The sequence below is a fragment of the Streptomyces camelliae genome, from assembly GCF_027625935.1.
Classification (GTDB): domain Bacteria; phylum Actinomycetota; class Actinomycetes; order Streptomycetales; family Streptomycetaceae; genus Streptomyces; species Streptomyces camelliae.
The window spans coordinates 5,874,326-5,931,053 of sequence record NZ_CP115300.1 but is presented as its reverse complement, the minus strand read 5'-3'; the positions used below and the strand labels follow the sequence as shown (position 1 = coordinate 5,931,053).

At 70.3% G+C, this 56,728-nt stretch carries 50 protein-coding genes (2 of these 50 cut by a window edge); 19 read left to right on the top strand and 31 right to left on the bottom strand.

The features are described from left to right. Positions 1-535: the final stretch of a heavy metal translocating P-type ATPase gene (locus O1G22_RS27150; protein ID WP_270083709.1), read on the top strand. The gene continues 1,787 nt to the left of window position 1, outside the view; the window shows 535 of its 2,322 coding nt (coding positions 1,788-2,322); its start codon lies off the left edge, out of view; the stop codon is at positions 533-535. A 596-nt stretch (positions 536-1,131) separates the two neighbouring features. Here O1G22_RS27150 and O1G22_RS27145 read toward each other — a convergent pair. The 4 genes from O1G22_RS27145 to O1G22_RS27130 all read right to left on the bottom strand — a co-directional run bounded on the left by O1G22_RS27145 (position 1,132) and on the right by O1G22_RS27130 (position 5,952). After that, positions 1,132-2,421 (bottom strand): citrate synthase, encoded by a 1,290-nt coding sequence (locus O1G22_RS27145; protein WP_270083708.1) that lies wholly within the window; start codon positions 2,419-2,421, stop codon positions 1,132-1,134. Between the two features lie 197 nt (positions 2,422-2,618). Then, a complete protein-coding gene (gene recD2, locus O1G22_RS27140; protein WP_270083707.1) occupies positions 2,619-4,892 on the bottom strand; it encodes an SF1B family DNA helicase RecD2 in 2,274 nt (757 codons plus the stop codon). 33 nt (positions 4,893-4,925) lie between these two features. After that, entirely contained in the window at positions 4,926-5,108 is a 183-nt protein-coding gene (locus tag O1G22_RS27135) for a DUF397 domain-containing protein (protein WP_270083706.1), read from the bottom strand. Between the two features lie 7 nt (positions 5,109-5,115). Next, complete coding sequence (locus O1G22_RS27130) at positions 5,116-5,952, bottom strand: helix-turn-helix domain-containing protein (RefSeq protein ID WP_270083705.1); 837 nt, start codon at positions 5,950-5,952, stop codon at positions 5,116-5,118. 187 nt (positions 5,953-6,139) lie between these two features. Between O1G22_RS27130 and O1G22_RS27125 the strand changes: the two genes are divergently transcribed. Beyond that, a complete protein-coding gene (locus O1G22_RS27125) occupies positions 6,140-6,544 on the top strand; it encodes an ATP-binding protein (protein WP_270083704.1) in 405 nt (134 codons plus the stop codon). A gap of 35 nt (positions 6,545-6,579) precedes the next feature. Next, positions 6,580-7,488, top strand: a complete 909-nt coding sequence (locus O1G22_RS27120; protein WP_270083703.1) for an RpnC/YadD family protein — start codon at positions 6,580-6,582, stop codon at positions 7,486-7,488. Positions 7,489-7,500: 12 nt separating this feature from the next. Here O1G22_RS27120 and O1G22_RS27115 read toward each other — a convergent pair whose 3' ends face one another. Continuing rightward, positions 7,501-8,403, bottom strand: a complete 903-nt coding sequence (locus tag O1G22_RS27115) for a helix-turn-helix domain-containing protein (protein ID WP_270083702.1) — start codon at positions 8,401-8,403, stop codon at positions 7,501-7,503. 435 nt (positions 8,404-8,838) lie between these two features. On the opposite strand from O1G22_RS27115, the gene O1G22_RS27110 reads away from it, so the two are divergent. The 6 genes from O1G22_RS27110 (at position 8,839) to rbsD (ending at position 16,300) form a co-directional block, all read left to right on the top strand. Further along, positions 8,839-10,131: an MFS transporter gene (locus O1G22_RS27110; RefSeq protein ID WP_428986509.1), complete on the top strand. Its 1,293-nt coding sequence runs from the start codon at positions 8,839-8,841 to the stop codon at positions 10,129-10,131. 245 nt (positions 10,132-10,376) lie between these two features. Next, positions 10,377-11,426, top strand: a complete 1,050-nt coding sequence (locus tag O1G22_RS27105; protein WP_270083701.1) for a LacI family DNA-binding transcriptional regulator — start codon at positions 10,377-10,379, stop codon at positions 11,424-11,426. Further along, positions 11,423-12,952 carry a sugar ABC transporter ATP-binding protein gene (locus O1G22_RS27100; RefSeq protein ID WP_270083700.1) on the top strand — a complete coding sequence of 510 codons (1,530 nt, stop codon included), beginning with the start codon at positions 11,423-11,425 and terminating at the stop codon, positions 12,950-12,952. Before O1G22_RS27105 ends, O1G22_RS27100 begins: the two co-directional genes overlap by 4 nt. Beyond that, positions 12,942-14,903, top strand: a complete 1,962-nt coding sequence (locus O1G22_RS27095; protein WP_270083699.1) for an ABC transporter permease/substrate-binding protein — start codon at positions 12,942-12,944, stop codon at positions 14,901-14,903. The genes O1G22_RS27100 and O1G22_RS27095 overlap by 11 nt, the downstream gene beginning before the upstream one ends. 117 nt (positions 14,904-15,020) lie before the next feature. Beyond that, positions 15,021-15,923: a ribokinase gene (locus O1G22_RS27090; protein WP_270083698.1), complete on the top strand. Its 903-nt coding sequence runs from the start codon at positions 15,021-15,023 to the stop codon at positions 15,921-15,923. Beyond that, positions 15,920-16,300: a D-ribose pyranase gene (gene rbsD, locus O1G22_RS27085; protein WP_270083697.1), complete on the top strand. Its 381-nt coding sequence runs from the start codon at positions 15,920-15,922 to the stop codon at positions 16,298-16,300. Before O1G22_RS27090 ends, rbsD begins: the two co-directional genes overlap by 4 nt. Positions 16,301-16,391: 91 nt before the next feature. Here rbsD and O1G22_RS27080 read toward each other — a convergent pair whose 3' ends face one another. From O1G22_RS27080 to O1G22_RS27035, 9 genes are all read right to left on the bottom strand, one after another. Then, positions 16,392-16,838, bottom strand: a complete 447-nt coding sequence (locus O1G22_RS27080) for a nuclear transport factor 2 family protein (RefSeq protein ID WP_270083696.1) — start codon at positions 16,836-16,838, stop codon at positions 16,392-16,394. Between the two features lie 33 nt (positions 16,839-16,871). Next, positions 16,872-17,060, bottom strand: coding sequence for a 4-oxalocrotonate tautomerase DmpI (gene dmpI, locus O1G22_RS27075; RefSeq protein ID WP_225096382.1), 189 nt, complete (start codon positions 17,058-17,060; stop codon positions 16,872-16,874). 120 nt (positions 17,061-17,180) lie between these two features. Further along, positions 17,181-18,098, bottom strand: coding sequence for a LysR family transcriptional regulator (locus O1G22_RS27070; RefSeq protein ID WP_270083695.1), 918 nt, complete (start codon positions 18,096-18,098; stop codon positions 17,181-17,183). A 31-nt stretch (positions 18,099-18,129) separates the two neighbouring features. Then, positions 18,130-19,389, bottom strand: coding sequence for a vanadium-dependent haloperoxidase (locus tag O1G22_RS27065; RefSeq protein WP_270083694.1), 1,260 nt, complete (start codon positions 19,387-19,389; stop codon positions 18,130-18,132). Positions 19,390-19,790: 401 nt separating this feature from the next. Next, positions 19,791-20,552, bottom strand: a complete 762-nt coding sequence (locus O1G22_RS27055) for an HNH endonuclease family protein (RefSeq protein ID WP_270083693.1) — start codon at positions 20,550-20,552, stop codon at positions 19,791-19,793. Further along, on the bottom strand, positions 20,549-21,961 hold the full coding sequence (locus tag O1G22_RS27050; RefSeq protein WP_270083692.1) for an AAA family ATPase: 1,413 nt from the start codon (positions 21,959-21,961) through the stop codon (positions 20,549-20,551). The genes O1G22_RS27055 and O1G22_RS27050 overlap by 4 nt, the downstream gene beginning before the upstream one ends. Positions 21,962-22,052: 91 nt before the next feature. Next, the gene (locus tag O1G22_RS27045; RefSeq protein WP_270083691.1) at positions 22,053-22,886 is read right to left on the bottom strand and encodes a sugar phosphate isomerase/epimerase family protein; all 834 of its coding nucleotides are present in this window, start codon (positions 22,884-22,886) and stop codon (positions 22,053-22,055) included. Next, the gene (locus O1G22_RS27040) at positions 22,883-24,034 is read right to left on the bottom strand and encodes a dihydrodipicolinate synthase family protein (protein WP_270083690.1); all 1,152 of its coding nucleotides are present in this window, start codon (positions 24,032-24,034) and stop codon (positions 22,883-22,885) included. The genes O1G22_RS27045 and O1G22_RS27040 overlap by 4 nt, the downstream gene beginning before the upstream one ends. After that, positions 24,031-25,182 (bottom strand): Gfo/Idh/MocA family protein, encoded by a 1,152-nt coding sequence (locus O1G22_RS27035; RefSeq protein WP_270083689.1) that lies wholly within the window; start codon positions 25,180-25,182, stop codon positions 24,031-24,033. The genes O1G22_RS27040 and O1G22_RS27035 overlap by 4 nt, the downstream gene beginning before the upstream one ends. A gap of 235 nt (positions 25,183-25,417) precedes the next feature. Between O1G22_RS27035 and O1G22_RS27030 the strand changes: the two genes are divergently transcribed. Next, positions 25,418-26,464, top strand: a complete 1,047-nt coding sequence (locus tag O1G22_RS27030) for a LacI family DNA-binding transcriptional regulator (RefSeq protein WP_270083688.1) — start codon at positions 25,418-25,420, stop codon at positions 26,462-26,464. Between the two features lie 154 nt (positions 26,465-26,618). Here the strand turns inward: O1G22_RS27030 and O1G22_RS27025 are convergent, their stop codons facing one another. Together O1G22_RS27025 and O1G22_RS27020 are read right to left on the bottom strand one after the other, a co-directional pair. After that, complete coding sequence (locus tag O1G22_RS27025; RefSeq protein ID WP_270083687.1) at positions 26,619-27,860, bottom strand: FAD-dependent monooxygenase; 1,242 nt, start codon at positions 27,858-27,860, stop codon at positions 26,619-26,621. A gap of 138 nt (positions 27,861-27,998) precedes the next feature. Further along, a complete protein-coding gene (locus O1G22_RS27020; RefSeq protein WP_270083686.1) occupies positions 27,999-28,289 on the bottom strand; it encodes a hypothetical protein in 291 nt (96 codons plus the stop codon). 317 nt (positions 28,290-28,606) lie between these two features. On the opposite strand from O1G22_RS27020, the gene O1G22_RS27015 reads away from it, so the two are divergent. Together O1G22_RS27015 and O1G22_RS27010 are read left to right on the top strand one after the other, a co-directional pair. After that, on the top strand, positions 28,607-29,380 hold the full coding sequence (locus O1G22_RS27015) for a bifunctional helix-turn-helix transcriptional regulator/GNAT family N-acetyltransferase (RefSeq protein WP_270083685.1): 774 nt from the start codon (positions 28,607-28,609) through the stop codon (positions 29,378-29,380). 18 nt (positions 29,381-29,398) lie between these two features. Further along, entirely contained in the window at positions 29,399-30,199 is an 801-nt protein-coding gene (locus O1G22_RS27010) for a sugar phosphate isomerase/epimerase family protein (protein WP_270083684.1), read from the top strand. Between the two features lies 1 nt (position 30,200). On the opposite strand, the gene aroA is transcribed toward O1G22_RS27010, so the two are convergent. Beyond that, positions 30,201-31,427 (bottom strand): 3-phosphoshikimate 1-carboxyvinyltransferase, encoded by a 1,227-nt coding sequence (gene aroA / locus O1G22_RS27005; RefSeq protein ID WP_270083683.1) that lies wholly within the window; start codon positions 31,425-31,427, stop codon positions 30,201-30,203. 99 nt (positions 31,428-31,526) lie between these two features. Here aroA and O1G22_RS27000 point away from each other — a divergent pair, with 99 nt between their 5' ends. Beyond that, positions 31,527-33,443 carry a glycoside hydrolase family 3 protein gene (locus O1G22_RS27000; protein ID WP_270083682.1) on the top strand — a complete coding sequence of 639 codons (1,917 nt, stop codon included), beginning with the start codon at positions 31,527-31,529 and terminating at the stop codon, positions 33,441-33,443. 117 nt (positions 33,444-33,560) lie between these two features. Next, positions 33,561-34,121, top strand: coding sequence for a hypothetical protein (locus tag O1G22_RS26995; protein ID WP_270083681.1), 561 nt, complete (start codon positions 33,561-33,563; stop codon positions 34,119-34,121). A gap of 29 nt (positions 34,122-34,150) precedes the next feature. Here the strand turns inward: O1G22_RS26995 and O1G22_RS26990 are convergent, their stop codons facing one another. From O1G22_RS26990 to O1G22_RS26975, 4 genes are all read right to left on the bottom strand, one after another. Continuing rightward, a complete protein-coding gene (locus O1G22_RS26990) occupies positions 34,151-34,540 on the bottom strand; it encodes a hypothetical protein (RefSeq protein ID WP_270083680.1) in 390 nt (129 codons plus the stop codon). Between the two features lie 111 nt (positions 34,541-34,651). Beyond that, positions 34,652-38,371: an ABC transporter ATP-binding protein gene (locus tag O1G22_RS26985; RefSeq protein ID WP_270083679.1), complete on the bottom strand. Its 3,720-nt coding sequence runs from the start codon at positions 38,369-38,371 to the stop codon at positions 34,652-34,654. Positions 38,372-38,494: 123 nt separating this feature from the next. Further along, on the bottom strand, positions 38,495-39,520 hold the full coding sequence (locus O1G22_RS26980; RefSeq protein WP_270083678.1) for an esterase-like activity of phytase family protein: 1,026 nt from the start codon (positions 39,518-39,520) through the stop codon (positions 38,495-38,497). 66 nt (positions 39,521-39,586) lie between these two features. After that, positions 39,587-40,507, bottom strand: a complete 921-nt coding sequence (locus O1G22_RS26975; RefSeq protein ID WP_270083677.1) for a serine hydrolase — start codon at positions 40,505-40,507, stop codon at positions 39,587-39,589. A gap of 100 nt (positions 40,508-40,607) precedes the next feature. Between O1G22_RS26975 and O1G22_RS26970 the strand changes: the two genes are divergently transcribed. Continuing rightward, the gene (locus tag O1G22_RS26970) at positions 40,608-40,979 is read left to right on the top strand and encodes a hypothetical protein (protein ID WP_270083676.1); all 372 of its coding nucleotides are present in this window, start codon (positions 40,608-40,610) and stop codon (positions 40,977-40,979) included. Here O1G22_RS26970 and O1G22_RS26965 read toward each other — a convergent pair. Together O1G22_RS26965 and O1G22_RS26960 are read right to left on the bottom strand one after the other, a co-directional pair. After that, on the bottom strand, positions 40,948-41,241 hold the full coding sequence (locus O1G22_RS26965; RefSeq protein ID WP_270083675.1) for a hypothetical protein: 294 nt from the start codon (positions 41,239-41,241) through the stop codon (positions 40,948-40,950). The two genes, O1G22_RS26970 and O1G22_RS26965, sit on opposite strands and share 32 nt — an antisense overlap. Next, positions 41,238-41,417: a hypothetical protein gene (locus O1G22_RS26960; RefSeq protein ID WP_270083674.1), complete on the bottom strand. Its 180-nt coding sequence runs from the start codon at positions 41,415-41,417 to the stop codon at positions 41,238-41,240. The genes O1G22_RS26965 and O1G22_RS26960 overlap by 4 nt, the downstream gene beginning before the upstream one ends. Positions 41,418-41,580: 163 nt before the next feature. On the opposite strand from O1G22_RS26960, the gene O1G22_RS26955 reads away from it, so the two are divergent. The 3 genes from O1G22_RS26955 (at position 41,581) to O1G22_RS26945 (ending at position 44,941) form a co-directional block, all read left to right on the top strand. Further along, on the top strand, positions 41,581-42,375 hold the full coding sequence (locus O1G22_RS26955) for a helix-turn-helix domain-containing protein (protein WP_270083673.1): 795 nt from the start codon (positions 41,581-41,583) through the stop codon (positions 42,373-42,375). Beyond that, entirely contained in the window at positions 42,368-42,589 is a 222-nt protein-coding gene (locus tag O1G22_RS26950; RefSeq protein ID WP_270083672.1) for a DUF397 domain-containing protein, read from the top strand. Before O1G22_RS26955 ends, O1G22_RS26950 begins: the two co-directional genes overlap by 8 nt. 75 nt (positions 42,590-42,664) lie before the next feature. Continuing rightward, positions 42,665-44,941 carry a glycosyltransferase family 39 protein gene (locus O1G22_RS26945; RefSeq protein WP_270083671.1) on the top strand — a complete coding sequence of 759 codons (2,277 nt, stop codon included), beginning with the start codon at positions 42,665-42,667 and terminating at the stop codon, positions 44,939-44,941. A gap of 109 nt (positions 44,942-45,050) precedes the next feature. Here O1G22_RS26945 and araD read toward each other — a convergent pair whose 3' ends face one another. From araD to O1G22_RS26905, 8 genes are all read right to left on the bottom strand, one after another. Further along, entirely contained in the window at positions 45,051-45,773 is a 723-nt protein-coding gene (gene araD, locus O1G22_RS26940) for an L-ribulose-5-phosphate 4-epimerase AraD (protein ID WP_270083670.1), read from the bottom strand. Between the two features lie 14 nt (positions 45,774-45,787). Continuing rightward, the gene (gene araA / locus O1G22_RS26935; protein WP_270083669.1) at positions 45,788-47,305 is read right to left on the bottom strand and encodes an L-arabinose isomerase; all 1,518 of its coding nucleotides are present in this window, start codon (positions 47,303-47,305) and stop codon (positions 45,788-45,790) included. Positions 47,306-47,331: 26 nt separating this feature from the next. Further along, a complete protein-coding gene (gene araB / locus O1G22_RS26930; RefSeq protein WP_270083668.1) occupies positions 47,332-49,023 on the bottom strand; it encodes a ribulokinase in 1,692 nt (563 codons plus the stop codon). A 58-nt stretch (positions 49,024-49,081) separates the two neighbouring features. Next, on the bottom strand, positions 49,082-51,127 hold the full coding sequence (locus tag O1G22_RS26925; RefSeq protein WP_270083667.1) for an RICIN domain-containing protein: 2,046 nt from the start codon (positions 51,125-51,127) through the stop codon (positions 49,082-49,084). A 102-nt stretch (positions 51,128-51,229) separates the two neighbouring features. After that, on the bottom strand, positions 51,230-52,750 hold the full coding sequence (gene arfA, locus O1G22_RS26920; protein ID WP_270083666.1) for an arabinosylfuranosidase ArfA: 1,521 nt from the start codon (positions 52,748-52,750) through the stop codon (positions 51,230-51,232). A gap of 46 nt (positions 52,751-52,796) precedes the next feature. Beyond that, the gene (locus O1G22_RS26915; protein ID WP_270083665.1) at positions 52,797-53,699 is read right to left on the bottom strand and encodes a carbohydrate ABC transporter permease; all 903 of its coding nucleotides are present in this window, start codon (positions 53,697-53,699) and stop codon (positions 52,797-52,799) included. Beyond that, on the bottom strand, positions 53,696-54,688 hold the full coding sequence (locus tag O1G22_RS26910) for a carbohydrate ABC transporter permease (protein WP_270083664.1): 993 nt from the start codon (positions 54,686-54,688) through the stop codon (positions 53,696-53,698). Before O1G22_RS26910 ends, O1G22_RS26915 begins: the two co-directional genes overlap by 4 nt. A gap of 99 nt (positions 54,689-54,787) precedes the next feature. Next, a complete protein-coding gene (locus O1G22_RS26905) occupies positions 54,788-56,134 on the bottom strand; it encodes an ABC transporter substrate-binding protein (protein WP_270083663.1) in 1,347 nt (448 codons plus the stop codon). A 475-nt stretch (positions 56,135-56,609) separates the two neighbouring features. Between O1G22_RS26905 and O1G22_RS26900 the strand changes: the two genes are divergently transcribed. Next, positions 56,610-56,728 carry the 5' end (the start) of a LacI family DNA-binding transcriptional regulator gene (locus O1G22_RS26900; protein ID WP_270083662.1) on the top strand. The gene runs 919 nt beyond the window's last position, so the window shows 119 of its 1,038 coding nt (coding positions 1-119); it begins with the start codon at positions 56,610-56,612; its stop codon lies off the right edge, out of view.

Sequence of the window (56,728 nt, the reverse complement as noted above, 5' to 3'; positions counted from 1 at the left end):
CGCGATCAAGGAGACCAGCGCGGCGGCCGTGGCCGAACTGCGCGCCCTGGGTCTCACGCCGGTCCTGCTGACCGGGGACAACCGGACGGTCGCCGAGGCGGTCGCGAAGACGGTCGGCATCGACCCGGCGGACGTCTACGCCGACGTGCTCCCCGAGGACAAGGTGGACGTCGTACGGCGGCTGCGGGACGAGGGACACGCCGTGGCGATGGTCGGCGACGGCGTCAACGACGCGGCCGCGCTGGCCACCGCCGACCTGGGCCTGGCGATGGGCACCGGCACGGACGCGGCGATCGAGGCGAGCGATCTGACGCTGGTGCGCGGGGACCTGCGGGTGGCGGCGGACGCGATCCGGCTGTCCCGGCGGACGCTGGCCACCATCAAGGGCAACCTGGTGTGGGCCTTCGGCTACAACGTGGCCGCGCTGCCGCTGGCCGCCGCCGGGCTGCTCAACCCCATGATCGCGGGCGCGGCGATGGCGTTCTCCTCGGTCTTCGTGGTGACCAACAGCCTGCGGCTGCGCCGCTTCCGCTGAAGTCCCCAGAGGTTACCGGCGGTTCGCCCCAGCCGAAGTGAGACACCCTCTGGAGTCGGGCGCGCGCCTCACATAAGCTCTTCACAAGGCTCGCGCATCATCCTTACGCTTGGGCCCCGATCGCCGTATCGGGGCTCTTGCGCACCTAAAGGACATATGCAAGAGACGCAGATCACAGTGATGCGAACGTAACCATCGAAGGGGTTCGAAGGTCTAAGTTGGCGATGTCGGTTCGGCGTCTTGGGGGGCGTCAGCCGGCATCTGGGGATGTCTTGGGGGACTTCCTCAGAGATGCGTTGCCGGGGCACGTACACCGGGGAGCTTTGAGCGGCCCTCCCAGCGTGCGTTGTCCCGGCAGATCGCACCGCATCACTGGAGTGGGACGAGTTTTGCTCGTTCTGCTCGACAGACAGCGATTCAGGCGCTGTCCTCTCCGAGCGCCCGGCCGGATCCCGTGGGGGGAATCCGCACCGGGACATGGGAAGGCGCCCTGGTCGTCGGCCCGTGGGGGGACTGACGGCTCAGGGCGCCTTCTGCTTCTTACGGCTGTTTCAGGGCCCACCCGGCAGCGGGCAGGCCCTGGCACTCAGTGCCCCTCAGCGCTCCTCGACCGGCACGAAGTCGCGCTCGACCACGCCCGTGTAGATCTGGCGCGGGCGGCCGATGCGGGAGCCCGGCTCCTTGATCATCTCGGTCCACTGGGCGATCCAGCCCGGCAGGCGGCCCAGGGCGAACAGGACCGTGAACATCTCGGTCGGGAAGCCCATGGCCCGGTAGATCAGGCCGGTGTAGAAGTCGACGTTCGGGTAGAGCTTGCGCTCCACGAAGTAGTCGTCGGAGAGGGCGTGCTCCTCCAGCTTCAGGGCGATGTCGAGGAGCTCGTCCTCCTTGCCCAGCGCGGAGAGCACGTCGTGCGCGGCGGCCTTGATGATCTTGGCGCGCGGGTCGAAGTTCTTGTAGACCCGGTGGCCGAAGCCCATCAGACGGACGCCGTCCTCCTTGTTCTTCACCTTGCGGATGAAGGTGTCGACGTCGGAGCCGGAGTCGCGGATGCCCTCCAGCATCTCCAGCACGGACTGGTTGGCACCGCCGTGCAGCGGACCCCACAGCGCGCTGATGCCGGCCGAGATCGACGCGAACATGTTGGCCTGCGAGGAGCCGACCAGGCGGACCGTGGAGGTCGAGCAGTTCTGCTCGTGGTCGGCGTGCAGGATGAGCAGCTTGTCCAGCGCGGCGACGACGACCGGGTCGAGGTCGTACTCCTGGGCCGGGACCGAGAAGGTCATGCGCAGGAAGTTCTCGACGTAGCCGAGGTCGTTGCGCGGGTAGACGAAGGGGTGGCCGATCGACTTCTTGTACGCGTACGCCGCGATCGTCGGGAGCTTCGCGAGCAGCCGGATCGTGGAGAGGTCGCGCTGCTTCTCGTCGAACGGGTTGTGGCTGTCCTGGTAGAAGGTGGACAGCGCCGAGACGACCGACGACAGCATGGCCATCGGGTGGGCGTCGCGCGGGAAGCCCTTGTAGAAGTTCTTGACGTCCTCGTGCAGCAGGGTGTGCCGCGTGATCTCGTTCTTGAACGTCGTCAGCTCGTCCACGGTGGGCAGCTCACCGTTGATCAGCAGGTACGCCACCTCCAGGAAGGTGGAGCGCTCGGCCAGCTGCTCGATGGGGTAGCCGCGGTAGCGGAGGATGCCCGCCTCGCCGTCGAGGTAGGTGACGGCGGATTTATAGGCGGCCGTGTTGCCGTAGCCGCTGTCCAGAGTCACCAGACCGGTCTGGGCGCGGAGCTTCCCGATGTCGAAGCCCTTGTCACCGACGGTGCTGTCGACCACCGGGTAGGTGTACTCGCCGTCGCCGTACCGCAGTACTACAGAGTTGTCGCTCACGTCTTCCCTCACCGACGTAGTGCCTCATCTTCGAGGTGCCCTGACTGTCTCTACCATCCCCCATTTGGCTCAGGAGAGTGCACTCGGGGTCGACCATTGGGCCCATTGGCGGCACTCAGTGCCGCCAACTTGCCCATCCTGCCCCCTGGAAGGGGCATCCGGAAGTGCTCTGTGACCTTCGTGACTCATTTGATCGATCATTTTTCGCGATGGGACTCGATGAGCCTGAAGTCCAGGGCCGTACACCGCCGTCCGGCGGACACCGTGCGCACCGCCTGCCCGATCGCCTTGCGTGAACCGACGAGGACGACCAGCTGTTTGGCCCGGGTCACGGCGGTGTACAGCAGGTTCCGCTGGAGCATCATCCATGCCCCGGTCGTGACGGGAATCACCACCGCGGGATATTCACTTCCCTGCGAGCGGTGAATGGTCACCGCGTACGCGTGCGCCAGTTCGTCCAGTTCGTCGAATTCGTACGGAACCTCCTCGTCCTCGTCCGTCAGCACCGTCAGCTTCTGGTCGACCGGATCGAGCGAGGTGACGACGCCGACGGTGCCGTTGAAGACGCCGTTCTCCCCTTTCTCATAATTGTTACGGATCTGGGTCACCTTGTCCCCGACACGGAAGACCCGCCCGCCGAACCGCTTCTCGGGCAGATCGGGCCGGCCGGGGGTGATGGCCTGCTGGAGCAGACCGTTGAGCACCCCGGCCCCGGCAGGCCCCCGGTGCATCGGCGCGAGCACTTGGACGTCCCGCCGCGGATCGAGCCCGAACTTGGCCGGAATCCGCCGCGCCGCCACGTCCACGGTGAGCCGCCCGGCCTCCTCCGTCTCGTCCTCGACGAAGAGGAAGAAATCCTTGAGCCCGTCGGTGAGCGGATGCTGCCCCGCGTTGATGCGGTGCGCGTTGGTGACGACACCGGACTGCTGGGCCTGCCGGAAGACGCGCGTGAGCCGTACGGCGGGGATGGGACTGCCGTCGGCGAGAAGGTCCCGGAGGACTTCCCCCGCGCCGACGCTGGGAAGCTGGTCGACGTCCCCGACGAAGAGGAGATGCGCTCCGGGCGGTACGGCTTTCACGAGCTTGTTGGCGAGGAGGAGGTCGAGCATGGAGGCCTCGTCGACCACGACCAGGTCGGCGTCCAGCGGCCGGTCCCGGTCATACGCGGCATCCCCGCCCGGCTTGAGCTCCAGCAGCCGGTGCACCGTGGAGGCCTCGGCACCGGTCAGCTCGGCCAGCCGCTTGGCGGCCCGCCCGGTCGGCGCGGCCAGCAGCACCTTGGCCCGCTTGGCGCGGGCCAGCTCCACGATCGAACGCACCGTGAAGGACTTTCCGCAGCCGGGCCCGCCGGTGAGCACGGCGACCTTCTGGCTGAGCGCCAGCTTGACCGCTGCCTCCTGCTCCGGGGCGAGATCGGCGCCGGTACGCGTCTTCAGCCAGCCGAGGGCCTTGTCCCAGTCGACGTCCTGGAAGCCGGGCATGCGGTCCTGCTCGGTTCGCAGGAGACGCAGGAGCTGGGCGGAGAGGGAGAGTTCGGCGCGGTGGAAGGGGACCAGGTAGACGGCGGTGACCGGGTCGTCCCGGTCACCGTCCGGTCCGGGGACCTTCTCCCGTACGACGCCCGGGTCCGCTCCCTCCTCTTCCGGCTGGGCGGCCAGCTCGGCGAGGCACTCGATGACCAGCCCGGTGTCGACCTGGAGCAGCTTGACCGCGTCGGCGATGAGCCGCTCCTCGGGCAGGAAGCAGTTGCCCTGGTCGGCGGACTGGGACAGCGCGTACTGAAGGCCGGCCTTGACTCTCTCCGGGCTGTCGTGCGGGATGCCGACGGACTGGGCGATCTTGTCGGCGGTCAGGAAGCCGATGCCCCAGACGTCGGCGGCGAGTCGGTAGGGGTGATTCTTGACGATGGAGATCGACGCGTCGCCGTACTTCTTGTAGATCCGCACGGCGATGGAGGTGGACACCTCGACGGTCTGGAGGAAGAGCATGACCTCCTTGATCGCCTTCTGCTCCTCCCAGGCGTCGGCGATCTTCTTGGTCCGCTTGGGCCCGAGGCCGGGGACTTCGATGAGCCGCTTGGGTTCTTCCTCGATGATCCGGAGGGTGTCCAGCCCGAAGTGCTGGGTGATCCGGTCGGCGAAGACGGGGCCGATCCCTTTCACGAGCCCTGAGCCGAGGTAACGCCGGATGCCCTGGACGGTGGCGGGGAGGAGGGTCGTGTAGTTCTCGACGTGGAACTGCTTGCCGTACTGCGGGTGCGAGCCCCAGCGACCCTCCATGCGCAGCGACTCCCCCACCTGGGCACCGAGCAGCGCGCCGACGACCGTGAGGAGATCGCCCGCGCCTCTGCCCGTGTCGACCCGGGCGACCGTGTAGCCGTTCTCCTCGTTGGCGTACGTGATGCGTTCCAGCACGCCTTCGAGCGTGGCGAGCCGTCGCTCTCCGGTCTGGGTCCCCGCATGCTGAGCCATGATCCGACGGTACCGGTGGGGTGTGACAGCGGGTTACCGGTCCGCCTTCTTCAGGGCTTCGAGGAAGGTGGTGAAGGCGGGGGTGGGGAAGGTGAGGGTGGCTCGGGTGGGGGTTTTGGAGTCGCGGATGGCTATGTGGGTGGGTGAGGTCGCGATCTCCACGCACTCGTTCCCGTCGCCGGGGCCCGAGTAGGACGACTTCCGCCAGTTGTCCATGGTGTTCCTACAGCTCCTTCGCCAGGCTGTGGATGAATTCACGCGACTGTCCAGGGTCCAGTGACGCGGCTTCCACCTTATGGAAGCTCGTTCGATAGGTGTTGAGCTGAGCCTCGGAATCGATGAAGGCCGAGCCGTGCAGCGCGTCACGGACCACGGTGTCCAGCTTGGCGAGGGGGCCGCCCACGTACGTCATCGTGCTGGAGGCCATGGCGAAGCCATCCAGGTCGAAGGGGATGACGCGCACGGTGATGTGATCCGCTTCGGAGAGCTCCAGGAGCCGGGTGAGCTGGGCCCTTGAGGTGGCGCGGTCACTGACTCTGATCCGAAGCGCTGCCTCGTGGATCACCGCTTCGTAGGGGATGGCGAACTCCTGGCGCGCCTTGCGGTGCTGGATACGCAACTCAAGTTCTTCAGCGGTCAGTTCCGGCAGCCTGGACGAGAAGACGGCACGCGAGTAGTCCTCGGTCTGGAGCAGGCCCGGTACGTACAGGATTGCCACGTGGCGGAGGAACCGAGCGTGGTGTTCCAGCTCGGACAGGTCCAGGAACGACGTGGGCAGCAAGCCCCGGTACTCCTCCCACCAGCCGTGTGTCCGGTCGGTGGCCATCGCCACCAGGGCGTCGATGAACTCCTCGTCGGTGCAGGCGTAGTGGGAGGCGAGGCGAAGGAGTCGCTGCTCGCTCACACCCGCGAGGGCGGACTCGATATGGGTGATCTGGGCGGGGGCCACGCCGAGGAGCGCCGCCGCCTGGCGGGAGTTGAGACCCGCAGCCTCACGGAGTCTGCGCAGTTCGGTTGCCAGTCGCATCTGACGTGCCGTTGGTTCGCGCCTCTTCACCATCGACTGGCTCTCCTCACAGGCCTGTTGGCGCAACTCGTTCGGCGTCAGATTACGCGATCGGCTTGCCGCGTCCCTAGATTTAGATCTACCGTCGGTGACGTACCGCACACGCAGCGGAAGTGCACCGCGTATGCGGCGTTGCCACCCTGCGCCCAAAAACCCCTCATCTCAACGGAGTTGATGCCGCATGCCCGAAACCTGGGACTACACCCTCCAGATCCCCAACGACCTGAGAGCGGTCACGGTGTGCCGCCGCACCCTGCGCCTGATCCTCACCCTGCACGGCCTGACCGGACTCGTGGAGGTCGCCGAACTCCTCGCCACGGAGCTGGTCTCCAACGCCGTACGACACACCAAGGGACCCGCCGCCCTCAGGGTCCGCCGTTCCCCAGAGGGCATGGTGTGGATCGGCGCGTGGGACACCAACCCGGTACCGCCCGACCCGCCGCGTGCGCTGGAGCAGGTCGGGGAGTTGGAGGAGGGGCGGGGGCTGGGGCTGGTCGTGGCGTGCGCGGAGGTGTGGGGCTGGCAGCCGTCTGCGCGGTTCGGCAACACGGGCAAGTTCGTGTGGTGCGAACTTGTGGCCGCCTAGCTCGTTGATCACGACGTCGTACGAAAGGAGAAGCGATGGTCAGCTCGTCCCATGAGGCGCTGCACCAGATCTTTCAGAAGGACCCGACACTGCTGACGAAGGCGTTACAACGCGTCCTGCACGTGCCCTTCCCCGAGCCCCGCGCGATCGCCGCGCTGAACGTGGACCTCACGGAGATCGAACCGGTCGAGCGCCGCGTGGACACCCTGCTGCGGGCGGAGACGGACAAGGGCACCTACCTGCTGGTGGTCGAGTCACAGGGGAAGGTGGACGGGCGCAAGCGGGGCAGCTGGCCCTACTACCTGTCCTACCTGTACGAGAAGTACCGCTGCGAGCCCGTCCTCATCGTCATCACCCAGAGCAGCCATACGGCCAAGTGGGCCTCGCGCCCCATCCGGCTCGGCTTCCCCGGCTGGGAGTCGCTGACGGTACGGCCTCTCGTGCTCGGCCCGGACAACGTGCCCGTGATCGCGGACGAGAAACAGGCGGAGCTGGATGTCCCCCTTGCGGTGCTCTCGGCCATGACACACGGGCGTGGCCCCCAGGCTCCGGCCATACTGGAGTCCCTGGCCGCCGCCCTGCGGACCATCGACCCCGACAGCGCCGCAGTCTTCGTGCAGTTCGTCGACTCATGCCTGACCGACCCCCAGGCGAAGCAGATGTGGAGGAACCTGATGACGGCAATCCAGTACTTCTGGCGACACCCACTCGCCGAGCAGGTGCGGGAGGAAGGCCGGGAACAAGGTCTGGAGCAGGGCCGCGAAGAGGGACGCATCCAAAAGTGCCGCGAGATGGTCCTCTCCATCCTGGAGTGGCGCCGCATCCCGGTGACCGACGCCGCCCGCGAGCGAGTCGAGTCCTGCACGGACCCGGACCGACTTGAGGCCTGGGCCCAGCGAGCCGTACACGCCACGGATGCTGCGGAGCTGTTCGCCGCGGAGTGAGCGGGCGCGAGGTCAGTTCGCGGGGGCCAGGGTCGGATGGCCCATGGGGGTCGGGGCCGGGTGGGTGTCCGCCGGGTCCAGGCGGAGCATGGCCTGTTCGTCCGGGGTGCCGGGGGCTGCCTGGTACACCACCATCCGCTGGTCGCCGGTCCGGGCCAGTCGCATGACCTCGTAGGTGAGGGTCATCCGTCCGGTCTTCGGATGCCGGAAGACCTTCTGCCCGCCGCCGCGCTCGCATACGTCGTAGCGCTCCCACAGTCGCGCGAACTCGGGTGATTTCAGCAGCAGTTCGCCGACGAGCGCGGTCAGCTCGGGGTCGTCCGGGTCGGCGCCCGCGACCGCCCGCAGATGCGCCACCGACAACGCGACCGTCTCCTCCCACGGCTCGTAGAGCGTCCGCCCGACCGGGTGGAGGAAGAGATAGCGGGTCAGGTTGCGCTGGTGCTGGGGCCAGTCCCAGAGCCCGGGCAGCAGCCGACGGCCCGGCGGGTTCGCGGCCAGTAGGAGGTTGTACCGGCTCACCACGTAGGCCGGCAGTGGACGCACCGACTCCAGCAGCCGCAGCACCGAGTCGCGGACGGTGTGGTCCGAGCAGGCCGGCAGCTCGGACATCCGGCCGGAGGCCAGCTCCGCCAGCTCGTGCAGGCGCTCGTAGGCGTCCCCGCGCAGACGCAGGGCGCGGCCGAGGGCGTCCACGACGGCCGGCGAGGGGTTGGTCTCCCGGCCGCGCTCCAGGCGGATGTAGTAGTCCACGCTCACCCCGGCCAGCGCGGCCAGCTCCTCCCGGCGCAGTCCGGGGGTGCGGCGCAGACCCGCGCCGGCCGGGAGGCCGACGTCCTCCGGTCGCACCTGCGCCCTGCGGGCCTTCAGATATCTGCCGAGTTCGGTGCCCCGTGCCTCCGTCGCTGCTGCCATTCGACCCATTCTGGCAGGCGGGCGAGGCTCATGGGAGGCCGTGTCAGGGCCTGGAACGCCGCACCCCGGGTACAGCGCGGTCTGCCGCGCCGTCACGGACGGGCGGAGAGTTGACCCCGGAGCGGGCGGCCCGGCCGCCGGGGCCCAGGGGGTGCGAGACACCGGGCCGCGGCCCCCGTGGTCTGCGGCCGCCCGCCCGATCATCCCTGACGGACCGTCAACCACGCCTGCCGCATCCAGGAGGTCACTGTGCCGCGCACCCCTTCACTGTCATCGTCCGCTGTCCCCGCGCACGGGCACGGCCCCGAGACATCGGACCCCGGGCCCCGGCGACGACGGCCGGACCGGGCCCGGCCGGACGCGCCGCCCGTCGACGCCCCCGCCGAGTCCCGGCGGGCGGGCGTCGCGCTGATCGCCTCGCTCCTCGGGTTCACGGTGATCACCATCGACGTGTCGGCCGTGAACATCGCCCTGCCCTCGATCCGGGACTCCCTCAGCGGCGGGATGGCCGGGCTGCAGTGGGTGGTGGACGCGTACACCCTGATGTTCGCGGCCTTGATGCTCTCCGCCGGCGCCATCGCCGACCGCGCGGGAGCCCGCCGCGCCTACGGCTGGGGCGTGGCCCTGTTCACCCTCGCCTCGCTCGGCTGCGCGCTCGCGCCCGGTATCGGCCTGCTGGTCGCCGCACGCGTGGCGCAGGGCGGCGCCGCCGCGGTCGTGATGCCGGCCTCGCTGGCCCTGATCCGGCAGGCCTACGACGACGCCCGGGAGCGCGCCCGCGCCATCGCGCTGTGGACGGTCGGCGGTTCGGTGGCCATGGCCGCGGGCCCGGTGCTGGGCGGGTTGCTCACCGAGTCGGCCGGCTGGCGGGCGGTCTTCCTGCTCAACCTCCCGGTGGGAGCGGTGATCCTCGGCCTGCTGGTCCGCGTGCCACGCTCTGCGCGCCGGCCGGCCGCGCTGGACGGCGGCGGCCAGCTCACCGCCGTACTGGCCCTGGCCGGGCTGGCGTTCACGGTGATCGAAGGCGGGCACCTGGGCTGGACCAGTCTCCCTGTGCTGATCGCCGCCGTGCTCGCCGTCGCCTCCGGGTTCGCCTTCCACGCGGTGGAGTCCCGGCACCGCCAGCCCATGGTCCCCCTGGCGATACTGACCGATCGCCGGGTGGCGGTCCCGCTTGCCGTCGGTTTCGCCGTCAACGCCGCCTTCTACGGCGGGATCTTCCTTCTCGGGCTGTACTACCAGCAGCTGCGGGGAATGTCGGGAACAGCGGCCGGGCTGATGTTCGTCCCGATGTCGGCGGTGGTGACGGCGACCAATCTGCTGTCACCGCGCCTGGCGGAACGGATCGGACGGCGGCCGGTGATCGTCACCGGTCAGCTGGTCTTCACCGTCGCCATGCTGGCCATGCTGCCGTTGGCCGCGCACACCCCGCTCTGGCTGGTGCTGCTTCTGCTGCTGCCGCTGAGCATCGGCGGGGCACTCGCGGTACCCGCGCTGACCGCGCTGCTGATCGACGTCGTCCCGGGCGATCGCGCGGGGACCGCGTCCGGGCTGCTCAACTCCCTCCGCCAGACCGGCGGTGCGCTCGCTGTCGCCCTCTTCGGCGGCCTGCTCTCCGGCCCCGGCGGCGGCTTCTCCCTTCCGGGCATGCGCCTCGGCCTCGTCGCCGTCGCCGCCCTCCTCCTCGTCACCGCCGCTCTCGCCCGTCTCCTCCTGCCCCGCGACTGATCCCGTCAGCCCGCTGCCCCGCCCCGTCTCTCGCAGCCCGGAAGCCACCTTCCGCTGGAGCAGGCGGGGCGGACGCGTGCCCCGCCCCGGTCACGATTAGGTTTCGGTCAACCTTCAACCTCTTGCATCCCGCCATGTAATCGATTCCAATCCCTCCTACGGCACGGCATGGAATCGATTACACGACTCGACGGTTACACCGCTGTCCGTTCCACCAGGGAGTCTCACGAGGAGGTGAGCCGGCGTTGGCGAGTATCAAGGATGTCGCCGCCGCGGCCGGGGTGTCCGTGGCCACGGTGTCGCGTGTCCTGAATGCGCATCCGTCGGTCAGTGCGGACGCACGCACGCGTGTGCTGGCCGCCGTCGAAGCGCTCGGGTATCGGCCGAACGCCGTGGCCCGGTCGCTGCGGACCGACCAGACGCACACCCTCGGGCTCGTCATCAGCGACGTACTGAACCCTTACTTCACCGAGCTGGCTCGCTCCGTCGAGGAGGAGGCCAGGGCGCTCGGGTACAGCGTGATCATCGGGAACGCCGACGAGCGGCCCGAGATCCAGGATCATCACGTGCGGAATCTGCTGGACCGGCGGATCGACGGGCTGCTCATCTCCCCCACCGACGGCGGGTCACCGCTCATGCTCGACGCCGCCCGCGCCGGGACGCCGATGGTGTTCGTGGACCGGTGGATCCCGGGCTTCGACGTGCCTGTCGTACGGGCTGACGGGCGAGCCGCCGTACGGGATCTGGTCGCGCATCTGCACTCCCTCGGGCACCGGCGGCTCGCGATCATCGCCGGGCCCGCCGCCACCACGACCGGCAGTGAGCGCGTCGAGGCCTTCCGGGCCGCGCTGGCCGAGTACGGGCTTGAGCTTCCCGACGCCTACATAGGCCAGGGCGACTTCCAGGCCGAGAGCGGGCGGCGGGCGACCGAGGGGTTCCTGGATCTTCCCGAGCCGCCGGACGTCGTCTTCGCCGCCGACAACCTCATGGCACTCGGCGCCCTGGACGCCGTACGCGCGCGTGGGCTGCGCGTTCCGGACGACATCGCGCTGGCCGCGTTCGACGACATCCCCTGGTTCGTGCACACCGATCCGCCCGTCACCGCGATCGCCCAGCCGACCGGTGAGCTCGGGCGGGCCGCCGTACGGGCCCTCGTCGACCGGATCGAAGGGCGGACGCCCCGGTCCGTCACCCTGCCCGCCCGGCTCGTCGTACGCCGCTCGTGCGGTGAGCCGCCCACCCCCGCCACCGACCCGGTGGAGTCCCCCTCCCCAGTGCAAAGGAGCACGTCGTGAGCAACCCGGACGAGTTGCTGCGCATCGAGGGCATACGCAAGACCTTCCCCGGCGTGGTCGCGCTCGACGGCGTCGACTTCGATCTGCGCCGGGGCGAGGTCCATGTGCTGCTCGGTGAGAACGGCGCCGGCAAGAGCACGCTCATCAAGATGCTCTCCGGGGCGTATACGCCCGATGCCGGTCGGATCCGCGTCGACGGTCAGGAAGTGCGGATCCATGGTGCGCAGGATGCCGAGCGGCTCGGCATCGCCACCATCTACCAGGAGTTCAACCTCGTTCCCGATCTCACCGTCGCCGAGAACATCTTCCTCGGGCGTCAGCCCCGGCGCTTCGGGATGATCGACCGGAAGAGGATGGAGGCCGACGCCGAGGCTCTGCTCGCGCGTGTGGGCGTACATGTGTCTCCACGCGCGCGTGTGCGTGAACTCGGTATCGCCCGGCTCCAGATGGTCGAGATCGCCAAGGCGCTCAGCCTGGACGCACGCGTGCTCATCATGGACGAGCCGACCGCCGTGCTCACCTCCGAGGAGGTGGAGAAGCTCTTCGGCATCGTGCGCCAGCTGCGCGAGAACGGGGTCGGGGTCGTCTTCATCACCCATCACCTCGAAGAGATCGCCGCCCTCGGGGATCGGGTCACCGTCATCCGGGACGGGCGCAGTGTCGGGCAGGTGCCCGCCTCCACGGCCGAGGACGAGCTCGTACGGCTCATGGTCGGGCGGTCCATCGAGCAGCAGTATCCGCGGCAGCGGCCCGAGCGGGGCTCGGCCTTGCTCAGCGTCGAGGGGCTCACCCGGGACGGGGTGTTCCACGACGTGAGTTTCGAGGTGCACGCCGGGGAGGTCGTCGGGATCGCCGGGCTCGTGGGAGCCGGGCGGACCGAGGTCGTGCGGGCCGTGTTCGGGGCCGATCCGTACGACGGCGGGGCCGTCACCGTCTCCGGCACGCGGCTCAGGCGGCATGACGTGAACGCCGCCATGGCCGCCGGGATCGGGCTCGTGCCCGAGGACCGCAAGGGGCAGGGGCTCGTGCTCGACGCCTCCGTCGAGGAGAACCTCGGGCTCGTCACGATGCGGGCCGCCACCCGGGCGGGGCTCGTCGACCGTAAGAGCCAGCACGTGGCCGCCGAGCGCATCGCCGGGCAGCTGGGGGTGCGGATGGCGGGCCTCGGGCAGCTTGTGCGGACCCTGTCCGGCGGCAACCAGCAGAAGGTCGTCATCGGCAAGTGGCTGCTGGCCGACACCAAGGTGCTGATCCTCGACGAGCCGACGCGTGGCATCGACGTCGGCGCCAAGGTCGAGATCTACCAGCTGATCAATGAACTGACCGCCGCCGGGGCCGCCGTGCTCATGATCTCCAGCGATCTGCCGGAGGTGCTCGGCATGAGCGACCGGGTGCTGGTCATGGCCCAGGGCCGGATCGCCGGTGAGCTCACCGCCGACGAGGCCACCCAGGACGCCGTCATGTCCCTCGCCGTCTCCACCCCCAGCACCGAGAAGACCCAGAAGGAGGCCAGCCGTGGCCACTGACACGCTCACGAGCACGAAGGGCGCGACTGGCGCCCCCGGAGGCCCCGGCGGCCTGCGCCGGCTGCTCCTCGACAACGGCGCGCTCACCGCGCTGATCGTCCTGGTCATCGCCCTGTCGGCGCTGTCCGGGGACTTCCTGACCACCGACAACCTGCTCAACATCGGTGTGCAGGCCGCTGTCACGGCGATCCTCGCGTTCGGTGTGACCTTCGTGATCGTCTCGGCGGGCATCGACCTGTCGGTCGGGTCGGTGGCCGCGCTGTCGGCGACCGTGCTGGCCTGGACGGCCACGCAGCACGGGGTGCCGGTGCCGGTCGCCGTCCTCCTCGGCCTCGGCACGGGTGTCGTGGCCGGGCTGGTGAACGGTTTCCTCATCGCCTACGGCAAGCTGCCGCCGTTCATCGCGACGCTGGCGATGCTGTCCGTGGGGCGTGGTCTGGCCCTCGTGATCTCGCAGGGCTCGCCGATCGCCTTCCCGGACTCGGTCTCGCACCTCGGTGACACGCTCGGCGGCTGGCTGCCGGTGCCCGTGCTGGTCATGGTGGTGATGGGGCTCGTCGCGGCCGTGGTCCTCGCGCGGACGTACATCGGTCGTTCGATGTACGCCATCGGCGGCAACGAGGAGGCCGCCCGGCTCTCCGGTCTGAGGGTGTCGAAGCAGAAGCTCGCGATCTACGCCCTGTCCGGGCTGTTCGCGGCCGTCGCCGGCATCGTGCTGGCCTCCCGGCTGTCCTCGGCGCAGCCGCAGGCCGCATCCGGCTACGAGCTGGACGCGATCGCGGCGGTCGTCATCGGCGGTGCCTCGCTCGCGGGCGGTACCGGCAAGGCGTCCGGCACGCTCATCGGCGCGCTGATCCTGGCGGTGCTCCGCAACGGCCTCAACCTGCTGTCCGTGTCGGCGTTCTGGCAGCAGGTCGTGATCGGTGTCGTCATCGCGCTGGCGGTGCTGCTGGACACCGTGCGCCGCAAGGCCGGGGCGACCCCGGTGACCACCGGCGGTGCTCCGGGCGGCAAGGGCAAGCAGGCGGCGACGTACGCGCTCGCGGCCGTCGTCACCGTGGCGGTCGTCGGCGCGACCTCCTTCCTGCACACCGGCTCGTCCTCGTCCGCCACCCCGCGCATGGGTCTGTCGCTGTCCACCCTGAACAACCCCTTCTTCGTGCAGATCCGGGCCGGTGCCCAGGCCGAGGCGAAGAAGCTGGGCGTGGACCTGACCGTCACCGACGCCCAGAACGACGCCTCGCAGCAGGCCAACCAGCTGCAGAACTTCACCAGTTCGGGGCTGGGTGCGATCATCGTCAACCCCGTCGACTCGGACGCGGCGAGCAACTCCGTGAAGGCCGCCGACAAGGCGAAGATCCCGGTCATCGCCGTCGACCGGGGTGTCAACAAGGCCGACGTCGATGCCCTGGTGGCGTCCGACAACGTGGCCGGCGGTGAGCTGGCGGCCAAGACGATCGCCGAGAAGCTCGGCGGCAAGGGCAAGATCGTGATCCTGCAGGGCCAGGCCGGTACGTCGGCGGCCCGCGAGCGGGCGGCCGGCTTCGCCCAGGGTCTGAAGGCCTACCCCGGTATCCAGGTGGTGGCCCAGCAGCCCGCCGACTTCGACCGCACCAAGGGCCTCGACGTGATGTCGAACCTGCTCCAGGCCCACCCTGACGTGCAGGGCGTGATCGCCGCCAACGACGAGATGGCGCTCGGCGCGATCAAGGCGCTCGGCTCCAAGGCCGGCACGTCGGTGCAGGTCGTCGGCTTCGACGGCACCCCGGACGGGCTGACGGCGGTGAAGGACGGCACGCTGTACGCGTCGGTCGCCCAGCAGCCGTCGCAGCTGGGAAGGATCGCCGTCGACAACGCGCTGAAGGCCGTGCAGGGCAAGAAGGTCGAGTCGACGGTGAAGGTGCCGGTGAAGGTCGTCACGAAGGACAACGTGGCCGGTTTCAGCGGCTGATGACGGACGGCTCGGGCGGGCGGTCGTACACCATGGGCACCTCGGGTGTTCCGGGTGGCGGCCGTCCGCCCCGGGTCGTCCCGCAGGATTGTCACGGGGATCAAGGGGAGTCAACTGATGTACGACTACGACCTGTTGGTCGTGGGGTCGGCCAACGCCGACCTGGTGATCGATGTCGAGCGGCGGCCGGCCGCCGGAGAGACCGTGCTCGGCGGTGACCTCGCCGTCCACCCGGGCGGCAAGGGCGCCAACCAGGCGGTCGCCGCCGCCCGGCTCGGTGCCGCTACGGCCCTGCTGGCGCGGGTCGGCGACGACAGCCACGGCCGGCTGCTCCTCGACTCGCTGCGCTCGGCGGGCGTCGACACGGTCGGCGTGCTGGTGGGCGGGGCGCCGACGGGCGTGGCGCTGATCACCGTCGACCCTGAAGGGGACAACAGCATCGTGGTGTCCCCCGGGGCCAACGCCCGGCTCACCCCGGCGGACGTCCGGGCGGCGGGCAGCCTCTTCCACGCCTCCCGGGTGGTGTCGGCGCAGCTGGAGATCCCGCTGGAGACGGTGGTGGAGGTCGTACGGAACCTGTCCCCGGACAGCCGCTTCGTGCTGAACCCGTCGCCGCCGCGGCCGCTGTCCTCGGAGGTGCTGGCGGCCTGCGACCCGCTGATCGTCAACGAGCACGAGGCCCGGGTCGTCCTCGGCGACGCGTGCGTCAGCGAGGAGCCCGCGGACTGGGCGAAGCTGCTGCTGGCCAAGGGGCCGCGCTCGGTGGTCGTGACCCTGGGCGCCGAGGGGGCGCTGGTGTGCGACTCCTCCGGGGTGACGCGGGTGCCGTCGGTGAAGGTGGACGCGGTGGACACGACGGGGGCGGGCGACGCCTTCACGGCCGCGCTGGGCCGGCAGCTGGGGTCGGGTGCCTCGCTGGCGGAGGCGGCGGAGTACGCGGCCCGCGTCGGCGCCGCCGCTGTGACCAAGCGGGGTGCGCAGGAGTCGTACCCGACGGCGGAGGAGGTCGACGCGCTGTGAAGAAGGCGGGGATCCTCAATCGTCATCTCGCCGGTGCCATAGCCGAGTTGGGGCACGGGGACGGGGTGCTGGTGTGTGACGCCGGTATGCCGATCCCGGCCGGGCCGCGGGTGGTGGACCTGGCGTTCCGGGCCGGTGTGCCGTCGTTCGCGGAGGTGCTGGACGGGGTGCTGGCCGAGCTGGTGGTGGAGGGCGCCACGGCCGCGCAGGAGCTGCGCGGGACCAACCGGGCGCTGCTGGAGGGCCACTTCGAGGACCTGGAGCTGGTCCCGCACGAGCGGCTGAAGGAACTCTCGGCGGGCGCCCGGCTGGTGGTCCGCACCGGGGAGGCGCGGCCGTACGCCAATGTGCTGTTGCGGTGCGGGGTGTTCTTCTAGCGGGTGTTCTTCTAGCGGCGTGTTCTTCTAGCGGCGTGTTCTTCTAGCGGCGTGTTCTTCTAGCGGCGTGTTCTTCTAGCGGCGTGTTCTTCTAGCGGACCGGGTCCGGGGCGACGAGTGCGCGCTCCCAGTGCTGGGTGTCGGCGTACTCGCGCATGCCGGCGATCTTTCCGGCGCGGACGGTGAAGACGCCGATGTTGTGCTCGTGGTAGGGCCTGCCGGTCCTGCCGGTCGCCCAGGAGTCCCACTCGACCAGCACCTGCTCGCCCTCGCCGAAGACGTTGGTGACCTTCAGGCCGATCTCGCGGTCGGGGTCCAGGTGGGCGAAGGCCGTCGCCAGGAATCCGTTGATGACCTGGTCCCGGCCCTGCCAGGTGCCGGAGATGGGCAGGTCACCGCCGTACCAGCAGGTGCCGTCGTCGGCCCAGCTGTCCCAGATGGTCTCCTGGTCCCCGGCGGCGAGCGCCTCGAAGTAGCGCAGCACCACGTCCCTGGGCTCGTCGGAATCGGGGCGTTCGGTGCGCTCGGCGGTGGTCATGGCGGCGTCGGTTCCTCTCGGCTACTCGTCCGGCTACTTGTCTGCGGTGAGGGTGCCGGCGGCGCCCCAGCTGTCGGCCGGGACCTCGTTGATCCACACCTGGACGGTGTCGGCGGGGATCTTGTAGGCGTCCACGAAGGCGTCCGTGATGCGGGCGATCAGTTCGCGCTTGAGCTCGGTGCTGCGCGGGCCCTGCTGGACGGTGACGATGGGCATGTTCATCTCCCGAGATCGATGAGCGTGTTCCTGCGGGTTCTTGGGTGTTCCTGCGTGTTCCTTGTACGACCACCAGTTCACTCGATCCGGGGCGCGCGACCCAGGGCCACCTCGCGCACGCAGCGTTCACGATTCGTGATCGCTCGCGCCGACCGCACGGCAGGCGTCCAGGAGAGACCCGAGGCGGGCCGGGGGTGAGGTGCGGCGCACGGCGAGCGCGGTCGGCAGGACGAGGGGGGTCCCGTGCCCGCCGGCCTCCCGCACCGGCAGAAAGGCGACCCGCTCGGTGGCCAGCTGGACGGCGTGGGACGCGTACACCACGCTCCAGCCGGGAGTGCCCGCTCCCAGGGCGGCGAGGGTGTCCTGCAGCGAGCTGTGCGCCGGGCCGGGTACGGGCTCGAAGCCGGCGTCACGGCACGCGCCCACGACGAGATCCACCAGGGGCGGATTGTTGCGCCGTGCCGTCAGATACAGCGGCAGCGCGGCCAGCTCGGCCAGCTCCAGCTCGGCTTGCCGGGCCAGCACGTGCCGGGCGCCGAGGACCACCAGGAGCCGGTCCTGCCACACCGGAACGAGCCGGACTCCGTCGGGGCCCTCCTCCACCCCGCGCACGAAAGCGGCGTCCAGCTCTCCACGGGCCACCTGCTCCAGTCGTACGGCGGTGGGGGCCGAGGCCAGCTCCACCCGCAGCTCGGGAGCCTGCCCGGCGAGCACCTCCAGCACCTGATCCAGCCGGTCCCCCATCCCGGTGCTGGTGCCCACCCGCAACCGGTCGGCGCGGGCGGCGGTGTAGTCGGCCACCGTCGCACGTGCCCGCTGCTCGGCCGCCAGCACCTCGCGCGCCGCCGGCAGGAACCGCTGCCCCGCCTCGGTCAGCCGCACCCGCCGCGGTGACCGGTCGAACAGGTCGGTGCCGAGCTCCCGTTCCAGCCGCCGCACCTGCTGGCTGACGGCCGACTGCACGATCAGCAGCCGTTCGGCGGCCCGCCCGAAGTGCAGCTCCTCGGCGACGGCCACGAAGTAGCGAAGTTGACGCAGTTCCATGGCCGTAGCTAAACAACCGCCGGGCCGACGGTCAGAGCCGGCCTGCCACGAAGCCCGCCACCTGCGTGCCGAGTTGCTGTCCCGCGCGGTTGTCGAGAGAGGTGTGCTGGCCGGCCCAGATCCGGCTGAGCCACGCTTCGGTGGCGGCGTCCTGGAAGCCGGCGAAGGTGCGGGTGATGCCCTTCGACGTCACCGTGAGCCGGTGCCGCGCACCGTAGAACCCGGCGAGCGTCGTTGCCGCCGCCTGGCTGAGGGCGGCGTGAGCGCTGGGGTAGGACGGATCCGGGGCGGTCTTCAGCAGGGGGGTCCAGTTGGGGTCGCCGACGATGCGCGGGTTGTAGTGCGTACCGCCGAGCCGGATGGCGGTCACGGGCCGCCACACGCGGTAGGTGTACTTGGCGTCGTACGTCGCGATGGTGGTGTCGGCGAGGGAGAGGTCGAGCCGGGCGAAGACCTTCACCGCCTGCTCCAGGCTCGTGTTCTGGGAGGTGACCAGGTTCTGCGCGATCTGGTTCCAGACGTTCCAGACGGGCGCCGCCGACCAGAACTTCGCGGCCGCGGTCTGATCGGCGGTGCGCGTGGTACTGGTCTTGCTGCCCAGGCCCTTGACCTCGTTCAAGGCGGTGGCGTACGCGCCGCTGCTCACGGCCGGCGGTGCTGCCGGGCGGAACTGGCGTCCGCTGGTCAGCACGAACGGCTTGACCGAGCCCCAGTCGGTGAACACCGGTGCCGGGTGGTCGGGAGGGGTGGGCCGGTAGTCACCGGCCTTGTCGCCGGGGTGGAACGGCGGCGGTGTCGCCGAGGACCCGTCGTCGGACCGCAGGCTGATCAGCCTGCGGGCGACCTCGGCTCCCACAGCCGTGCCCGCCTGCTTGTCCGGGCCGCCCGGAATCGTGGACAGCTGGCTGCTCAGCCGCTGGTCCACGCCCGCGCGCTTGCCCGGGTACAGGGCGACCAGCACATCGTGGGCCGCCTGGTCCGCCGCGGCATCCGCACGAGCGCCTCGCGGCGCCGACACCGAGAACAGGTAGGCGGGGCCGCCCCGGCTGATCGACACCACCGCGTCGTACTCGGCGGCCTGGAGGAGCGCGAAGCTGCGCGTGGGCTGGATTGTGGCGGGCTGCGCTTTCGGATCGCCGAGGATGGTGATGAGCTCGCGGTTCCATTCCACGACCGCCGTCCCCGACGCCGTGGCCGCGGTGGGCGAGGGGGCGGCGCCTGTCCCGAATGCGGGACTGGTGAGTCCGGCTGCCAGCGCGATTCCGGTCAGTACGGCGAGTGTCTTCCGCAACCCGATCACCTCTTCACGTCATCGAGGCCGCTCGCCAGATCCAGCCTGCGGGGACCTGATCCGCGCCGCAACTCGGCATCGTGGTCCACCCGGCCAAGGCGCGCGCCTCTGCTCTCCGCTATCCGCTTGACATCCGCCAGGGACTCGCTGAGCCGCCGGGCCAGATAGCGCAGTTCCTCACCGGTGAGCCGCTGTTCGGCGAGGAGTTCGGCCGCGTGGTCCAGCCGACCGAACTACACGGCCGAGGAACTTGACGAGTTCGTCGTCATCCGAACAAAACGCCGCCGAATCCTCGACGGCCCCGAGCAGCCGGTCATCTGAACGCTGCACCACCGGTCCTGCCCTCATCTTCTCGACCGACGGCTGGGCCGCGTTCGGCGGGGCCGTGCGGGACGGGCGTCTCAGTAGCTGACACCCCGGAAGTGCAGAAACGCGGACCGCAGTTCGGCATCGTGGAGGAGGTCGAGGACCTCCTCCTCCCCCGCGAACAGGACATCGGCCGCCGGATGGCCGGACTGGTGGAACATGGCGACCAGGACATCGACCAGGGGGCGGTTCCAGGAGACACGGACGATCTCCGTCGCCTTGTCACGTTGCCCCTTGTCCATGGCCATGCGCCACAGCTCGATTGAGTGCCTGGCCGTCGCATAGGCGTCCGTGCGTCCCTTGACCAGGACCGCTCTTTTGTTGAGGCCGAACACGTCGATACAGGCCCGCCCCCGGTCGGTCAGACCCTGGTACGTTCCGAGCGGGAGCACCAGCCGTAGGTGGTCCAACGGGTCCTCGGCCGTCGGGTCGACGAGCAGCGGGCTGCCGTCGGCCGCGGTGGGGAAGAGGTTCCGTTTCTGGTTGCTGTTGCAGAACGAGCAGGCCAGCAGATGGTTGAGCCAGTCGAAGGTACGCAGCGGAGCGAGGCTCTTCGGCTCGAAGTGGTCGATGTCCGTGCCTTGTCCGTCACCGCAGTACATGCAGCGTTCGTGGCCGGGCGCCATCTCCGCAAGCCCCGCGAAGAGTGCGGGGCGGACCTTTCGTCTATTCGCCCAGAGTTGCTTCGCCCTGTCCTTGCGCTGCTTCTCCGTGGCCTGCTGCCGGATGTCGTCGGTGTAGCCCCTCAGCAGCTCCGTCGTGACCGCAGACAGAACCGCACGCCGAAGCCGGATCACTCCTCTTCGTCCTTCGGACCCCCGGTGATCTCCTCCCCGATCCGGCGGAGGTGCGCGCTCACCTCGTCCACACGGGCCGACGGCGAGCTGGCAAGCCGGTCCTTGAGTTCCCGGTAGCGGGCGAGCGACTCCCGTGACGAGGCCCCGTCGTAGATCTCCGCCTCCAACTGCACGAACTCGGCCCTCACCTGCTCGGCCCGCTCGGAGTAGGGCGTGTCGAGACCGAAGAGGTCGGAGAGAACCGCGTCGTCGCCGCTGCCGTACACCACTCGGTCGTACAGATCCTGGTCGATGACCTCGGGCGGGCGCGCCTCGTCCACGCCCGGCAGCCGGATCAGGCCGCCTGGATCCGCGGCCTGGCAGATGTAGGGGCTGTGGGTGGTGACGATGAACTGGATGCGGGGGAAGTGGGCGGTCAGCCAGGGGCCGATCCGGCGCTGCCAGGAGACGTGCAGATGGGCGTCGATCTCGTCGATGATGACGACCCCGGGCGTCATCAGCGCGATCGACTTGCCTCTGGCCTCCCAGGGACCGGACTCCCACAGGTCGTCGCCGAACACGTCGTGCAGCTGCTTGAGGATGTCGACGACAAGCGCCGCCACCGTACGGAACCCGTCGCTCATCTCCCGCAGTGGGAAGCGGCTGTCGTGCCGCTCGACCCACAAACCCTCGGAGTCGACGTCGTCGATCCGGTGCCCGTCCGGCAGCAGTCCGTCTCCGAGCAGCGCCAGTGCGAACGTCTTCAGTCCCCGGGCGCCCCCTCTGCCTTCCAGCGCACGCAGATGCTGCTCGATCAGCCAGGTAACCCCCTCGGCGAGTGAGGCGTCCTCGTGGAAGAGGCTCGTGTGCCTGGCCACAGGCCCTGACGCCAGCATCAGCCGTTGCACCTCGCCCGAGCCACCGGCCATCCGCCGGAACGGCCCGTAGGCTGCGGAGAACCAGCCGGCGGGATTGTCCGCCCACGGACCACGGCGGGCGATGCTCGTCTGCGCCTTGGTGTACTTGATCTCGTCGAGCCCGGACAGGACGCCCCGGCGGATCGGAACCCTGCCTGCCGAGCCGTCGCGGGGCGTCTTCCAGCGAAGCCCGGCCCAGAAGGCACCGGCGGGCGGGCGGCCCTGCGAGAACCGGTCGTGCTGCGCGTCCCGGCTGATCTCGACCTCGACCTCACCCGCCGTGCTCTGTTCGGTCACCCAGTTCTCGAACACCGGCACCAGGCTGCGGGCCACCCCCGGCCCACTGAGCGCCAGCGCCATGGCCCGCAGCAGCGTCGTCTTGCCCGAGCCGTTGCGCCCGGCGAGCACCGTCCACCCGGCGTGACTGCCGTCGGGGCGGGTCAGGGTGAGGTCAACTGCGCGGGGGCCGTAAAAGGACTTGATGTCCTTCACGATGATCCGGCTGACGTACATGGGCGTCGGCGTCCGTTCATTCGGGTGTCGCAGCCGATCTTAGGGCCGTGGCCTGCCCGTCAGCGCGGGAAGCGGGCAGGCCGCGGATCCTTCAGTCCGCCATGTGCTCCACGAACCGCTCCGCCGTCTCCGCCAGCACCTCCCGCCCGTCCCGCGCCCACAGCTCGTCGTTGAAGAGTTCGACCTCGATCGGGCCCGTGTAGCCGGCTGCCTCCACGTACCCCTTCCACTCCCGCATGTCGATCGCGCCGTCGCCGATCTGGCCGCGGCCGTTGAGGACGCCCTCGGGCAACGGGGTGGTCCAGTCGGCGAGCTGGAAGGTGTGGATGCGGCCGCTCGCGCCCGCCCGTGCGATCTGGGCCGGGGCCTGGTCGTCCCACCAGATGTGGTACGTGTCCACCGCCACCCCGACCTGGTGCGCCGGGAAGCGCTCGGCGATGTCCAGGGCCTGGGCCAGGGTGGAGACCACGCAGCGGTCCGAGGCGTACATGGGGTGCAGGGGCTCGATGGCCAGGCGGACGCCGTGCTGCTCGGCGTACGGCCCGAGTTCGGCCAGGGCGTCGGCGATGCGTTCGCGGGCCGCCCGCAGGTCCTTGCTGCCGGCGGGGAGGCCGCCGGAGACCAGGACCAGGGTGTCGGTGCCGAGGGTCGCCGCCTCCTCGATGGCGCGCCGGTTGTCGGCCAGCGCCGCCGCGCGGGCCTCCGGGTCGATCGCCGTGAAGAAGCCGCCCCGGCACAGGGTCGTCACCGTCAGGCCTGCCTCACGGATGAGTTTGGCCGTCGCCTCCACGCCGTACGCCTGGACCGGTTCGCGCCACAGGCCCACCTGGCTCACGCCCAACTGGCCGCAGACATCGGCCAGTTCCGGCAGGGACAGCTGCTTCACCGTCATCTGGTTGATGCTGAACCGCGAGAGATCGGTCATCGGTCCACCCCGTACAGCGACAGCAGGTTCTTCATCCGCTCCTCCGCCAGCTTCGGGTCCGGGAACAGGCCCAGGCCGTCGGCGAGTTCGTAGGCGCGGGCCAGGTGCGGCAGGGAGCGGGCCGACTGGAGGCCGCCGACCATCGTGAAGTGCGACTGGTGGCCCGCGAGCCAGGCCAGGAAGACCACGCCCGTCTTGTAGAAGCGGGTCGGGGTCTGGAAGAGATGGCGGGAGAGGTCGACCGTCGGGTCCAGCAGGGCTCGGAAGCCCGTCACGTCGCCCGTGTCCAGGACCCGTACCGCCTGCGCCGCCAGCGGGCCCAGCGGGTCGAAGATGCCCAGCAGGGCGTGGCTGAAGCCCTGGTCGTCGCCCGCGATCAGCTCGGGGTAGTTGAAGTCGTCGCCGGTGTAGCAGCGGACGCCCTGCGGGAGGCGGCGGCGCAGGTCGATCTCGCGCTGGGCGTCCAGGAGCGACACCTTGATGCCGTCCACCTTGTCCGGGTGGGCGGCGATGACCTCCAGGAACACCTCCGTCGCCGCGTCGAGGTCGGCCGAGCCCCAGTAGCCCTCCAGCGCCGGGTCGAACATCGGGCCCAGCCAGTGCAGGATCACCGGCTCGGCGGACTGGCGCAGCAGGTGGCCGTAGATCTCCAGGTAGTCCTCGGGGCCCGCGGCCACGGCGGCCAGGGCGCGCGACGCCATCAGGATCGCCTGGGCGCCGGACTCCTCCACCACGGCCAGCTGTTCCTCGTAGGCCGCGCGGATGTCGGCGAGTGTGCCGCCGGTGATCTGGTCGGTGCCGACCCCGCAGGCGATGCGACCGCCGACCGAACGCGCCTCCGCCGAGCTGCGGCGGATCAGCTCGGCCGCGCCCGCCCAGTCCAGGCCCATGCCGCGCTGGGCGGTGTCCATCGCCTCGGCGACACCGAGCCCGTGGGACCACAGGTGGCGGCGGAAGGCGAGGGTGGCGTCCCAGTCGACGGCCGCGGGCGAGTCGGGGGTCGTGTCCGCGTAAGGGTCCGCGACGACGTGGGCCGCCGAGAAGACCGTACGGGAGCTGAAGGGGGTGCCTGCCGAGAACAGGAGGGGTTCGGTGCGCGGCTCGTACGTCCGCAACGTGCCGTCCGCCGACGGGAGTTGGATGGTCACAGCGAGATCTCCGGTACGTCGAGGCGGCGGCCCTCGGCGGAGGACTTCAGGCCCAGTTCGGCGAGCTGCACACCGCGGGCGCCGGCGAGCAGGTCCCAGTGGTACGGCGCGTCGGCGTAGACGTGCTTGAGGAACAGCTCCCACTGTGCCTTGAAGCCGTTGTCGAAGTCGCCGTTGTCCGGCACTTCCTGCCACTGGTCGCGGAAGACCTCGGTGGCGGGGATGTCGGGGTTCCACACCGGCTTGGGGGTCGCGGAACGGTGCTGGACGCGGCAGTTGCGCAGGCCCGCGACCGCCGAGCCCTCCGTGCCGTCGACCTGGAACTCCACCAGCTCGTCGCGGTTGACCCGGACCGCCCAGGAGGAGTTGATCTGGGCGATGGCGCCGCCGTCAAGTTCGAAGATGCCGTACGCCGCGTCGTCAGCCGTCGCGTCGTAGGGCTTGCCGTTCTCGTCCCAGCGCTGCGGGATGTGGGTGGTGGCGAGGGCCTGGACGGAGGTCACGCGGCCGAACAGCTCGTGCAGGACGTACTCCCAGTGCGGGAACATGTCGACGACGATGCCGCCGCCGTCCTCGGCGCGGTAGTTCCAGGAGGGGCGCTGGGCCGGCTGCCAGTCGCCCTCGAAGACCCAGTAGCCGAACTCGCCCCGGACGGACAGGATCCGGCCGAAGAAGCCGCCGTCGATGAGCCGCTTCAGCTTCAGCAGGCCCGGCAGGAAGATCTTGTCCTGGACGACGCCGTGCTTGATGCCCTTGTCGTGGGCGAGGCGGGCGAGGTCGAGGGCGCCCTCCAGTCCGGTGGCGGTGGGCTTCTCGGTGTAGATGTGCTTTCCGGCCGCGATCGCCTTCTTGATCGACTCCTCGCGGGCCGAGGTGACCTGGGAGTCGAAGTAGATGTCCACGGAAGGATCGGCCAGCACCGCGTCCAGATCCGTCGAGATGTGCTCCAGGCCGTGGCGCTCGGCGATCTCCTGGAGCGCGTGTTCGCGGCGGCCGAGCAGGATCGGCTCCGGCCACAGCACGGTGCCGTCGCCGAGGTCGAGGCCGCCCTGCTCGCGCAGGGCGAGGATCGACCGGACGAGGTGCTGGCGGTAGCCCATGCGCCCGGTCACGCCGTTCATGGCGATACGCACCGTCTTGCGTGTCACGTCAGTCCCCTCATATACGGGTACAGCAAGCGCTTTCTATCACTTGAGAAGCTAGCCTCTGAACAGTGGTCTGTACAAGACCGTTGCCCCTTCGAGTTGTTCGAGGGGGCGAACAACCGGGGTCCATGGCTTTAAGGTCTGCTGGAAGATCTGCTGGCGATCTGCTCGGAACCAGGAGCAGTGCCCGGCTGTCTACGAGGGCGTACGACACGAAGCGCGACCGGAGGACGACGACATGACGGTGACCCTGGCGGATGTGGCGGCCCGCGCCCAGGTCTCCCCCGCGACGGTGTCGCGCGTACTGAACGGCAACTACCCGGTGGCCGCCTCCACGCGCGAACGGGTGCTGCGGGCGGTGGACGAGCTGGACTACGTCCTCAACGGTCCCGCGAGCGCGCTGGCTGCCGCCACGTCCGACCTGGTCGGGATCCTGGTGAACGACATCGCGGACCCCTTCTTCGGGATCATGGCGTCCGCGATCCAGGCCGAGATCGGCGGACCCGGCGGCCGAGCGGGCGGTGAGCGGCTGGCCGTCGTCTGCAACACCGGGGGGTCGCCCGAGCGGGAGCTGACGTATCTGACGCTGCTCCAGCGGCAGCGTGCGGCGGCCGTGGTGCTGACCGGCGGCGCGATGGAGAACGTGCCGCACGCGGCGGCGGTCTCGGCGAAGCTGCGCAAGCTGGCGGAGGCCGGGACGCGGGTGGTGCTGTGCGGGCGGCCGCCGGTGCCCGGCACCGATGCCGTGGCGCTCACCTTCGACAACCGCGGGGGCGCGCACCGGCTGACCGAGCATCTGCTCGGGCTCGGTCACCGGCGGCTCGGGTACATCGCGGGGCCGGAGGAGCGGACGACGACACGGCATCGGCTGGAGGGACACCGCGCGGCGCTGGCCACGGCGGGGATAGAGGAGGATCCGCGCTGGACGGTGTACGGCCGCTACGACCGCCGGTCCGGGTACGAGGCCACGCTGGAGTTGCTGCGGCGGGATCCCGGGCTGACGGGGATCGTCGCGGCGAACGACTCCGTCGCGCTGGGGGCGTGTGCGGCGCTGCGCGAGTCGGGGCTGCGGATTCCGGACGATGTCTCTGTCGCCGGGTTCGACGATCTGCCGTTCAGCGTGGATGCGGTGCCTTCGCTCACGACGGTGCGGTTGCCGTTGGCGGAGGCGGGGGCGCGGGCCGGGCGGATCGCGATGGGGCGGGAGGAGCCGCCCCCCGGCGGGATCGCGACGGTTCGCGGGGAGTTGATGGTGCGGGGGTCTTCGGGGGTGCCCCGGGCCTGAGCGGCCCACCTGGGGGCTCCGCCACCGGATCCCCGTCCTGTGCCCACCCGTCACCCGACTCGGCCGGCCGAGAGGTGACCCGCCCGGGATCCGTTCACCGGTCGGCCGAGAAGCGAGCCGTCCTCCCCGCGACCCTCCCCACGCTCCCTCACCGTCACTTGTGAAGTGACCGCCCCAGCAGCGGCAGCGGTGCCTCGCCCCTCCTCCTGTCGCGGTACCAGCGGCGGCCCCTGTCGTAGGCCAGGCGGGCCTTGCGTACGGGCGGGATCTGGGTGGCCAGGTGGACCTGGTAGCGCCAGGGGGATTGTTTGCCGGTGCGGACCGACATGGCGTAGGCGAAGGAGACCGGGTCGCGGTCCAGGTAGTCGTCGAGCTGCTCGAACCAGGCCATGCTGGAGCGGGCGCCGGCCTGGACGGGGTGGAGTTCCTCGCGGCGGTGCTGGTCGTAGGCGCGCAGGGCCGCGCGGGGATCCGCGTGGTGGGCCAGGCTGTGGGCCAGCACGATCGCGTCGATCATCGCGAGCCGGGTGCCGGAGCCCAGGGTGAAGTGGGTGGTGTGGGCGGCGTCGCCGGTCAGGACGACGAGCCTGCCGTCGGTGTCGTCGAACCAGGTCTCGTTGCTGATGTGGGTGAAGCGCTGCCATTTCGCCGGGGCACCGCGGGACCGGCTGATGAGGGAGTGGCCGTCCAGGGCCCGGTGGAAGATCTTCTCCAGCAGGGGTACGGCCTCCTCGGTCTCCATCGAGTCGAGGCCCAGGCCCTGCCAGGTCCGTGGGGAGCACTCCACGATGCAGGTGCTGATCCCGCGGATCGACGGGTAGGCGTGGAACCAGACCCAGCCGGCCTCGGTCTCCTCGAAGCAGAACACGAAGCTGTCGAACTGCCGGTCCGTGCCGAGCCAGATGTAGGGGTTGCGGCCGGTCTCGATCTTGGTGCCGAAGTGCTCGGCGCGGCTCTGCCGGATCCGGCTGCTCGCGCCGTCGGCGGCCACGATCAGGTCGGCCTCGGGCAGCTCGGCAGGGTCGGCCAGATACTCCCCGTGCCGTACGTCCACACCGAGCGACCGGGCGCGCCGGGTCAGCGCGTCCAGGAGGGAGGCGCGGCCCATGCTGTAGCCGTAGCCCCCGAAGTACGCCGTACCGTCGTGCCGGCTGCCGTGCAGCTGGATCTCCTGCCCCTCCCAGAGCACGGAGCCGGCGCTCACCGCCCGTGCGCTCTCGGGGTCGTTGCCGTGCAGGATGTCCAGCAGGTCATTCCAGTACACGACGCCCCAGCCGTAGGTGGCCTCGGGCGGGTCGCGTTCGATCACCGTGATCTCGTGCCCGGCGTCCCTGAGCTTCGCCGAGATCGAGAAGTACAGCCCGGCCGGGCCTCCGCCCACGCAGACGATCCTCATCCGGTCACCGCCTTCACCACTGCCTTCACCCCTACGGGGATTCCCTGTGCGGAGGGCATATGGATCCGGGTGCCCGTGGGCCGGGCACCCGGATCCACCCTTCGTTTCCGTCAGGGGGTGTCACGTCACAACTGGGGGTCAGTCGCAGCCTCCGTCACCGCCCCAGCCCCAGCCGTCGCCCCAGCCCCAGCCGCCTTCGTCGCCCCAGCCCCAGCCGCCGTGGTCTCCCCAACCCCAGCCGCCGTGGTCTCCCCAGCCCCAGCCGCCTTCGTCTCCCCAGCCCCATCCGCCGCCGTCGTGCTGGACAGCCGCGGTCGGAGCTGCGGTCGTGGCGGCGCTGGCGACTCCGGCCCCGGCCGCGAGTGCCAGGATGGGGGCCGAGCAGACAGCGATGGCCACTCTCTTGATACGGGTGGTGTGCGCGCGCATGGTGTGCCCCTCTCCGAGGGTGGGATTTTTTCTTCCGGCGGCCGCGATCGGGGCCGCTCTCCTGGCGCTCCAGAGCCTGCGCGCAGCTCCGAGCGGGGGGTCCGCCGCCCGCAAAGGCGATCTGCGGCGGATCCGTCACTTCCGGTGCTAAACGGACATAAGTGACGTTCGTGTTTAAACCTACGATGAGAGGGCGTGGAAGTCAAAAGCAGACCGCGGCGGGAGAAGATAACTGCAAGAGAAGTCAAGGTAGTTCAAGATTTCAACCATCGGTGCCGCAGGAAACCATCGCCGCAGGAAACCATCGGGGTCCAGCCATGACCGTCCAGACCATCGCCGAGTGCCGGTTGCTGTACGAACTCGCGCACACCACGGACAGCGACGAGGCCGGGCTGCGGACCCGACTCGGGCTGGACGCCGCACACGTGAGCCGGACACTCGACTCCCTCGTGGCGGCCGGACTGGTCGAGCGGGTCCCCGCCGGGACACGCGTGGCACTCACCGCGCGCGGACGGGCCGCCGCCGGGCTGCTCGCCGAGCGGGCCCGGGAAACGCTCCGTACATTCCTCGGCAGCCCGGCCCCGCAGGGTTCCGCCGGGGTCGCGCTGCGTGAGCCCCGGCCCGGTGACCTGGGGTGGATCGTGCAGCGCAATGCCGCGCTGTACGCCGCCGAGTACGGCTGGAACGCCGACTACGAGGGACTGGTCGCCCGGATCGTGGCCGACTTCGCCGAGGACCACGATCCCCATCTGGAGCGGGTGTGGATCGCGGAGCTGGCGGGGCGGCCCGCCGGATGCGTGATGTGCGTACGGGACGACGCGCCCGGCACCGCACGGCTGCGGCTGCTGCTGGTCGAGCCGGAGGCACGGGGGCACGGCCTCGGGGACCGGCTGGTCGGCGCGGTCGTGGACTTCGCGCGCGGGGTCGGCTACCGGGACCTGGTGCTGTGGACGAACGACGTGCTCGGTGCCGCCCGGCGCATCTACCAGCGGCACGGTTTCGTGCTCACCGCGGAGAAACCGCACCGCTCCTTCGGCAAGGACCTGATCGGCCAGGACTGGCGCCTGGATCTGCACCGATCGGGTGAGTGACGAGTAGGGTCCGTGACCATGAAGCTAGCCTTCTCCACCCTCGGGGTTCCCGGTCTGCCGGTGCCGGACGTACTGGCGCTCGCGACCGCGCACGGTTACCACGGTGTCGAACTGCGCGCGCATCCGGAGGAGCCGGTGCATCCGGGCCTCTCGGCGGCGGGGCGGGCGGATGTCGCCGCCGAGTTCAAGGCGGCCGGGGTCGAAGTCCTGGGCATTGCCGGGTATGCGCGCGTCGCGGCGCCCGGCGAGGACGCCCCGGTCGTCGACGAGATCCGCCAACTCCTCCATCTCGCCCATGACATGGGCGCTCCCTTCATCCGGGTCTTCCCCGGCGCCGACCCGGCCCTGCCCGCCGCCGAGTCCGACGCGGCCGCCGCCCGGCGGCTCGGCACCGTCGCCGAGGACGCCGCCGCGCTCGGGGTACGCGTCCTGCTGGAGACCCATGACTCCCACCGCACCGGAGCCGCCGCGATCCGTGTCCTGGGGCCGGTCGGACACGGCCACGTCGGCGCACTGTGGGACGTGATGCACACCTGGCTGGGCGGCGAACAGCCCGCGGAGACCTACGCCGCACTCGCTCCACACCTGGGATACGTACAGGTCAAGGACATCGCCTCGGCCGAGGACACGACCCCGCTGCCGCTCGGGGCGGGGGTGCTTCCGCTCACCGAGTGCGTGGACGTCCTGTGCCGGAACGGCTGGGACGGGTGGCTGTGCTGGGAGTACGAGAAGCGGTGGTACGAGTCGGCAGCGCCGCTTCCCGAGTTGCTGGGCGGGGGACGGCAGCATCTGCTGAGGTTGCTCGACGAGGCGGCGTAGGTCAGCCGAGCTGTGCGAACGCCTCGTGGAACCCCGGGAAGGTCTTGCGTACGCAACCGGGGTCGTCGTACGTGACGCCAGGTGTGCGCAGGGCGGTCACGGCGAAGGACATGACGATGCGGTGGTCGCCGTAGGTCTTGATCTCGACGTCCCGCAGCGGGCTGCCCGGCTGGATCTCGATCCAGTCCGGGCCGGTCGTCGCCGTCACGCCGAGCCGCCGGAGGTTGTCCGCGCAGGCCTCCAGACGGTCGCACTCCTTCACCCGGGTGTTGGCCACGTCCTCGATGCGCACGGGTCCGTCGGCGAACGGGGCGATCGCGGCCAGGGTCGGCATGGTGTCGGAGATGTCCCGCATGTTGACGGAGAGTCCGCGCAGAACTCCCGTGCCGCGTACGGTCGTCCGGTCCGCCCCGATCTCCACCTCGGCGCCCATCCGGCGCAGCACCTCCACGAAGCGCAGGTCGCCCTGGAGCGCGCCCGTGCCGAGGCCCGGGACGGTCACCTCGCGGCCCGGGGTGACGGCGGCCGCGGCGAAGAAGTAGCTCGCGGTGGAGGCGTCCGGCTCGACGGCGTAGGTGGTGGCCCGGTAGCCGCCCGGCGGGACGTCGTACACGTCGCCGTCCCGGACGACCTCCACCCCGAACGCCCGCATCATCGCGAGCGTGATCTCCACGTACGGCGCCGAGACCAGCTCGGTCACCCGGATCCTGAGGCCGGTGCGGGTGAGCGGGCCCAGCAGGAGGAGGGCGGTCAGGTACTGGGAGGAGAGGCCGGCGTCCAGCACCACCTCGCCACCCTCGACCCCGGCCGCCCGGACGGTGAGCGGGTGGTGGCCCTCGGTCTCCTCGTGCCGCAGGTCGACGCCCAGGTCGCGCAGGGCGCGGGTGAGCGGGCCGAGGGGGCGGCGGCGCATCTGCGGGGAGGCGTCGAAGCGGTAGGTGCCGTGGCCGGCGGCGGCCAGGGTCGGCAGGAAGCGGGCGGTGGTGGCGCCGTCGCGGCAGTAGACATCGGCCTCGGCGTGCGCCGGGCCCTGCGGGCGGCCGTCCACCTGCCAGGTGTCCGGGGTGCGGCCCACCCGGTAGCCGAGCCGGGTCAGGCCCTCCGCGAAGCCCTCGGTGTCGTCGGACCGCAGGGGCCGTACCAGGGTGCTGACACCGTCGGCGGCGGCCGCGAGGAAGAGGGCGCGGGCGGTGATGGACTTGGAACCGGGGATCTCGACTGCGGGCATGGCCCCCATGATGGCCGTACGGCCGCCCGCCGGGAGCCCGATGTCCATGAACTGGGACACCGGAGTGGCCGGAACCGACCCCGGCCGGGGTTGCTGCGCATGTCCTTGACGGAAAGAAACTTCCCGGATATTGGTGGCCTCTCGGAAGTTTCCTTCAGCGGTTCTCCTCTGGAAGGAGCGCATGTGTCCGACACCGGCAGACCGTCCAGACGCGCCGTCCTCACCGCCGGCGCGGGCCTCACCGCCGCGCTGACCGTACCGGCCGCCGCCGCCCACGCCATCACCCCCGCCGCTCCCGCCACTCCCCTCGACGACCGCCGGCTGCGCGCCCTGATCTCCCGCATGACCCTTCAGGAGAAGGTCGGCCAGCTGTTCGTGATGCGGGTCTACGGCGACTCCGCCACCGCCCCCGACCAGGCCGACATCGACGCCAACCGCAAAGAGCTCGGGGTCCGCACGGCCGCCGAGCTGATCGCGACGTACCGGGTCGGCGGGATCATCTACTTCACCTGGGCCCACAACACCCGTGACCCGCGGCAGATCGCGGACCTCTCCGACGGCATCCAGCGGGCCTCGCTGGGCCAGGCGCGCGGTCTGCCGGTGCTCATCGCCACCGACCAGGAGCACGGCGCGGTCTGCCGGGTCGGCAAGCCCGCCACCCTCTTCCCGGGTGCCATGGCCCTCGGCGCGGCCGGCTCCCGGTCCGACGCGCAGACCCTCGGCCGGATCTCCGGCGCCGAGCTGCGCGCGATGGGCATCAACCAGGACTACTCCCCGGACGCCGACGTCAACGTCAACCCGGCGAACCCGATCATCGGCGTACGGTCGTTCGGGGCCGACCCGGAGGCGGTGGCGGGGCTGGTGGCCGCCGAGGTGAGGGGCTATCAGCAGTCCCGGGTCGCGGCGACCGCCAAGCACTTCCCGGGGCACGGTGACACGGCCGTCGACAGCCACACCGGCTTCCCGGTCATCACGCACAGCCGGGACCTGTGGGAGAAGCTGGACGCGGTGCCGTTCCGGGCCGCGATCGCCGCCGGCATCGACTCGGTCATGACCGCGCACATCCAGTTCCCGGCCCTGGACGACTCCGGCGACCCGGCCACCCTCTCCCACCCGATCCTGACCGGCATCCTGCGCGGCGAGCTCGGCTACGACGGCGTCGTCATCACCGACTCCCTGGGCATGGAGGGCGTCCGCACCAAGTACGGCGACGACCGGGTGCCGGTGCTCGCGCTGAAGGCCGGGGTGGACCAGCTGCTCAACCCGCCGTCGATCGACGTGGCCTGGCACGCCGTGCTGAAGGCCGTACAGGACGGCGAGCTGACCGAGTCCCGCCTGGACGAATCGATCCTGCGCATCCTGCGGCTGAAGTCCCGGCTCGGCCTCTTCGACGCGCCGTACACCAGCCGGGCGGCCGTCGAGCGCACGGTGGGCACCAAGGCGCACCTGGCCGCCGCCGACCGGATCGCCGAGCGCACCACGACCCTGCTGGTCAACGAGGACCGCACCCTCCCCTTCACGCCCCGCGCCGCACGCCGGATCCTGGTCGTCGGCGCCGACCCGGCCTCCCCCTCCGGCACCACCGGCCCGCCCACCGGCGTCCTGGCCGCCGCCCTCACCGAACTCGGCTTCACCGCAACGGCGTTGTCCACCGGCACCGCCCCCTCCGCCGCGACCGTCGCCGAGGCGGTCACGGCGGCGAAGGACGCGGACGCGGTGGTCGTGGCGACGTACAACGTCACCGCGGACAGCGCGCAGCGCACCCTGGTGGAACAACTGCTCGCCACGGGCAAGCCGTTGGCGGCCCTCGCCGTCCGCAACCCCTACGACGTGGCCCAACTCGGCTCCGTGAAAGCCTGCTTGGCGTCGTACGGCTGGACCGACGTAGAAGTGCGGGCGGCGGCCCGGGTGATCGCCGGGCGCGTGTCGCCGCGCGGGAAGCTGCCGGTGCCGGTGCAGCGGGCGGACGATCCGGCGCAGGTGCTGTACCCGATCGGGCACGGGCTGACGTACTAGGCGTACGTCACACACCGGGCGTACCACCATCGAACACCGGAAACCCTCCCTCATCGTCTGGCGTGTCACCGGGGCCCCGGGTCACGCTGGGCGGGGGTGTGTGTCCGGGGGGTGGCGATGCGCGGGAAAGGTGTCTCCGTACTGGCGTGCCTGCTGCTGGCCGCCTCGCTGACCGGCTGCCGGGGCACGACGGACACCCCGGTGGGCGACGCCCGCCCCACGGCCGTCGGCGGTTACGGCGCCGAGTTCCTCGCCGTCGGCACGTGCAGCTCCTTCGGCACGACCAGGTTCACCGAGGTGCCGTGCACGAGCGAGCGGGCGGCGGCCCGGGTCGTCGCCCGCTACGACGGCGCGACGGCCGACGGCCCCCTGTGCCCGGCGACCACCGACTTCGTGCTGCACATCGGCGCCCAGGGCTACGCGTGCATGCGCAACCTGGAGCCCCCGCACCCCGGCGACCCCGGCGGCGGAGGCGGCCCGCGCACGATCCCGGGCGACTGCGTGTACGCCTCCGGCGCCGGCCAGGTCCGCGAGACCCCGTGCGACGGCTCGGGCACCCACCGGCCGCAGTACCGGATCACCGGGGCGGCGGCGACGCGGGCGGAGTGTCCGGCGTCGACGGCCCTGTACGTCCAGCTGGGCGGGAGCAAGCCGGTGGGCTGCGCCCGGCGGGTGTGAGGTCGCGGGTGTGAGGCCTCAGCGCGCGGTCAGCACAGGATCCACCCGGAACTCACCGAGCTCCGGCCCACCGAGCCCTTGATCCACACGCACCGGTGGCCGGCGTGGACGGTGACCGGGCCCGCTTGGTAGCGGTAGCTGCCCGTGTCGGCGACCGGGCGGTTGCCGCGGGCCTGGACGCTGACGGACATGGTCTGGGTGGTGCCGGCGCGTCTGGCGACGGTGATGGCGCAAACGTATCCGTTGTCCCTGTACACGTGCGTCACACCTGTGTCGAACGACAGCGTGCGCACCTCGCGCCCGGCACAGGAGTTGGCGTCGGCCTGAGCGGTGCCCGACGCCAGCAGTGCGAGCCCCCCGGACGCGGCCAGCACGGCCGCGCCGAGCGCCAGCCGCCGGCGTATCCCACCACGGTCCACAGTTGTCCTCCCCGTATTGCCCCGTATGACGGTCGCCCTCCCCCGATGGCCCGTACTGATGTACGGACGCGTCAGTGTGTCGGAAGGTTGCACGACCGTCAGCGGAACGCCTCAGCGGGTGGCGGGAACCGGCTCCTCCGGCTCGGCCCCGCCTACGAAGGTCCGCCACAGCTCGGCGTACCGGCCCCCGCGGGCGAGGAGTTCGTCGTGGGTACCGTCCTCCGCGACCCGGCCGTGGGCCATCACCACGACCCGGTCGGCGCGGGCCGCCGTGGTCAGGCGGTGGGCGACGACCAGGGTCGTACGGCGGCCGGCCAAGCGGTCGGTGGCCTGGTTGACCTGGGCCTCGGTGGCCAGGTCCAGGGCGGCCGTGGCCTCGTCCAGGAGCAGGATGTCGGGGTCGACCAGTTCGGCGCGGGCGAGCGCGATCAGCTGGCGCTGGCCGGCCGAGAGGTTGCGGCCGCGCTCGGCGACCTCGTGCAGATAGCCGCCCTCCAGCCCGGCGATCATCTCGTGCGCGCCGACCGCCCGCGCCGCCGCCTCCACCGCGGCGTCGCTCGCGTCGGGGCGGCCGTAGGCGATGGCGTCACGGATGGTGCCGGGGAACAGGTACGCCTCCTGCGGGACGACCCCGAGGCGGTGCCGGTACGAGGTCATGTCGAGGGCGCGCAGATCCGTGCCGTCGGCGGTGACCCGGCCGCTGGTGGGGTCGTAGAAGCGCGCGACCAGCTTGACCAGGGTGGACTTGCCCGCGCCCGTCTCGCCGACGAACGCCACCGTCTGCCCCGCGGGGATCGTCAGGTCGATGCCGGTCAGCGCCTCCTCCTCGGCGCCGTACGCGAAGTGCACGTCCTCGAAGGCGATGTCCCCGCGCAGGGACAGGACTTCGAGGGGCTCGTCGGCCGACTTCGTGGACGTCGGCTCGCGCAGCAGTTCCTGGATGCGGCCCAGGGAGACCGTGGCCTGCTGGTAGCCGTCGAAGACCTGGGACAGCTGCTGGACGGGCGCGAAGAACAGGTCGATGTAGAGGAGGTAGGCGACCAGGGCACCGGTCGTCAGCGTGGCCGCTTCCACCCGGTGCGCGCCCACGATCAGCACGGACGCCGACGCGACCGAGGACAGCAGCTGGACGAAGGGGAAGTAGACCGATATCAGCCACTGGCCGCGGATCCGGGCGCGCCGGTAGTCCTCGCTGCGCCCGGCGAACCGCGCACCGCCGTCCCGCTCGCGCCGGAAGGCCTGCACGATCCGCAGCCCGGCGACCGACTCCTGCAGATCGGCGTTGACCACCGACACGCGCTCGCGGGCGAGTTCGTACGCCTTCACGCTCGCTCGGCGGAAGAAGACGGTCGCGACGATCAGCGGGGGCAGGGTCGCGAAGACGACGAGCGCGAGCTGGACGTCGATCACGAGCAGGACGACCATGATGCCGAAGAAGGTGACGACCGAGACGAACGCCGTGACCAGGCCGGTCTGCAGGAACGTCGACAGGGCGTCGACGTCGGTCGTCATCCGCGTCATGATCCGGCCGGTCAGCTCGCGCTCGTAGTAGTCGAGGCCGAGCCGCTGGAGCTGGGCGAAGATCTTCAACCGCAGCGTGTACAGCACGCGTTCGCCGGTACGGCCGGTCATCCGGGTCTCGCCGATCTGCGCGGCCCACTGGACGAGGACGGTCGCGAGGCCGAGCAGGGACGCCGCCCAGACCGCGCCGAGGGTCATCTTCGTCACGCCCGCGTCGATGCCGTGCCGGATCAGCACCGGCAGCAGCAGACCGGCGCCCGCGTCCACGGCGACCAGCCCGAGGCTGATCAGCAGGGGCACGCCGAAGCCGCGCAGCAGCCGTCGCAGCCCGTAGGAGTCCTCGCGCCGGACCGCCCGTGCCTCGTCGATGTCCGGAGTGTCGGTGGCCGGGGGCAGCGCGTCGACCTGGGCGAGCAGTTCGGGGGTGGCGGGGGTGCCGGACAGCGCCAGGTCCCTGGGCTCCCGGTCGCCGCTCCACAGCCGGGGGGTCACGCCCCGCTCGGCGTCGAACTCGGCGTCCAGCTCCTCACGGACGGTCGTGTCCTCGGCGGGCGGGACCGGCAGCGCATGGCCCGGGGAGACCCCGCCCAGCTCGTCGGGGTCGGTCAGCAGCCGGCGGTAGAGGGCGGACCGCTCCTGCAGCTCGTCGTGGGTGCCGAGGTCGGCGAGCCGGCCGCCGTCGAGGACGGCGATGCGGTCGGCGAGGTTGAGGGTGGAGCGGCGGTGCGCGATGAGGAGGGTGGTCCTGCCCTCCATGACGTGCTTCAGCGCCTCGTGGATCTCGTGCTCGACCCGGGCGTCCACGGCCGAGGTGGCGTCGTCCAGGACCAGCAGGCGAGGGTCGGTGAGCAGGGCGCGGGCGAGCGCGACACGCTGGCGCTGGCCGCCGGAGAGGGTCAGGCCCTGCTCGCCGACCTTGGTGTCGTAGCCCGCGGGGAGGTCATGGATGAAACGGTCCGCCTGGGCGGCGCGGGCGGCCTGTTCGATCTCCTCCTGGGTGGCGTCCGGACGGCCGTACGCGATGTTGTTGCGGACGGTGTCGGAGAAGAGGAAGGAGTCCTCGGGGACGAGCCCGATGGCGGAGCGCAGGCTGTCGAAGGTCAGCTCGCGGACGTCGTGGCCGCCGATGAGCACGGCGCCGTGGGTCACGTCGTAGAAGCGCGGCAGGAGCAGAGAGAGGGTGGACTTGCCGGAGCCGGAGGAGCCGACGACGGCGAGGGTCTCACCGGGCCGGATCTCGAAGGTGAGCCCTTCGAGGACCGGGCGTTCATGGTCGTATCCGAAGGACACGTCGTCGAACTCGACGGTCGCGGGCGCGTCGGCGGGCAGGGTCTTCGTGCCGTCCTGCATGGTCGGCTCGGTGTCGATCAGCTCCAGGACGCGCTCGGTGCCGGCGCGCGCCTGCTGGCCGACGGTGAGGACCATGGCGAGCATGCGGACCGGGCCGACCAGCTGGGCGAGGTAGGAGGAGAAGGCGACGAAGGTGCCGAGCGTGATGTGACCGCGTACGGCCAGCCAGCCGCCGAGGGCCAGCATGGCGACCTGGCCGAGGGCGGGGACGGCCTGCAGGGCGGGGGTGAACTTGCTGTTCAGCCGGATGGTGCGCAGGCGCCCGGCGAAGAGCCGCCGGCCTACTTCGCGCAGCTTCCCGGTCTCCTGATCCTCCTGCCCGAAGCCCTTCACCACGCGGACGCCGCTGACGGCACCATCGACCACACCCGCGACGGCGGCGGCCTGGGCCTGCGCGTACCAGGTGGCGGGGTGCAGCTTGCTGCGGCTGCGCTTGGCTATCCAGCCGAGCGCGGGCGCGACGGCGAGCGCGACCAGGGTCAGCGGCAGCGACAGCCACGCCATGATGATCAGGGAGATCACGAAGAGCACGACGTTCCCGATGGTCATCGGGAGCATGAAGAGGAGCCCCTGGATCAGCTGGAGGTCGCTGGTCGCCCGGCCGACGACCTGTCCCGTGCTGAGCTCGTCCTGACGGCGCCCGTCGAGCCGGGTGATCGTGCCGTACATCTCCGTCCGCAGGTCGTGCTGGACGTCGAGGGCGAGGCGTCCGCCGTAGTAGCGGCGGATATAGGTGAGGGCGTAGACGAGGAGGGCGGCGGCTATGAGGGCGCCGGCCCAGGGGGCCATGGAGCGGGTGTGGTTCCCGATCACGTCGTCGATGATCACCTTCGTGATCAAGGGGACGACGGCCATGACGGCCATGCCGGCGAGCGAGGAGCCGAGGGCGAGGATCACGTCCTTCGGATACCGCCAGGCGTAGCCCGCCAGGCGCTTTGCCCATCCCCGTTGCGCTGCCACGCCGGTGCCTCCCTGTTGACCTGGTCTACCGGAAGGCACCAACGCGCGCGGGAGCGGATTTCATCCCTCTGCAACAAACGAGGGGGAGGGTTCGGGGAAGGGTCAGACCCGCACCCGCAGGTATCAGACTCGTACCCGCAGGTAATAGAACCGGGTCGTCTGGGCCGGGTTCTGGTTGTCGTCGCTCACCAGGACCACTTTCAGGCGGCCGGTGTGGTCACGCCCTGTGATCGTCATGCCTTCGATGTTGTCCAGCAGGGGGTTGGGCTGGGGCTGCTTCGCGGTGGCGCCGAGGGAGGGGCAGGCGGCGATGTCAGCGAGCAGGGTCTTCGTGATCAGACGGACACTCGGCTGACCGGTGAGGTTCTGGATGGCACTGGTGTCGGTGGCGTGGCGGGGGTCGGCCAGGTAGAGGCGGACGGTGTTGCCGACGCCGGCGGTGAAGCCGCGTTCCAGGACCAGGAGGCGGCCGTCGGGGGTGGCCTGGACCTCGGGGACGCCGAGGCCGGGGTCGGTGCGGTAGCCGTACTGGGCGGACAGGTCGAATCTGCCTTGGTGACGTGTCCAGGTCTGGAAGCGCACGATCCCGGTCGAGTCGCCCGAGATCGCGTCCTCCATGGAGGCCAGCAGGGTGTGTCCGCCGGGCAGCAGGGTCAGGCCCTCGAAGGTCTGGTTGGCGGTGGCGCGGCCGGCAGGGGCGACCAGGAGGGAGGGCGGGACCGGGAGGCGGTCGAGGATCCTGCCGTCGACGGAGTAGCGGCGGACCGACGGCTCGGTCTCGGAGGTGATGAGCCGGGTGCCGTCCCGGTCGATGACGAGGCCCTCGGAGTCGAGATCGGCGCCCTTCTCGTCGGCGAGGCGGACGGCCCGCTTCGGCTGGAGGGTCGTCGGGTCCAGGTCGAAGAGGGAGGAGCGGTCCTCCAGCGCGGCGAGGGAGCCGTCCCGGTCGACGGCGAGCGCGGAGAAGTTGCCGACGAAGGTGCCGTCGTACGTCGTCTTGTCGAGCGCGTCGGAGAAGCGGTCGAGGGAGACGGATGGCGAACAGGCTTTGCTGATCGATGAGTTGGCACCGGCGGGCCCGGCGGCGGTCAGGGAGGTGACCGCCGCCAGGCCGGCGGTGAGGGTGGCGAGTACGGTTCTCAGACGCATGCCCGTCACCGTAGGGCGGCCGGGTGTCCCGCGGGAGACCGCACCGTGAAACGCCGTGTCGAAGCGTCAGCCCTGCGGCGGCACCGCGACGAACGCCTCGCTGGGCTTGCTCGTCGGGGTGTAGACGGCGGTGGCGGAGGTGGTCGGTACGAGATCCTTGTGGATGACCTTGGCGACGTTCTGGATGGTGGTCACGCCGTAGCCCATGGTGCTGTTGTCCTGGGTGAGCACCGACATCATGTAGTCGTGGCCGGCGCCGTTGAAGGTGCCGAGGCTGTGCACCCGCCAGCCGTGCGTCGAGCGTTGCAGCCAGCCGTTCTTGACGTGCACGGAGACGGTGGACGGGGCACCGGCGGGCGTGCCCCAGCGCTGGTCGGAGACGACCTGGCCCATCAGCTTCAGGATGTAGGCGCGGGAGTTGTCGCTCAGCACGCTGTTCTTGGCAGTGATGAGCTTGAGCAGCTTCTGCTCGTCGGTGACGTTCTCCTGGGTCAGGCCCCAGTAACCGCCCGCGCCCGGCACGGTCTTCGTCATCCCGGCGGCGGACAGGAACCCCTTGATCTTCGTCAGGCCCAGCTGCTTCCACAGCGTGCTGGTCGCGTTGTTGTCCGACCTGGTGATCATGGCCTTGGTGAGCGACTGCTCGGTGCTCGTCAGGTACCGGTTGTGCTTCTTGGCGTCCCACAGCAGCGTGGCGAGCACGGTGACCTTGACGGTGCTGGCCGAGTCGTAGGCGCTGGTCGCGCGCAGGGTGCAGGTGGTGTTGGTGCTGCGGTCGTACAGGCCGAGGGCGACCGTGCTCCTGCGGCCCGCCAGGGCGCCGGTGATGTCCTTCTGCAGCTTGGCGGCGAGGCCCGCCTTGGCGGACGTACAGCTGACGGCGGGCGTGGCCGCGGCGGCCGGACCGGCGGCGGCCACGGCGGTGACCGCCGGTATGAGCAGGGCGGCGGCGAGGGCGGCGGTACGTCTCGATGTCCGGGAATTCATACCCAAGTTGACTCGCCGGGGTAGCGGAATGGTTGCACACCCGTTCCCGCCAGGGCAGTTCGAAGGTTCGCCAGGGTGGACAGGGGGCAATGATTCGCTCATGCCAGGGGAGAGTGAGAGTCAAGTCAGGCGGTCGGGGCGGTTGTTCGCGGCGGTGGCGGTACTGCGCTTCCTCGCCGATCCGGGCAAGCGCCTGCCCGGTGCGGACGCCTTCACAGGGAAGGACAGCCCTGAGCAACGGATCAACGCCCTGAAGTCGAACCCGTACGAGGCTCTGCTGGAGGCACGCAAACAGGGTGGCGCGCGCTGGGAGGCGGCAGTGACGGTGTTCCGCTCGATACCCGGCCTCCTGGAACAGGGGCCACTCCCGCACACGGACACCATCGGCCAGGACCGCCTCCCGGACTTCATCGCCGGCTACGACGCCCAACTGGCCCAGCTCAAAGAGGACTTTCCCACTCTCCTGAACTGAGGCGGACACCCCGGCTCACGGCAATCCTGTGTACGTCGGTCAACGCCTCGCGCATCCGAGCGAGCAGGAACCGGAGCTGGGCAGACGTCGCCTGGTCGTCGGCGAGCAGGTCGGCGACATGATCGAGGAGGCCGGCGGCCATGCCGAGTTGCACGGACTCGATGCCGTCAGCCACCCGGGAGAGGTAGCCGGTTCCGTCGGTGAGCAGGTAACAGGGCTTGCCCTCCGAGCCCGCCCAGGGCAAGAGGCGTGCGCTCTTCACTTGGTGGCCTCCGCACCGACAGCCGGCATGCCGAGCGAGCCGAGGCCGATCCCGGGCAGGGCGGGCGGACCCGCGACCCTCGGGGGCTGGTGCCCGGTGTGATGAACGGTCGGCCCGTGGGGCCGGTGCAGGAAACGGAGCAGCGGCTGGAGGAGACGGGCGATACGGTGACTCATGTCGTCACTTCCATAGGTTGGTTGATGGCCATGCCCCCGGACCGGTCGCGTCGGTTGCGGGGGTCTCGCTTTGTGTAGCGATCCGCATACAGAGTGAGACGGCCGGAGCTAGGCTCGCCAGAGGGTTGGGGTGTGACCAGGCATTTGTCACAAAGAGGTGGCCATGACCAACACGTACGGTGACTGGCTCAGGCAACAGCGGGAAGCGGCGGGGCTGACGCAGCAGCAGCTGGCCGACATGGTGGTGATGACGCGTTCGCACATCGCACACATCGAGGCGGGACGCCGAATGCCGTCGAAAGAGGACGCGCGACGGCTGGACAAGGCCCTGAACACGGGAAACGTGCTCAGTAGCTTCCTGCCGGCGGAGGACGCAAAGGTTCCCGACTACTTCGAGGTGGCACGACAACTCGAACAACAGGCGGTGATGATCCGTGAGTTCGCCCTGTCGTTCGTCCCTGGCATCCTCCAGACGAAAAGGTACGCACGTGCGGTTCTGGGCACGTCGTTCCCTCCCGTGAGTGAAGAGGAATGTGACAGGCGCCTTGTCACACGTCTTGAGCGGGCGAAGATCCTCGACGATCCCGTGACACCCGTGGTATGGGTGCTGCTGGACGAGGCAGTGCTCAGGCGCCAGATCGGCGGGCCGGATGTCATGGCGGACCAGATCGACCATGTCGTACGCCTAGCCGAGAGCGGCCGGATCCAGGTGCACGTGCTGCCGTTCTCCCTGGGCCTCCACCCACTATTGAGCAACACGCTCAGCCTGATGTGGTTCGAGGACCAGCCGCCCATGGCATACGGCGAGGGCCTACACATGGGCAAGATCCACGACTCCCCATCCGTGGTTCAGGAACTTCAGCATCGCTACGATTTCGCACTGGGCAACGCACTGCCGTTGAAGGAATCACTGGCTCTGCTCAAGACGACAGCAAGGGACTACGAACGCCATGGCTGACCGAACCATCCCGAATGCAGCCGTGCTGACGGGTTGGCGGAAGTCCTCCCACAGCAACGACCAGGGCGGCAGCTGCCTCGAAGTCCTCGACAACCACCCCGCCGGCATCCCCGTCCGAGACTCCAAGGTCCCGAACGGCCCCGCGCTGATCTTCCGCGCAGTCGACTGGTCGTCCTTCGTCACAGCCGTCAAGGACGGCGAGCTCAGGGCCTGAGCCCCGTTACCCATTCACAGGCAGCTGCAAGGTACGCCACAGCACGCGCTCAAACCGTCTCTGCACGCTGCTCTCGTGACATCTGCCACCGATCCCCTCCCCCACGCCGCGACGGCGACCCCGGGTCCGCCGTCCCCGACACCGTCGCCGAACGCCGTACCCCCGGAGCCCGCGCCGCGCTGGTCGCTGCCCGTGCTGCTCGCGATCCTGCTACTGGCCGCCGTGCTGTACACGTGGAACCTGTCCGGCTCCAGCCTCAACAGCTTCTACAGCGCGGCCATCTACAGCGGCACACAGAACTGGAAGGCCTGGTTCTTCGGCTCGCTGGACGCCGGGAACTTCCTCACCGTCGACAAACCGCCGTTCGCGAACATGGTCATGAGCCTGTCGTGCCGGATCTTCGGCTTCGGCACCTGGCAGATGATGCTGCCGGAGGTCGCGGCCGGGCTCGGCGCGATCTGGATCCTGCACTCCTCCGTGAAGCGGACGTTCGGGCACGTGGCGGCGGCCGTGGCCGCACTGGTCCTGGCCCTGACCCCGATCACGGTCGCGATCAACCGGGACAACAACCCGGACACGATCCTCGTCCTGCTGATGGTCGGCGGCGCGGCGCTCGCCCTGCGCGCCACGCGCACCGGCACGCTGCTGCCGCTGCTCGGCTCGGCGGTCTGCTTCGGCCTCGCCTTCAACACGAAGATGCTGGCCGGCTACATCGCGCTGCCCGCCGTCTTCGCGGTCTACCTGCTCGCGGCGCGCCCGAAGCTCGTGCAGCGGATCGTGAACCTGCTGATCGCGGGCGTGGTCCTGGCGGTCTCCAGCTTCTGGTGGGCGGTCGCCGTGTCCCTGGTCCCCGCCTCCGAGCGGCCGTACATCGGCGGTTCGACGGACGGCACCGCCTGGAACCTGATCATGGGCTACAACGGCCTCGGCCGGATCTTCGGCGGCGAGGGCAACGGCGGCGGTGGCGGGGGCGGCGGCGGAGGCTTCTCCGGCTCGGCCGGCCTCGGCCGGATGTTCAACACCATCCTCGGCGGCCAGATCTCCTGGCTGATCCCCTTCGCGGTGGTCGCCCTGATCTGCGGCCTGATCCTGTGCGGCCGCGCCCCGCGCACCGACCTCACCCGGGCCGCGCTCATCCTCTGGGGCGGCTGGACGGTCCTGCACTACGTCACCTTCGCGACCGCCGAGGGGACGATGCACCCGTACTACACGACCGCTCTCGCCCCCGGCATCGCGGCGCTGTGCGGAGGCGGCGGCGTCCTGCTGCTGCGCGCGTTCCGCACCGACAAGCGGTGGATGTGGGCCCTGCCGGCCGGTCTGGCGGTGACGGCGATCTGGGCGATCGTGCTGCTGCGCCGGGCGTCCGGCTGGAACAGCTGGCTGTGGCCGACCGTCGGGATGCTGATGGCGGCGGCGATCGTCGGCCTGTTCGTCTTCCGCTCCGGGAGCCGTGTGCGGCTGTTCGCGGCCTCTGTGGCTGCGGCGGTCGTGGCCGCGCTCGCGGGTCCGGCGGCGTACGCCTGGTCGGTGCCGTCCGGTTCCGGTGGCGGCATGAGCGGAGTGAACCCGACGGCCGGCCCGTCGACCGGCGGCGGCTTCGGCGGGCCCGGCGGAGGCGGGGGCCGGGGTGGTTTCCCGGGCGGCGGGGAGATGCCGGGCGGCAGCAGCGGCCGGAACGCCGAGGCGGGGGGCGGCTTCCCCGGTGGTGCTCCCTCCGGTGGGGAGATGCCGGGCGGCAGCGGACAGCAGGCCGGAGGCTTCCCGGGCGGCGGCACGGGGAATGGTGAACTCCCCGGCGGCCAGGGCGCGTCGGGTGGTACGGCGCCGGGTGGTACCGGTGCCGCGAACGGCGAGTCGGGACGCGTGAGCGGCCGTACGGGAGCCGGTATGGGCGGCGGCGGCATGGGCGGTGGTATGGGCGGTGGTATGGGCAGCGCGAACAGCGAGCTCATCGCCTACCTGAAGAAGCACCAGGACGGTGCCACCTGGCTGCTCGCGGTCTCCAACTCGCAGAGCGCGGCCCAGATCGAGCTGAGCGCCCGGGTGCCGGTCATCTCGATGTGGGGCTTCACCGGCACCGACAAGGGCATGACCGTCACCAAGCTGGAGGACCTGGTCAAGAAGGGCAAGCTGCACTACATCCAGCTCGGCGGCGGGATGATGGGCGGCGGCCCCGGCGGCGACAACAACAGTGTGTCCTCCGAGGTCACGGCCTGGGTGAAGAAGCACGGGACGCTGGTGAAGGAGAGCGCGTACAGCAAGAGCACGAGCTCCTCCACGTCAGCGAGCAAGACGTCGTCGCAGACCAACACCTCGACGGTCTACCGCTTGGACCCGTCGGACGTGAGCTGAGCCGACACCCGCTTCGGGAACCACACAGCGCGCCAGGGGATCCGACTCCCTTGGCGCGCTGCAGCGCAGGAAGAACCCCGGATGTCCGCCCGCCCGAAGGCGGGCGGCGTCACGGTGTCAGCCGCTCCGGGTTGCCGTAGTAGGCGTCGGGGCCGTGCTTGCGGGTGTAGTGACGTTCCAGCAGGTGGCGGGGCGGTGGGGCCGACGGGGACAGGGACATGGTGTGCAGGGCGATGTCGGCGACGGCCTCGCAGATGATCGCGTGCTCCAGGGACTTGCGGGCGCCGGTGCCCCAGGTAAAGGGGCCGTGGCCGGCGACGAGGGCGGCGGGGACCTCGGCGGCCCGCCGGTCGTCGGCGCCGAGGAGGTCCACGATGACCTGGCCGGTGTTGTACTCGTAGTCCTTCGCGCACTCCTCCTCGGTGAGGTCGCGGGTGACGGGCACGGGGCCGTTGAAGGTGTCGGCGTGGGTGGTGCCGAGGACCGGGATGTCGCGGCGGGCCTGGGCGAAGGCGACGGCATGGGTGGAGTGGGTGTGGGTCACGCCGCCGATGGAGGGGAAAGCGAGGTAGAGGCAGCGGTGGGTCTCGGTGTCGGTGGACGGGCGCAGATTGCCCGCCACCACGGCGCCGTCGGCCAGCCGGACCGTCACCAGGTCGTCGATGGTCAGGGACTCGTAGGCGACCCCCGACGGCTTGATGACGAACACCCCCGCCTCACGGTCGACCCCGCTGACATTGCCCCAGGTCAGGGTCGCCAGACCGACCTGGGGGATGGCCAGGTTCGCTTCCAGGACCTCGCGGTGCAGGCCCTCCCGGATGCCTGTGGTCATCGTCGTCCCTTTTCTCACAGCGCCTGGGCGAGGCGGTGGTAGGCGGCGTTCCAGCGGATCTCCTTGGCCAGCTGCCCGGAGGTGGTGTGCTCGTCGATCGTGAGCAGTTCGATGCCGGTCATGGCGGCGAAGTCGCCGAGCGTCTCCGGGTCCACGGCAGCGCTGAGCACGGTGTGGTGCGGGGCGCCGGCGAGCAGCCAGCTCTCGGCCGACTCGGCCAGCGAGGGGCGCGGCTGCCACACGGCCCTGGCCACCGGCAGCTGGGGCAGGGGCTGGCTGGGGGCCACCACGTCGACGGCGTTGGCGGTCAGCCGGAAGCGGTCGCCCAGGTCGCAGAGGCCGACGACGAGGGCGGGGCCGGGGGCGGCGTCGAAGACGAGGCGGACGGGATCCTCGCGGCCGCCGATGGACAGGGGGTGGATCTGGCAGCTGGGGCGGCCGGCCGCCACCGAGGGGCAGACCTCCAGCATGTGGGCGCCCAGGATGCGCGGGGTGCCGGGGCCGAGGTGGTAGGTGTAGTCCTCCATGAAGGTGGTGCCGCCGGGCAGTCCGGCGCCCATGACCTTCATCGTGCGCAGCAGCGCCGAGGTCTTCCAGTCGCCCTCGCCGCCGAAGCCGTAGCCGTCGGCCATGAGGCGCTGGACGGCGAGGCCGGGGAGCTGGCGCAGGCCGCCCAGGTCCTCGAAGTTGGTGGTGAAGGCGGTGAAGCCGCCCTCGGTGAGGAAGCGGCGCAGGCCCAGTTCCTGGCGGGCCGCGTACAGCAGCGAGTCGTGGCGGATGCCGTCCGGGCGCAGGGCCGGGACGACGTCGTACGACTCGACGTACTCGGCGGCGAGTTCGGCCGCGGCCTTGTCCTCGACGGCGTCGACGACGGCGACGAGGTCGTTGACGCCGTAGGTGTTCACGGAGAAGCCGAACCTCAGCTGTGCCTCGACCTTGTCGCCCTCGGTCACCGCGACCTCGCGCATGTTGTCGCCGAAGCGTGCCAGGCGCAGGGTGCGTGCGGCGTGCCGGCCGGCGGCGGCCCGCGACCAGGCCGCGATGCGGCCGACCACCCGGGGGTCGGTGGCGTGCCCGGCGACGATCTTGCGGTTGACACCGAGGCGGGCCTCGATGTGGCCGAACTCGCGGTCGCCGTGGGCGGCCTGGTTGAGGTTCATGAAGTCCATGTCGATGCTCGACCAGGGCAGCGACAGGTTGTACTGGGTGTGCAGGTGGAGCACGGGCCGGTCGAGTGCGCTGAGTCCGGCGATCCACATCTTGGCCGGGGAGAAGGTGTGCATCCACACGATCACTCCGACGCAGGTGTCGGAGACCGTGGCCTCCTGGCACATCCGCCGGATCGACTCGGCGTCGGTGAGGACCGGCTTCCACACGATCCGCAACGGGATCTCCGGCGCGTCATCGAGCAGTTCGGCGATCTTCTGGGACTGCTCGGCGACCTGGCGCAGGGTGTCGTCGCCGTACAGGCTCTGGCTGCCGGTGAGAAACCAGATCTCCTGGCCCGCGAAGGGGCTCTCGGACGTCGTCATGGCGGTTCCTTTCACAGGGGGGTGGTTCAGGCGGAGGCCGCTGCGCGCAGGCGGCGCAGGCGGTGCATGACGTCGTTGGTGCCGCGGCCGAAGTAGTCGTGCAGCACCCGGTACTCCGCGTACAGGCGCTCGTAGGCCGCCGCGCGGTCGGGGTCGGGCAGGTAGACTCCGCGCTCGACCTTGCCCATCGCCTGGGCGGCGGCGCGGATGTCGGGGTACGCCCCGGCGGCGACGGCGGCGTGCATCGCCGCGCCCAGCGCCGGGCCCTGCGCGGAGCCGATGATGCTCAGCGGGCGGCGGGTGACGTCGGCGTAGATCTGCATGAGCAGGGCGTTCTTCGTCAGGCCGCCCGCGATGATCAGCTCCTTCACGGGTACGCCGGCGGTTTCGAAGGCGTCGACGATGGTGCGGGTACCGAAGGCGGTGGCCTCCAGCAGGGCGCGGTAGACGTCCTCCGGGCGGGTGGCCAGCGTCTGGCCGACGATCAGGCCGCTGAGGTCGTGGTCGACCAGCACCGAGCGGTTGCCGCTGTGCCAGTCCAGCGCCAGCAGTCCGTGCTCGCCGACCTTCTGCGTGGCGGCGAGGGCGGTCAGGTACTCGTGCGGGGTCTGCCCCGCGGCCGCGGCCCGCTCGGCGTACGCGGCGGGAAAGCCGGTGCGCACCCACCAGGCGAAGATGTCGCCGACGCCGCTCTGCCCGGCCTCGTAACCCCACAGGCCCGGCAGGATGCCGCCGTCGACGACCCCGCACATCCCCGGCACGGTCGCCTGCTGGTCGGAGCTCATCACATGGCAGGTGGAGGTGCCCATGATCGCGACCATCTGGCCGGGCTCGACGGCCGCCGCCGCCGGCGCCGTCACATGGGCGTCGACATTGCCGACGCAGACCGCGATGCCCTCCGGCAGCCCGGTCCAGGCGGCCGCCTCGGCGGTCAATCCTCCTGCCGCATCACCGAGTTGGGCGATCGGCTGGTCCAGCTTGTCGGTGACGAAGCCGGCGAAATCCGGGTGCAGGGCGGCGAGGTAATCGGGCGAGGGATAGGCGCCGTCCTGGTACTGGCCCTTGTAGCCCGCGGTGCAGGCGTTGCGCACGTACGTCCCGCACAGCCGCCAGACGATCCAGTCGGCCGCCTCCAGCCACCGCTCGGTGCGGTGGTAGATCTCGGGGTCCTCCTCCAGGACCTGGAGCGCCTTGGCGAACTCCCACTCCGAGGAGATCTTTCCGCCGTACCGCTCCAGCCAGGGCTCCCCCAGCTCGGCGGCCAGCGCGTTGATCCGGTCGGCCTGGCCCTGCGCGGCGTGGTGGCGCCACAGCTTGACGTAGGCGTGCGGGCGGTTCTCAAGGCCGGGCAGTTCGCACAGCGGTGTGCCGTCGGCGAGCACCGGCAGGACGGTGCAGGCGGTGAAGTCCGTGCCGATGCCGATCACCTGCTCGGGCGCCACTCCGGCGCGGGCGAGAGCCTCGGGTACGGCGGTGCGCAGGACGTCGAGGTAGTCCGAGGGCACCTGAAGGGCCCAGTCGGGCGGCAGCGGGGTGCCGTCGGGCAGCTGCCGGTCGAGGACGGCGTGGGCGTAGACGTGCTCGGCCGACGCGAGCTCGGCGCCGTCGCGGACGCGGACGACGACCGCGCGGCCGGACAGGGTTCCGAAGTCGACACCTACGACACAGGGCTCTTCAGACACGGCGACCCCACCTTTCTTGTTCGGTATGACAGTCATCGTTCGAGATGCTGGACATGAGGCCGGGGGCCCGGCCGGGACCGGGCCCCCGGGTGGGTCAGTTGACCCGGGCGATCTGCCAGAGTTCGTCGGCGGCGCCGGTGTCCGCCGACTGGACGATCAGCGCGCCGTTGGCGGTGGAGGCCGAGGCGACGTCCGCCACCAGGCCGCTGGCGGAGTTGACGAGCTTGAAGTAGCCGTTGCCGGCGTCCGTGAGCGTCCACTTCTGGGAGGTGGCGCCGGAGGAGGCGTTCTGGACGACGGCCGCGCCCGACGAGGTAGAACCGTTGTTGTCGAGGAACAGACCGCTGTTGACGTTCTTCACGGTCCACGCCCCGCCGCCGGCCGACTGGAACGTCCACAGCTGGCAGTTGTTGGCGGTGTTGACCCACTGGCCGGCCTGCTTGCCCACCGTGGTGGAGGCGCCGGGGATCTCCAGGAACTTGCCGCTGTTCTTGTTGATCAGGCGGTACTGGCCGGTGGACAGGCTGGGCAGGGCGGTCTGGGTGAGGTTCCAGCGCTGGCAGGCGCAGCCGGTGTCGGACCACTGCCCGGCGGCGGTGCCGACGGTGGTGGAGGCGCTGGGGATCTCCAGGTACTTGCCGCTGATCCGGTTGGTGGCGGTGAAGCCGCCGGCCGGGTTCGGGGCGAGGGCCCACTCGTGGTCGAGGGTGCCGTTGTCGTCCCACTGCAGGACCTTGGCGCCATTGGCGGTGGACTGGTTCTCCACGCCCAGGACCTTGCCGCTGGCCACGTTGAAGATCTTGAAGTAGCCGGACGTCTGCTGGACGAACTTCCACTGCTGGTCGGTGGCGTTGTCGGCGTTCTGCTGGGTGGCGTAGGTGCCGTCGGTGGTCGAGCCGCCGGCGATGGCCAGCATCAGATGGCTGTTGGCGTTGGACATGGTGTAGGTGGCACCGTCGGAGATGCCGCCGCCCAGGTCGATCGTGCCGTAGGTGACGGGGTTCAGGCCGGTGCTGGTCAGGTGGCCGCCGCTGAAGATCATCAGGCTGTGGCCGTCGGCGAGCGGGAGCAGGCCCCGGCTGTAGCCGCCGGGGACGGTGGAGGCGATGCGCGTCCACTGGTTCGCCGCGCCGTTCTGCGTGTTCAGGAACAGGTCGTCGCTGCTGTTGGCGCTGACCACCAGGGTGCCGCCCGCGCCGCCGGTCGGCAGCCAGGTGATGTACGGCGAGCTGGTGGGCACGTAGCCGTCGGTCGTCTTCAGCGCGACCCCGGTCGCGGAGCCGAAGGCCTCCGGGTCGGAGGAGATCTTGTAGTAGACGGCGAAGCCGCCCTCGGGAGCGCCCCAGAACTCGTATGTCATCACGTAGTTGCCGTTGGGCAGCTTCGCGACCGTCGGCATGCCCGGGCGGTCGCTGTAGGTCGACGTGGCGACGTCGTTCACCACAGAGCCCCAGTTCACGCCGTCCGTGCTGACCTGGTGCACGATCTTCTGGCCGTTGTTGGGGTCACGCTGGTCGGAGTAGTACACGATCAGCTTGGAGCCGGAGACCATCAGGAACGGCTCCCACACGGGCGTCTGGCCGTTGGTGGGATCGGCCTTGCCGCCGGTGGCGATGGTGCTGACGTAGGACCAGCTGGCGCCGTGGTCGGTGCTGGCGTACAGGTCCAGCTCGGTCGAGGACAGGTCGCTGGGGATGGAGTTGCCGGCGGCGAGGATCGTGCCGGCCGGGAAGTTGCCGACGGCCGTGGGCAGTTCGTACAGGAACGGCTGGTAGCGCATGCCGAAGCCGTTGTGCGTGTCGGTGATGCTGGAGATCTGCGTCCAGCTGTTGCCGTTGTCGGTGCTGCGGTAGATCGGGAAGACCGGGGTGCCCGAGCTGTACTGCTCGAACGTGGCGAGCAGGGTGCCGTTGGACGATCCGCTGTACTGCAGGCGCAGGGCGCGCGGGTAGAGCGAGCCGGGGGACGGGGCGTTCGACGGCGGGGTGTACATCGTCTGCGAGGCACGCGAGATGGCGTGCGCCGGGCCGGCGGCGGGCAGGACGAGGGCGACGGCGGCTGCGAGCAGGGCCAGCAGCAGGGTGATCGCCTGGGTTCTGGGCAGGGCGCGGTGTCTGGCGCCTTCCCTGGTGGTGGACATGGGCGGCTCCCAAGGAGTGTCCGGGGAAAGGGGTGGTGCGGGCCCGCCGCTCCCGACGAAGGAGAAGGGAGACCGGAAGCGGCGGGGGGCGAAGGGGGCGTGTCAGCCGGCGCGGCGCAGCCGGACGACGTTCCAGGAGACGGGCGGCAGGGTCGCGGTGAGCCGGCCGTCGGTGACGGCACCGGTGCCGGCGGTGTACGGCCGGACCCGGTCCGGTTCGTCCTGGGTGTTGGTGGCGCGGATGTCGGGGTCGCTGAGCACCGAGTGCTCCACCGGCGTGTAGCCCGGGAACGCCCGCAGGTCGAGGGCGAGTTCGACGTTCTCGCTCTGGTGCCGGTTGACGGCGAAGACGGTGAGCTCGTCGGCCCCGTCGGCGCCGGCGATGTGGGTGGCCACGGCATCGACGACGGGAACCTCGCCGAAACGCTTCGTCTCGTACACGGGCGCGACCGGCTCCACCCGCAGGACGGTGCCGCGGGCGTGCCGGGCCGCCTGGGCGAAGGGGTGGAACGTGGTCTGCCGCCAGCTCGGGCCGCCCGCCTCGCTGCGGATGGGGGCGATGACGTTGACGAGCTGGGCGAGGCAGGCGGCGGTGACACGGTCGCTGTTGCGCAGCAGGCTGATCAGCAGCCCGCCGACCACGACGGCGTCGGCGACGTTGTACTCGTCCTCGATCACGCGCGGGGCGACGGCCCACTCGGTCGGCTTGTCCTGGGCCTCGAAGCGGGTGTTGTACCAGACGTTCCACTCGTCGAAGGAGAGGTTGATCCGCTTCTTGCGGCGCTGCTTGGCCCGGATGTGGTCGGCGGTGGCAACCACCGACTCGATGAAGCCGTCCATGTCGACCGGGGAGGCCAGGAAGCTGCCGAGGTCGCCGTCGAGTTCCTCGTAGTAGGCGTGGCAGGAGATGTAGTCGACCTGGTCGTACGCCTCCTCCAGCACGGTCGCCTCCCAGGCGCCGAACGTCGGCATCGAGGAGCTGGAGCTGCCGCACGCGACCAGTTCGAGGTTCGGGTCGATCATGCGCATGGCCCGGCCGGTCTCGGCGGCCAGGCGGCCGTACTCGGCGGCGGTCTTGTGACCCGTCTGCCAGGGCCCGTCCATCTCGTTGCCGAGACACCACATGCGGATGCCGAAGGGGTCCCGGGCGCCGTTCTTGATCCGCTGGTCGGACCAGGCGGTGCCGCCGGGATGGTTGCAGTACTCCAGCAGGTCGAGGGCCTCCTGGACGCCACGGGTACCGAGGTTGAGCGCCATCATGGGCTCGACGCCGGCCTTGCGGGCCCAGCCCGCGAACTCGTGCAGACCGAACGCGTTGGTCTCGGTGCTGTGCCAGGCGAGGTCGAGACGGGTGGGGCGGTCGGCGACCGGGCCGACGCTGTCCTCCCAGCGGAAGCCGGAGACGAAGTTGCCGCCGGGATAGCGCACGGTGGTCACGCCCAGCTCACGCACCAGGTCCAGGACGTCACGGCGCAGGCCGTCCTCGTCGGCGTGCGGGTGGCCGGGTTCGTAGATACCGGTGTAGACGCAGCGGCCCATGTGCTCGACGAACGAGCCGAAGGTACGGGGGCTCACGTCGGCGACGCGGAAGGCGGGGTCGACGGTCAGGGAGGCGTGCAGCATGAAGGTCGCTCCGGGAGGTGCGCGAGAGAGGTGGGGGAAGGCTGGGCTACTTGAGGCTTCCGACGGTCAGGCCGCCGCGCCAGTACCGCTGCAGGAGGAGGAAGGCCACGATCAGCGGGATGATCGCGACGAGGGAACCCGCGATGACGAGGGTGAACAGCGCGTTGGCGCCGGACTGGATCAGCGCTCCCTGGTACCAGGACTGCAGGCCGACGGTGAGCGGGAACAGCTTGTCGTTGTTGAGCATCACCAGCGGCAGGAAGAAGTTGTTCCAGGTGCCGACCATGGAGAACAGCAGCACGGTGACGAGCGCGGGCTTCAGGGTCGGCAGCGCCACCGACCACAGGACGCGCAGCTCACCGGCGCCGTCCATGCGGGCCGCCTCCAGCAGCTCGTCCGGCAGGGACTCCTGCACGTAGACCCGCACCAGGTAGACGCCGAACGGGTTGAGCAGCTGGGGCAGGATGACCGCCCACATGGTGTTGGTCAGCGCCACCTTGCTCAGCAGCAGGTAGGTGGGGATGGCCAGCGCGGTCGCGGGCACCATGATGGCGCCGAGAAGGCTGGAGAAGAGCAGGTTGCGGCCGGGGAAGCGGTACTTCGCGAAGGCGTACCCGGCGAGGGTCGCCACGGCGGTGGCACCGACACCGCTGACGCCCGCGTAGATCGCGGTGTTGCCCATCCAGCGCAGGTACTCGCCGTCGTTGTACGTGAACAGCTGCTGGAGGTTGTCGAAGAACGAGCCCGGCGAGTGGAACCACAGGGCGGCGGTGGAGAACAGCGCGTCGTTGTTCTTGCTGGCCGCGACGACCAGCCACCAGAACGGCAGCAGGAAGTACAGGATCATCGCCACCATCACCGCGTTGACGGTGACGCGCCCTCGGACGGCGGACGTACGGCGGGGCGCCGGGACGGCGACGGCGGGAACGGGGGCTGCGGCGGTCGTCACTTCAGTCCGCTCCTTTTGCGCGTGGCGAACAGGAAGAAGTAGGAGCCGATGAAGACCACCGCTCCGAGCGAGAAGGAGATGGCGGCGGAGTAGTTGAACTCCGAGTACTGGAAGGCCAGGTTGTAGGCGTACAGGTTCGGTGTGTAGTCCGGGCTGATCACCTGGGAGGCGGTCGGTTCGAGGACCCGGGGCTCGGTGAAGAATTGCAGGGTGCCGATGATGGTGAACATCAGCGTGAGCACCAGGGCCGAGGAGATCATCGGGATCTTGATCCGCAGGGCCGTCTGGATCTGCCCGGCGCCGTCGAGCTTGGCCGCCTCGTACACCTCGCGAGGCAGGCCCTGGAGGGCGGCGTACAGGACGATCATGTTGTAGCCGGTCCACTGCCAGGTCACGATGTTGCCGAGCGAGGTCAGCATCAGACCGTGCGACAGCAGGTCGACCTTGCCGAGGCCGAGGGCGTGGCTCAGGGAGTTCACCGGGCCGAAGGTCGGGCTGTACAGGAAGCCCCACATCAGTGCGCCGATCACCGCGGGCACGGCATACGGCATGAACAGGGTCATGCGGAAGACCTTGGCGAGGCGGCTGGTGACCTCGTCGACGATGAGGGCGCCGAGCAGGGCCAGCACGAGCATCACCGGGATCTGGACCACGCCGAAGACCACCACGCGGCGCACACCGGACAGGAACTGCGGGTCGGTGAAGGTCTGCTTGTAGTTGGCGAACCAGCTGAAGTGGTCGCCGCCCACCAGGGTGGAGGTCCTGAGGCTCAGCCAGAACGCGTACGCCAGCGGCGCCACCAGGAAGGCCAGGAAGAGCAGGGTGAACGGGGCGATCAGCAGCAGGCCCATGCCCCGGTGGCGGGCGCGTGCGGACAGCCCCGAGGTACGCCGGCCGCTCTTCCCGCCGACCGCCCGGACGCCAAGTGGCTCAGCGGGTGCGGGACTTGAGGGCGCGAGTGCTGGTCCCTGCTGTCGGAGCAGGCTCATCACTTCTCCTTGCGCGTGGTACGGGGCCCCCGGCCGACGGCGGCCGGGTGACGCGCGGGGCGTCGGCGGGGGCGGTGCGGACTTGAGGACTCGGGCCGGTTACTTGCTGACCTTGAATCCCTGCTTGCTCGCGTAGGAGGTCACCTGGTTCTGGACGTTGTCGTTCACCGCGGACCAGTCGGTCTGGCCCTGGAGCGCCTTGCCCACCTCACTGGTGTCGGTGTTGTAGGCGAAGTCCTGGAACGGGCTCCAGTCGAAGCTCCCGATGGTGTTCGCGGCGGGCACGAACACCGAGTTGATCTGCTGGCCGCCGAAGAAGTCGTACTTCTTCTGCTTGAAGTAGGCCCCGTTGAGGATCGGGCTGGACAGCGGGAACAGGTAGGCCTGGTCGATGCCGATCTTCCAGGCGGCCTCGGAGGTGCCGAAGAGCTCCCGGGCGACCTCGGTGGCCTCCTTGGGGTGCTGGGTCTGCGTGGTCACGGCGAAGGACGAACCGCCCCAGTCGCCCTGGTCGTTGCCGCCCGCCGTCCACTGCGGCAGGGGCGCCACCCGCCACTGGCCCGCGGTCTTCTTGGCGACGCTGGAGAGGTAGCCCGGACCCCAGCCGGCCGCGATGTAGGTGGCGTACTTGCCGGTGCTGAGGCCGTTGTAGAAGTCCGTGGTGGCGTACGAGGTGGTGTCGACCAGCTTGTTCTTCACCAGGTCGCCCCAGTAGTCGTACACCTTCTTGGCCCCTGCGTCGTTCAGGTTGATCCCGATGTTCGGCAGCTTGCTCGCCGAGTAGGTGTAGGGGCGGGAGCCGGCCTGCCACATCAGGCCCTGGCGCCAGCCGGCGGCCGTCTCGTCGCTGCCGAAGTCGGTCAGGTACGCGTTCGGGTCGGCCTTGTGGAGCTTGACCGCCTCCTCCTTGAACTCCGCCCAGGTGGTCGGCACCTTCAGGTTGTACTTCTTGAAGAGGTCGGCCCGGTACATCATCGCCATCGGGCCGCCGTCGACCGGGATGGCGTAGACGTGGTCGCCGTCGGAGGCCTGGTTCCAGGCCCACGACACGTAGTTGCCCTTGTCCGCGTTCGCGCCGTACTTGCCCATGTCGAGCAGGCCCTTGGTGAGCTGGATGGTCGGCAGCTCCTGGAACTCCAGCATGACGACGTCCGGGGCGCCCTGGCCCGCCTTGAGCGCGGTCTTCAGCTTGGTGTACTCGTCCTGGCCGACGCCGGCCTGCACCCAGTCGACCTGGACGTCCTTGTGCGTCTTGTTGAACTGGTCCACGACCTGCTTGAAGTCCGGGTACCAGGCCCACACCTTGATGTGCACCGGGCCGCCGGCCGAGGCGCCGGAGCCGCTGCCGCCACCGCCGCAGGCCGCGAGGAGCACCGCGGCGAGGGCGGCGGAGGTCGTCGCGACGGCGGTCCGGCGCAGGGAACGGGGCAGTCTGGTGGACGACATGAGCATTCTCCTGGGTGAGGGTGCCCGAGGGGCAGGAAGGGGAGGCGGAGGGAGAGGGAGAGCGGTGTGGGGCGATATGTGCCGTAAAAGTGCGCGTGGAGTCCAGATCTCGAACATCGTTCGAGATTACGTACATAGAAAGGTGGGCGTCGTCAGGCCGCGGCGAATAACGTGGAGGGCGCCGTCCGGGCGCGGGCGGCTGCCTGCCCGGAAGCGGTCACGTGCGTCACTGCGGCTCCTACCGGTCACCCCGGGATCGCTCCCGGGGGTCCCGGGATCACTCCCGGGGGATCCGGCCCGCGGCGACGCCACGGACCTGCACGTCAGGGCGAAGAGGAGGCGGTTCCCGATCATCCCTTCGGGTCGCCTCTGCTAGGCTCTGCAGCGCTGCAAAAGTGTTAACCGAAGGATTGCCGCGCTGCAAGAGGTGGGTCGAAACTTTCGGGTAATGGTCCATCCAGGATGAAGGTGACCTATGGCAAAGGGCGTCACACTCCGCGACGTCGCGGCGCTGGCCGGAGTCTCCAGTCGCACCGTGTCGAACGTGGTCAACGGCTACGCGCCGGTCTCCGAGGCCATGCGTGCCCGGGTGCA

Excerpts from the sequence above, each read along its gene's own strand:
- recD2 (WP_270083707.1), bottom strand. The coding sequence starts at position 4,892 with ATGGCTCAGCATGCGGGGACCCAGACCGGAGAGCGACGGCTCGCCACG.
- O1G22_RS27135 (WP_270083706.1), bottom strand. The coding sequence starts at position 5,108 with ATGGACAACTGGCGGAAGTCGTCCTACTCGGGCCCCGGCGACGGGAAC.
- O1G22_RS27130 (WP_270083705.1), bottom strand. The coding sequence starts at position 5,952 with ATGGTGAAGAGGCGCGAACCAACGGCACGTCAGATGCGACTGGCAACC.
- O1G22_RS27125 (WP_270083704.1), top strand. The coding sequence starts at position 6,140 with ATGCCCGAAACCTGGGACTACACCCTCCAGATCCCCAACGACCTGAGA.
- O1G22_RS27120 (WP_270083703.1), top strand. The coding sequence starts at position 6,580 with ATGGTCAGCTCGTCCCATGAGGCGCTGCACCAGATCTTTCAGAAGGAC.
- O1G22_RS27115 (WP_270083702.1), bottom strand. The coding sequence starts at position 8,403 with ATGGCAGCAGCGACGGAGGCACGGGGCACCGAACTCGGCAGATATCTG.
- O1G22_RS27090 (WP_270083698.1), top strand. The coding sequence starts at position 15,021 with ATGTACGACTACGACCTGTTGGTCGTGGGGTCGGCCAACGCCGACCTG.
- O1G22_RS27080 (WP_270083696.1), bottom strand. The coding sequence starts at position 16,838 with ATGACCACCGCCGAGCGCACCGAACGCCCCGATTCCGACGAGCCCAGG.
- dmpI (WP_225096382.1), bottom strand. The coding sequence starts at position 17,060 with ATGAACATGCCCATCGTCACCGTCCAGCAGGGCCCGCGCAGCACCGAG.
- O1G22_RS27070 (WP_270083695.1), bottom strand. The coding sequence starts at position 18,098 with ATGGAACTGCGTCAACTTCGCTACTTCGTGGCCGTCGCCGAGGAGCTG.
- O1G22_RS27050 (WP_270083692.1), bottom strand. The coding sequence starts at position 21,961 with ATGTACGTCAGCCGGATCATCGTGAAGGACATCAAGTCCTTTTACGGC.
- O1G22_RS27045 (WP_270083691.1), bottom strand. The coding sequence starts at position 22,886 with ATGACCGATCTCTCGCGGTTCAGCATCAACCAGATGACGGTGAAGCAG.
- O1G22_RS27030 (WP_270083688.1), top strand. The coding sequence starts at position 25,418 with ATGACGGTGACCCTGGCGGATGTGGCGGCCCGCGCCCAGGTCTCCCCC.
- O1G22_RS27025 (WP_270083687.1), bottom strand. The coding sequence starts at position 27,860 with ATGAGGATCGTCTGCGTGGGCGGAGGCCCGGCCGGGCTGTACTTCTCG.
- O1G22_RS27020 (WP_270083686.1), bottom strand. The coding sequence starts at position 28,289 with ATGCGCGCGCACACCACCCGTATCAAGAGAGTGGCCATCGCTGTCTGC.
- O1G22_RS27015 (WP_270083685.1), top strand. The coding sequence starts at position 28,607 with ATGACCGTCCAGACCATCGCCGAGTGCCGGTTGCTGTACGAACTCGCG.
- O1G22_RS27010 (WP_270083684.1), top strand. The coding sequence starts at position 29,399 with ATGAAGCTAGCCTTCTCCACCCTCGGGGTTCCCGGTCTGCCGGTGCCG.
- aroA (WP_270083683.1), bottom strand. The coding sequence starts at position 31,427 with ATGCCCGCAGTCGAGATCCCCGGTTCCAAGTCCATCACCGCCCGCGCC.
- O1G22_RS27000 (WP_270083682.1), top strand. The coding sequence starts at position 31,527 with ATGTCCTTGACGGAAAGAAACTTCCCGGATATTGGTGGCCTCTCGGAA.
- O1G22_RS26995 (WP_270083681.1), top strand. The coding sequence starts at position 33,561 with ATGCGCGGGAAAGGTGTCTCCGTACTGGCGTGCCTGCTGCTGGCCGCC.
- O1G22_RS26980 (WP_270083678.1), bottom strand. The coding sequence starts at position 39,520 with ATGCGTCTGAGAACCGTACTCGCCACCCTCACCGCCGGCCTGGCGGCG.
- O1G22_RS26975 (WP_270083677.1), bottom strand. The coding sequence starts at position 40,507 with ATGAATTCCCGGACATCGAGACGTACCGCCGCCCTCGCCGCCGCCCTG.
- O1G22_RS26970 (WP_270083676.1), top strand. The coding sequence starts at position 40,608 with ATGCCAGGGGAGAGTGAGAGTCAAGTCAGGCGGTCGGGGCGGTTGTTC.
- O1G22_RS26960 (WP_270083674.1), bottom strand. The coding sequence starts at position 41,417 with ATGAGTCACCGTATCGCCCGTCTCCTCCAGCCGCTGCTCCGTTTCCTG.
- O1G22_RS26955 (WP_270083673.1), top strand. The coding sequence starts at position 41,581 with ATGACCAACACGTACGGTGACTGGCTCAGGCAACAGCGGGAAGCGGCG.
- O1G22_RS26950 (WP_270083672.1), top strand. The coding sequence starts at position 42,368 with ATGGCTGACCGAACCATCCCGAATGCAGCCGTGCTGACGGGTTGGCGG.
- araD (WP_270083670.1), bottom strand. The coding sequence starts at position 45,773 with ATGACCACAGGCATCCGGGAGGGCCTGCACCGCGAGGTCCTGGAAGCG.
- araA (WP_270083669.1), bottom strand. The coding sequence starts at position 47,305 with ATGACGACGTCCGAGAGCCCCTTCGCGGGCCAGGAGATCTGGTTTCTC.
- araB (WP_270083668.1), bottom strand. The coding sequence starts at position 49,023 with ATGACTGTCATACCGAACAAGAAAGGTGGGGTCGCCGTGTCTGAAGAG.
- O1G22_RS26925 (WP_270083667.1), bottom strand. The coding sequence starts at position 51,127 with ATGTCCACCACCAGGGAAGGCGCCAGACACCGCGCCCTGCCCAGAACC.
- arfA (WP_270083666.1), bottom strand. The coding sequence starts at position 52,750 with ATGCTGCACGCCTCCCTGACCGTCGACCCCGCCTTCCGCGTCGCCGAC.
- O1G22_RS26910 (WP_270083664.1), bottom strand. The coding sequence starts at position 54,688 with ATGAGCCTGCTCCGACAGCAGGGACCAGCACTCGCGCCCTCAAGTCCC.
- O1G22_RS26905 (WP_270083663.1), bottom strand. The coding sequence starts at position 56,134 with ATGTCGTCCACCAGACTGCCCCGTTCCCTGCGCCGGACCGCCGTCGCG.